This is a genomic window from Caballeronia sp. ATUFL_F1_KS39 (assembly GCF_023630985.1).
Taxonomy (GTDB): domain Bacteria; phylum Pseudomonadota; class Gammaproteobacteria; order Burkholderiales; family Burkholderiaceae; genus Caballeronia; species Caballeronia zhejiangensis.
Map to the genome: position 1 here is coordinate 1 of NZ_JALQDZ010000021.1, position 51,186 is coordinate 51,186.

Genomic DNA, 51,186 nt, shown 5'->3' on the forward strand with positions numbered 1-51,186 from the left:
CTACAACCTACCCCCGAGCACACCGCCGATACCGCCCTCTCCCGCTTCCTTCGCGTTCATCGAATCGCGAAGGAACGAAATTCTAGTGAGCGGAATCGAGGAGCGCAAGCGCTTTCTCACATGAACGTCACCGATGCTTGAAAACCGGCTTACGCTTTTCAACAAACGCCGCCATGCCTTCCTTCTGATCCTCCGTCGCGAACAGAGAATGGAACAGACGCCTCTCGAAATGAACACCTTCTGCGAGCGTTGTCTCGTAAGCGCGATTAACAGCCTCCTTGGCCATCATCACGGCGGGCAGCGAGAAGCCGGCGATGATCGTCGCCGCTTCGACGGCCTCGTCCAGAAGGCGATCCGCCCCGACGATGCGCGACACCAGCCCCGCCCGTTCGGCCTCGCTCGCGTCCATCATGCGCGCAGTCAGGCACATATCCATCGCCTTGGCTTTCGATACAGCGCGCGGCAAGCGCTGCGTGCCGCCCGCTCCCGGAATCACGCCGAGCTTGATCTCGGGCTGACCGAACTTGGCCGTGTCGGCGGCGATGACGATGTCGCACATCATCGCGAGTTCGCAACCTCCGCCGAGCGCAAAACCCGCGACCGCGGCGATGATCGGCTTGCGAATCGTGCGGATCGTTTCCCAGTTACGCGTGATGTAGTCGCCCTTGTAGACATCCATATAGGAGTAGCCGGCCATCATGCCGATGTCCGCACCCGCCGCGAACGCCTTTTCGCTGCCGGTCAGCACGATTGCGCCGATGTCTCCATCGGCGTCGAATGCCTTGAGCGCGACGCCAAGTTCGTCCATCAGCGCGTCGTTCAGCGCGTTCAGCGCTTTCGGACGATTCAGCGTAATCAGTCCGACCCGACCACGCGTCTCGACCAGCAGATTCTCGTAAGCCATTCGCTCCTCCTTGCGATCCTCAGGTAAGCCCTAATGAAAAGTCATTCGTCACTGCATCTTGATAATGCTACCATCACCAACCAACCGGTCGGTTAATTATTCGGCCTGGCACCTTTCCCTCGTTCTTCTCTTCTCGCGACCATGACACATCCGCTATTCACGAAGCACGAAGCGACGCTCGACAAAGCGCTCGCAGCCATCGAAACGCGCGGCTACTGGAGCCCGTTCGCCGAAATGCCGAGCCCCAAAGTGTACGGGGAAACGGCCAGCGCCGATGGAGAGGCAGCATTCAAAGCTCATCTCGGCAAGACTTTCGAACTCGATCAGCCTTCGACGGGCGAAACGGTCGGGAAGGAGCGTTCGCCGTTCGGCATCGCGCTGGACGTCCGCTATCCGAAGGCCGATCCCGACGCGCTGACTCAAGCTGCGGCCAAGGCGCAGTCCGCCTGGCGCGCCGCCGGCCCGCAGGCTTGGGTGGGCGTGAGCCTCGAAATCCTGTCGCGCCTGAACCGCGCCAGCTTCGAGATCGCGTACGGCGTGATGCACACGACCGGCCAGGCATTCATGATGGCATTCCAGGCCGGTGGCCCGCACGCGCAAGACCGGGCGCTGGAAGCCGTCGTCTATGCGTGGGACCAGCTACGTCGCATCCCCGCCGAAGCGCACTGGGAAAAGCCGCAAGGCAAAAATCCGCCGCTCGCGATGCAAAAGCGCTTCTCCATCGTCCCGCGCGGCACGGGGCTTGTGCTCGGCTGCTGCACGTTTCCGACCTGGAACGGCTATCCCGGCATGTTCGCCGATCTCGCAACCGGCAACGCCGTCATCGTCAAGCCGCACCCCGGCGCGATCCTGCCGCTCGCGATCACCGTGCGAATCGCGCGTGAAGTGCTTCGTGAGGCCGGCTTCGATCCGAACGTCGTCACGCTCTTGGCCACCGAACCCAACGACGGCGCGTTGGTCCAGGAACTCGCCTTGCGTCCCGAAATCAAGCTCATCGATTTCACGGGAAGCACGCAAAACGGCACCTGGCTCGAGCGCAACGCGCATCAGGCGCAGGTCTACACCGAGAAGGCGGGCGTGAATCAGATCGTCATCGATTCCGTGGACGACATGAAGTCCGCCGCGCGCAACATCGCCTTCTCACTCGCCCTCTACTCCGGTCAGATGTGCACCGCGCCGCAGAACATCTACGTGCCGCGCAATGGCATCCGCACCGCCGAAGGCCAACTGAGCTTCGATGACGTCGCGAAAGCGCTCGCGGGCGCCGTCGAAAAACTCGCATCCGATCCGGCCCGCGCCGTCGAGCTCACGGGAGCGATTCAGAACGATGGCGTCGTGGAACGCGTCACCGAAGCGCGCAAGCTCGGCGACATGCTGCTCGACAGCCAATCTCTCACGCACCCTGCGTTTCCCGAAGCCCGCGTTCACACACCCCTCATGCTCAAGCTCGACGCGCGCACCGACGAAGCGAAATTCACCAAGGAATGGTTCGGCCCGATTTCGTTCGTCATCGCGACCGACTCGACCGCGCAATCGCTCGAACTCGCCGGGTCGATCGCGCGCACGCACGGCGCCTTGACGTTCTCGGTCTACAGCACCGACGACAAGGTGATCGAAGCCGCGCACGAAGCAGCCATTGAAGGCGGTGTCGCGCTCTCGATCAACCTCACCGGCGGCGTCTTCGTCAATCAGACCGCGGCGTTCTCCGACTTCCACGGCACGGGCGCGAACCCCGCGGCCAACGCAGCGCTTTCGGATGCAGCTTTCGTCGCGAATCGCTTCCGAGTAGTGCAAAGCCGCGTCCATGTTGCACCGAAGGCCGCGTCGGCGGAAGCTGGCCAGACGGCATAAGCCAATCGACACAAACGATCCAAAGGCCGGATCGCCGTGCAAACGGCTTACGCGATTCGGCCTAATGGAAAGCTCGCGGTCGCGCGGCTAGTATCGGATGCAAGGAATGGCGGCGAGCATGCGCCGCCGCAGCCGGATTCGTCGAGAGAGGAAATGTAATGACAGAGAAGTCCGTGTTCTTTCACGTCGATGTCGAGACGCGCGTCGCGACGTTGACGCTCAATCGCCCCGACAAACTGAACAGCTTCACGCGCGAGATGCATCGCGAGTTGAATCAGGCGCTCACTGAAATAGAAGCGGGCAATGCGCGCGCGCTCGTCATCACCGGCGCGGGTCGCGGCTTCTGCGCGGGACAGGATCTCGCGGATCTGGATTTCACGCCTGGCTCGATGTCGGATCTGGGCGATCTCATCGACGAGCACTTCAATCCGCTCGTGCGCAGGCTTCAGGCTTTGCCGATGCCGGTCATCGCGGCAGTGAACGGCACGGCCGCTGGAGCCGGCGCGAATCTCGCGATGGCGTGCGACTTCGTCGTCGCGGCGCGCTCGGCCAGCTTCATTCAGGCATTCGTGAAGATCGGCCTCGTGCCCGATTCGGGCGGCACATGGCTGCTGTCGCGCCGCGTCGGTGAGGCGCGTGCGCTCGGGCTCGCGCTGACGGGCGAAAAACTCAGCGCCGAGAAGGCGGAGGCGTGGGGCATCGTGTGGCGCGTCGTCGACGATGCCGAGCTGCAGCAAGCGGCCGCGCAACTGGCCGCCCAACTCGCGCAGCAGCCGGCGCGCGCGGTCGTCGCGATCAAGAAAGCGATCCGCGCGAGCGCGAACAGGACTTTCGACCAGCAGCTCGATCTCGAACGCGATCTTCAGCGCGAGCTCGGTGCGTCGCCGGATTACATCGAAGGCGTCGCCGCGTTCAAGGAGAAGCGCGCACCGCGCTTCGAAGGTCTGTGAGAACCGAATCGAACTGGAGATATCTGTGACGCCACAACAACTCGCGGAAGCCACGGCGAAAGCCATGTACGAAGCGGACGCATGCTCGCGCGCGCTCGGCATCGAGCTGATCGAAGTCCGGCCCGGCTATGCGCGTCTGCAAATGGACGTGCGCCCCGACTTTCTGAACGGCCATGCGATTTGCCACGGCGGCCTGATGTTCACGCTGGCGGACTCCGCGTTCGCGTTCGCCTGCAACTCGTACAACATCAGCACGGTCGCGGCGGGCTGCTCGATCGAGTTTTTGCGGCCCGTGCAGGGCGGCGATCGCCTGACTGCCGAAGCGATCGAGCAAACGCTGAGCGGGCGCACGGGTATCTACGATATCCGCGTGACGAATCGCGAAGGCGAGCCGGTCGCGATGTTCCGCGGCAAGTCGGCTCAGATAAGAGGCAACGTAATTCCCGTGTGACGGACTCGTTCATATAACGGACGCGGCATCTAAAAGCCGCGCCGCGTAGTCAGCATCAAGGAGACAGCAATGACCACATCGCTGCCGCTCGACCCGATCGAGAAGGCGAGCCGCGACGAACTCGCGGCGCTGCAGCTCGAGCGTCTCAAATGGACGCTCAAGCATGCTTACGAGAACTCGCCGGTTTATCGGCGCAAGTTTGACGAAGCAGGCGTTCATCCGGATGACGTCACGTCGCTCTCGGATCTTGGCCGTTTTCCGTTTACGACCAAGAAGGATCTGCGCGACAACTATCCGTTTGGCATGTTCGCGGTTCCGCAGGAGCGGGTCTCACGCATCCACGCGTCATCGGGGACGACGGGCAAGCCGACTGTCGTCGGCTACACGGCGCAGGATCTGGACAACTGGGCGAACCTCGTCGCACGCTCCATTCGGGCGGCCGGCGCACGTCGTGGCGACAAGGTGCACGTGAGTTACGGCTACGGCCTCTTCACCGGCGGACTCGGCGCGCACTACGGCGCCGAGCGCGCGGGACTCACCGTCATTCCGTTCGGCGGCGGCCAGACGGAGAAGCAGGTGCAGCTGATCCAGGACTTTCGGCCGGACATCATCATGGTCACGCCGAGCTACATGCTGTCGATCGCCGATGAACTGGAGCGCCAGGGCATCGATCCGGCAAGTTGCTCGCTGCGCATCGGCATTTTCGGCGCGGAGCCGTGGACGAACGACATGCGCCGCGCGATCGAAACGCGCATGGGCATCGACGCCGTCGACATCTACGGACTCTCGGAAGTAATGGGGCCGGGCGTGGCATCGGAATGCGCGGAGACCAAGGACGGCCCGACGATCTGGGAAGATCACTTCTATCCCGAGATCATCGATCCGGAAACCGGCGAGGTGCTGCCGGACGGCGAATTCGGGGAACTCGTGTTCACGTCGCTCACGAAGGAAGCGCTGCCGATCATCCGCTATCGCACGCGCGATCTGACGCGCCTTCTGCCCGGCACCGCTCGCACGATGCGACGCATGGAGAAGATCACCGGCCGCTCCGACGACATGATGATCGTGCGCGGCGTCAATGTTTTCCCGACGCAGATCGAGGAGTTGCTGCTCAAGCGCCCGGTACTCGCGCCGCACTATCAGATCGTGCTCACCAAGGAAGGCCCGCTCGACGTACTCACGCTGAATGTCGAGCCTTGCCCCGAATCCGCGCCGGATGTGACCGCGCTCGAAAACGCGAAGTCCGCGCTCGCCTATGACATCAAGGCGCTGATCGGTGTGAGCGCCGTGGTGAACGTGCTCGCGGTGAACGGCATCGAACGATCCGTCGGCAAGGCGCGGCGCGTGATCGACCGGCGCAACGTCGCGTCGTGAAGCAAAAAGCTCGCGAGCCATGATGGCCGCGAGCTTTTTGTGAAGCTGCCGGGAAACCGGCGATATCAGGATTTGGGCAGCAACAGCCACATCCTGCCGCCCTGCTTCATGCGCCCGGCGAGATCGCCGGCATCGTCCCCCAGTCCCCAGAAATAGTCCGCGCGCACACCGCCTTTGATCGCCGAACCGGTGTCCTGCGCGAAAACGAGGCGATTCATCGGCTGATTGCTGAGCGGACGCGTGGTCTGCAGGAAAACGGGCGTGCCGAGCGGAATCGCCGACGGATCGACGGCAATCGAACGCTCCGGCGTCAACGGCACGCCGAGCGCGCCGACGGGACCGTCGCCGAGACTTGCGGACATCGTTTCGTTAGCGGGCATCTCGCGGAAAAAGACGAAGCGCGGGTTCACGTCGAGCAGTGCGTCGACGCGCGCCGGATTCGCCTTCGCCCATGCTTTGATGCCTTGCATCGTCGCCTGTGCGGGCGTGAGTTCTCCGCGATCGAGCAATTCCTTGCCGATCGAGCGATACGGCTGGTTGTTGGTGCCGCCGAAGCCGACGCGCATCACGCTGCCGTCTTCCATGACGACGCGCCCCGAACCCTGCACCTGCAGAAAGAACGCTTCGATCGGATCGTCGACCCACACGAGTTCGTTGCCGTTCAACGCGCCCGAACGTTCGAGCTGCGCGCGCGCGGGAAGCGCCGAACCGGGCTTGTATCGATACGGCCACCGGTACAACGCATACTGATAAATCCCGTGACGCGTGCGCGACCCGCGCAGAAGCGGCTCGTAGTAGCCGGTCACGAGACCGTCGAGCGTGCCGTCGGTGTTGGCGAGCTGAAATGGCGTGAAATAGGCTTCGAAGAAGCTGCGCGCCGCCGACATGTCGAGGTCGTCGAGCCGCTCGGCCGCCGCGCACGCCTTCTGCCAGTTGGCCTGTCGCGAGAGCCGGTTGCAGTTCTGGCGCAGCGCGGCGGTCGCGCCGATCAGCGAATCGTCCTGCCAGCCCGGCACCTGCTGCCAGCTCACCGCAGTCAGGCGCGAAGCGGCGCGCTGTCCGGTGATGATCGGCGTGCCGGTCGCCGTCGCAGGCCCCGGCTTCACGTAATTGCCGCCGCCGCACGAGGCGAGCAGGACAGCGGTTGCAATCGATGCGGCCCAGGCCGCTGCTCGTGCGGCCGGCCGCACGAAGCGCATACAATGCTCGTTCTTGATGGGAACCGCCATGTCTGATCTATTCGACGAATATCCAATGCTTATTTTTGCGCTCGAGTCGCTCGTGGCGCTCGCCTTGCTGATCTTCATCGTCGTATGGACGGCATCGGGCAAGAAGAAGAACCAGAACCGCTCGAACGATCCCGCGAAACGGCGCTGATTCGCGCCGCCTGCCGCTGTTTCGCTCAGTGGAGCGTGCGCGGCATATGCAACGCAAATTCCGCTACGGGCGCTTCGAAGCGCTCGCCGTCTTCCGCCACGCAGAAATACTCGCCGCGCATCGTGCCGACCGGCGTCGCGATCACCGCCCAGCTCGTGTATTCGAACTGCTCGCCCGGCGGCAACAGCGGCTGATGCCCGACGACGCCCAGCCCCTTCACTTCCTGAACGTGATCGTTGCTGTCGGTGATGATCCAGTGCCGCGAGATCAACTGCGCCGCCACCTGGCCGGTATTGCGGATCGTCAGCGTGTAGGCAAATGCGTACTGCCTGCTATCCGGGTCTGATTGGTCCGGCAAATACCGCGTCTCCACGGAAACGCTGAATTCGTACTGGCTCATCGTTGTTCCAATTCCAATTCGATCGGCCGCTTGGCCGCCAGACACGGGCGCGCCGGCGCGCGGCCATTGGTCTGGCATTCTGCTTGATGCGCGCGGCGCCCGCAACACGATTGGCGTCCCGCCGCCACATCCGCGCGCCATCCGTTGGCCATTCGGACGAGGGACTCCGCGGAAAACGCGGGTTAAAATCACGGCTTTAGGTCGCTACCCGCATACGTCCATGGCGCAATTCCACATCGCTCCCAGCATCCTGTCCGCCGACTTTTCCCGCCTCGGCGAGGAAGTCCGCAACGTCGTCGCCGCCGGCGCCGACTGGATCCACTTCGACGTCATGGACAACCACTACGTGCCGAACCTGACGATCGGTCCGATGGTGTGCGAGGCTATCCGCCCGCACGTGGACGTGCCCATCGACGTGCATCTGATGGTGCGCCCGGTCGACCGCATCGTGCCCGATTTCGCGAAGGCCGGCGCCAATGTGATCAGTTTTCATCCGGAAGGTTCGGATCACATCGACCGCACGCTGTCGCTGATCCGCGATCACGGCTGCAAGGCGGGCCTCGTTTTCAATCCCGCCACGCCGCTGATCTACCTCGATCACGTAATGGACAAGGTCGATCTCGTGCTCATCATGTCGGTGAATCCGGGTTTCGGCGGGCAGTCGTTCATTCCCGAGGCGCTCAACAAGGTGCGCGAGGCACGCGCGCGCATCGATGCGTATCGGGATCGCACGGGGCGCGAAATCCATCTGGAAGTCGATGGCGGCGTGAAGGTCGACAACATCGCGGAAATCGCGGCGGCAGGCGCGGATTCGTTCGTCGCGGGATCGGCCATTTTCGGCAAGCCCGACTACAAGGCGGTCATCGACGCAATGCGCGCCGAACTGGCGAAGGTGGAATCTGGAGCGAAAGCATGAGTGAGATCGCAGCGGCGCAATCGCCCTTCGTGAATCGTCCGATCCGCGCGGCGATCATCGACCTCGACGGCACCATGGTCGACACCGCCGACGACTTCGTCGCGGCACTGAATGCAATGCTTGCGCGCATCGCCATCGAACAGCCGGTCACGCGCGATGAAGTCACGGGCTATGTCGGCAAGGGTTCGGAGAATCTGATCCGCAGCGTGCTCGCCGTGCGGCTGTCGCCGTCGCAGGCGGTCGCGCAGTTCGACGACGCGCTCGCGATCTATCAAAGCGAATACGCGAAGGTCAACGGCAAGCACTCGACGCTATTCCCCGAAGTGAGGGAAGGCCTCGAAGCGATGCGTGAAAGCGGCGTCGCGCTGGCATGCGTGACCAACAAGCCGCATCGCTTCGCCGTGGAGTTGCTTGCGCACTTCGGCATTGCGGATTTCTTCAAGGTGATTCTCGGCGGCGACTCGCTGCCCGCGAAGAAACCCGATCCGCTCCCGATGCTCACCGCATGCGAACGACTGGACGTCCTGCCGCGCGAGACCGTGGCGGTCGGCGATTCGGAAAACGACGCGCTTGCGGGCCGCGCGGCTGGCCTCGCGACCTTGACCGTTCCGTACGGTTACAACCATGGGAAGCCTGTACAGTCAGTGAAATCCGATGGTATAGTTTCCTCGCTGCGCACCGCAGCATCGGCGATTGCGGCCACCTTGGCGCCGCCGGACACCACACTGACTGAATAAGTCCATCCATTCATGTTTCTCAACAGAAAACGGAGTCTGAGCAGCATCGACCGGGGAGCCTGGCCCTGGCGTCGCTGGTCGCGCTAACCTCGCCCGAGGTGCGCTGAAGCCGTCATGCGTGATTGCGCTTCAGCATCCGTTTTTTGTTTCGCTGCGCATACCCGCGCCGTTCCCGTTGAATCGTCGTATATCGAACCTCGCTCACCCACGCGTCGTGTAGTGCCGCGAGTCGTCCTGTCCGCTTCCGCAAATCGAAGCGGCGGGGCCGTCGTATGCGATCATCACGAGATTCGACCGACCGCAGCGCCCTGCACTCCCCGATACCGCGCCACCCAGAAAGCGCGCATCGCTCAAGGATCGCAACATGACCGAACTCGAATTCCAATCGCTGGCGAACGAAGGCTTCAATCGCATTCCGCTCATCGCCGAAGCCCTCGCCGACCTCGAAACGCCGCTCTCGCTCTATCTCAAGCTCGCGCAGACCGAGCGCAACGGCGCGAACTCGTTCCTGCTGGAGTCCGTCGTGGGCGGCGAGCGTTTCGGGCGCTACTCGTTCATCGGTCTGCCGGCCCGCACGACCGTGAGCGTGCGAAACGGCAAGACGCAAGTCGTGACCGATGGCAACGTCGTCGAAACGGATGAAGGCGATCCGCTCACGTTCATCGAGCAATATCAAAAGCGCTTCAAGGTCGCGACGCGGCCCGGCTTGCCGCGCTTTTGCGGCGGTCTCGCGGGCTACTTCGGTTACGACGCGGTGCGCTACATCGAGAAGAAGCTCGCGCACAGTGCGCCGCCCGACGATCTCGATCTTCCCGACATCCAGTTGCTGCTGACCGAAGAAGTCGCGGTCATCGACAACCTCGCGGGCAAGCTTTATCTCATCGTCTACGCCGATCCGACCAAGCCGGAAGCGTATGCCAAGGCGAAGCATCGGCTGCGCGAACTGAAGGCGCGTTTGCGCGTGACGGTTCAACCGCCGGTGACATCCGCGAGCGTGCGTACGGAAACGTTCCGCGAATTCAAGAAGGACGATTATCTGAACGCCGTGCGCCGCGCGAAGGAATACATCGCGGCCGGCGAACTGATGCAAGTGCAAGTCGGCCAGCGGCTCATCAAGCCGTTCCGCGACAATCCGCTTTCGCTGTATCGCGCGCTGCGTTCGCTGAATCCGTCGCCGTATATGTACTACTACAACTTCGGCGGCGAAGTGCACGTGGTCGGTGCATCGCCGGAAATTCTCGTGCGTCAGGAAAAGCGCGCCGACGATCGCATTGTGACGATTCGTCCGCTCGCAGGCACGCGCCCGCGCGGCAACACGCCCGAACGCGACGCCGAACTCGCCACCGAACTGCTTAACGATCCGAAGGAAGTCGCCGAGCACGTCATGCTGATCGACCTCGCGCGCAACGACGTCGGCCGCATCGCGCAGACCGGGTCGGTCACCGTGACGGACAAACTGGTCATCGAAAAATACTCGCACGTCCAGCACATCGTGAGCTCGGTCGAAGGCAAGCTCAAGGAAGGCATGAGCAATTTCGACGTGCTGCGCGCCACCTTCCCTGCCGGCACGCTGTCCGGCGCGCCGAAGGTTCGCGCGATGGAACTTATCGACGAACTCGAGCCGATCAAGCGCGGCTTGTACGGCGGCGCTGTCGGGTATCTGTCCTTCAGCGGCGAAATGGATCTGGCCATCGCGATCCGCACCGGCCTCATCCACAAGGGCAATCTCTATGTTCAGGCGGCAGCGGGCGTCGTCGCCGATTCGGTGCCCGAATCCGAATGGCAGGAAACGGAGAACAAGGCGCGCGCCGTGCTGCGCGCCGCCGAGCAAGTGCAAGACGGCCTCGACAGCGACTTCTGAGGAGACAAGACCATGCTGCTGATGATCGACAACTACGATTCCTTCACCTACAACCTGGTCCAGTACTTCGGCGAACTCGGCGAGGACGTGCTCACGTATCGCAACGACGAAATCACGCTCGACGATATCGCGAAGCTCAACCCCGAGCGCATCTGTCTTTCGCCGGGACCGAGCAATCCGCAACACGCGGGCATCACGCTCGACGTGTTGCGTGAGTTTTCCGGCAAGCTGCCGATTCTCGGCGTGTGCCTCGGCCATCAGGCAATCGGCGAGGCGTTCGGCGGACGCGTCGTGCGCGCACAGACGATCATGCACGGCAAGGTGAGCCAGATCGAAACCGACTGTAAAGGCGTGTTCGCCGATCTTCCCAAACACTTCAACGTGACGCGCTATCACTCGCTCGCTATTGAGCGCGAGTCTTTGCCCGACTGTCTGGAAGTGTCCGCGTGGACGCCCGACGGTGAAATCATGGGTGTTCGTCACCGTGAACTGGAAGTGGAAGGCGTGCAGTTCCATCCGGAATCGATTCTTTCCGAGCACGGCCACGCGCTGCTCGAAAACTTCGTGAAAAACTCTTCGACCGGAAAGCGAGCCTGACGACATGACCATCACCGCACAGGAAGCGCTGCAGCGCACGATCGAACATCGGGAAATCTTTCACGACGAAATGCTGCATCTGATGCGCCAGATCATGCGCGGCGAGATGTCGCCCGTCATGGCCGCCGCGATCATCACCGGCTTGCGCGTGAAGAAGGAAACCATCGGCGAAATCGCCGCTGCCGCGACCGTCATGCGCGAATTTGCGAATCACGTCGAGGTGGCGGACAACTCGAATTTCGTCGATATCGTCGGCACGGGCGGCGACGGCTCGCACACGTTCAATATCTCCACGGCATCGATGTTCGTCGCGGCCGCGTCGGGCGCGAAGGTCGCGAAGCACGGCAACCGCGGCGTGTCGAGCAAATCCGGCAGCGCGGACGTGCTCGAAGCCCTCGGCGTGAACATCGATCTGACACCGGAACAAGTGGCCGCTTCCATTGCCGAAACCGGCATGGGCTTCATGTTCGCGCCGAATCATCATCCGGCGATGAAGAACATCGCGCCCGTGCGCCGCGAACTCGGCGTGCGGACCATCTTCAATATTCTTGGGCCGCTGACGAATCCGGCCGGCGCGCCGAATCAGCTTCAGGGCGTGTTTCACGAAGACCTCGTCGGCATTCAGGTGCGCGTGATGCAGCGTCTCGGCGCGAAACACGTTCTTGTCGTGTACGGCAAAGACGGCATGGACGAGGTGTCGCTCGGCGCCGCGACGAAAGTCGGCGAGCTGAAAAACGGCGAAGTCACCGAGTACGAGATTCATCCGGAGGATTTCGGCCTGCAGATGGTGTCGAATCGTTCGCTGAAGGTGCAGGACGCGCAGGAATCGAAGGCAATGCTGCTCGGCGCGCTGAACAACAAGGCGGGCGTCGCGCGCGAGATCGTCACATTGAATGCGGGAACCGCGCTTTATGCCGCGGACGTCGTCGATTCGATCGAAGCCGGCATGGCCGCCGCGCGCGAAGCGATCGAGAGCGGCGCGGCGCGCGAGAAGGTCGAGACGCTCGTGAAGTTCACGCAGCAATTCGCAAAGAAATAACGGAACCCGAACGGAAGCCGACATGAGTGACATTCTGGATCGCATCATCGCGGTCAAGCGCGAGGAAGTCCGCGCTGCCGAACAAAGCGCGCCGCTCGAAGAGCTGAAGCTCGAAGCCAGTTCGCGCGACCTGCGCGATTTCGTCGGCGCATTGCGCGCGAAGCATGCGGCGAATCAGGCGGCGGTGATCGCGGAAGTGAAGAAGGCGAGCCCGTCGAAAGGCGTGCTGCGAGAGGATTTCGTACCCGCCGACATCGCGCGTTCGTACGAAAAAGGCGGCGCCGCATGCCTTTCCGTGCTCACCGACGTGCAGTTCTTCAAGGGTAGCGTCGCGTATCTGGAGGAAGCGCGCGCGGCGTGCAGTCTGCCGGTGCTGCGCAAGGACTTCATCATCGATCCGTATCAGATCATCGAAGCCCGCGCAATGGGCGCGGACTGCATTCTGCTGATCGCCGCCGCGCTCGAACTCTCGCAGATGCAGGATCTCGAAGCCTACGCGCACTCGCTCGGGCTCGCGGTGCTGGTCGAAGTCCACGACGCCGACGAACTGCGCGACGCGCTCACGCTGAAGACGCCGCTCATCGGCATCAACAATCGCAATCTGCGCACGTTCGAAACGACGATCGAAACGACCATCGGCTTGCTGGAGCAGATTCCCGATGACCGCATCGTGGTAACGGAATCCGGCGTTCTGTCGCGCGTCGATGTCGACCGGCTGCGCGCGATGCGCGTGCATACGTTCCTCGTCGGCGAAGCGTTCATGCGCGCCGACGATCCGGGCGCCGAACTCGCGCGCATGTTCTTCTAAATCTCATCGACGGGAACCGCATGGGCATCGAACGGGAATTGAAACTCGCGCTCGCGCCGTCGCAACACGACGACGTGGCGCGCTTCTTCGACGAACGCACCGGCGCGGGCAAGCCGATCGAGCTTGCCAACGTCTACTTCGACACGCCGGACTGCGCGCTCGCGAAGGCGAAATCCGCGCTGCGCCTGCGCCGCACGCCGGAGCAATGGCTGCAGACGTTCAAGACGCTCGGCAAATCGGTGGCTGGCCTGAGCAACCGGCACGAGTGGGAGTTGCCGGTGCAAGGCGAAGCGCTCGAAATCGATGCGCTCATCGCCGCCTGCGACAACGACGCCGCGCGCGAAGCGCTGGAACGCGCCGCGCCGGACCTGATCGCGCTGTTCAAGACCAATTTCAGGCGCATCGTCTGGGACATCGAGCGCGAGGGTTCGCATGTCGAAGTCGCGCTGGATCGCGGCGAAATCACGGCGGACGTCGACGGCACGACGCGTCGCGCGGATATCAGCGAGCTGGAGCTGGAACTGAAATCCGGCGAGGAAAGCGCGCTTTCGATGCTCGCGGCGGAATTGCGCGGCGCGTTTCCCGAGATCGTTCCCGAAGACCTCAGCAAGGCGCAGCGCGGCTATCTGCTACGCGAGCCGCCCGAAGGCAAGAACCGCAACGCATGAATCAGCAGCCTTCCCTTTTCGCGCATAACGAAGCCGCGAACGCGTCGTCGAATTCCACGACGCTCGAAAGTCAGTTCGACGCGCTGCCCGCCGACTGGCGCCGCCATCTGAAGCCGTTCATCGACAGCAAGCATTACGCGGCGTTGTGCGCGTTCGTCGATGCCGAGCGCGCCGCCGGCAAGACCGTCTATCCCGCCGATGTCTTTCGCGCGCTGCGCCTCACGAGTCCTGCCGACGTGAAGGTCGTCATCCTCGGACAAGACCCGTATCACGGCGAGGACAAAGGCGCGCCGCAAGCGCACGGCCTCGCGTTTTCGGTGCCCGCACCCGTGCGCCCGCCGCCGTCCTTGCGCAACATCTTCAAGGAGATTCACGCGAGTCTCGGATTTCCCGCGCCCGCGCACGGTTGCCTCGATTCGTGGGCCAAACAAGGCGTGCTGCTGCTGAACACGTCGCTGACGGTCGAGCGCGATAAAGCCGGAAGCCACGCGAAACGCGGCTGGGAACAATGCACCGACACGCTGATCCACGAAATGGCGCAGCGTCACGATGGCCTCGTGTTCATGCTGTGGGGCGCACACGCGCAGGCGAAGCGCAAGCTGATCGACGACACGCAGAAGGCGCATTGCGTGCTGGAGGCGGCGCATCCGTCGCCGTTGTCGGCGTATCGCGGATTCTTCGGCTGCGGGCACTTCGCGCTCGCGAACGAATATCTGACGAAGCACGGACGCGCGCCGATCGACTGGCGTCTGCCCGCCGAGCCTGAATTGCTCGCCTGAAACGCAAAAAACCCCGCCACGCGGGGTTTTTCTTCGATACGAAAGCGCTTAAACCGCTGCGATCGCCTCACGCGCCGACGCGAGTGCCGCGCCAGCCGCTTCCGGTCCCATGTTCAGGCCTTCGGCGTAGATGAAGTTCACGTCCGTCATGCCGAGGAAGCCGAGGAACGTCTTGAGGAACGGCGTCTGCGAATCGTTCGGCGTGCCTGCGTACTTCCCGCCGCGCGCCGACACCACGTACACCTTCTTGCCCTTCACGAGACCTTCCGGACCATTCGCGGTGTAGCTGAACGTGATGCCCGCACGCGCGATCCAGTCGAAATACGTCTTCAGTTGCGACGAGATGCCGAAGTTGTACAGCGGCGCTGCGATTACGACGATATCCGCGGCTTGCAGCTCGGCGATCAGCGCTTCGCTCTTGGCGTTGATCGCGGCTTGCTCCGCGGTGCGCTGATCGGCGGGCGTGAAGAACGCGCCGAGCGTGGCGTCGTCGAGATGCGGCAGCGCGTCGCCCAGCAGATTGCGCACGACCACCTTCGCGCCCGGATTGCTTTGTTGCAGTTTCGCGGTCAGTTCGTCGGCGAGCAGCGTCGATTGAGCGCCTTGCGAACGGGCGGCGGAGTTGATCTGGAGAATCGTCGTCATGATGGCTTCCTGTCTCTGAGAGGTTCGGGCGCACTCGGCGTCCCGTTAGGAAGCATTCTTCTCATTTCGACCTTCGGGAAAAAGCCGTCAGATCGTGACGGATCGTTGCACCGATAGAACAATCCGCCACATATTCCGGCGATCAGCCTTTCAGCCAGCGCTCGCGCCATTGTTTCGACGGACCCCGACCGTCGATGGCCGTCAGCACGTAACGCGCGACTTCCGGTCCGTCCAGCTTGACCTCGGTGCGGCGCAACTCGTCGCGACGGAACGCGTGCACCTCCACTTTCGCGCCCGGCAGATAACGCGACAGCAGCGCATCGAGATTCGAGCCGTTGACGCGCAGTCCGTCGATCGCGACGAGCACATCGCCCGCCGACAATCCCGCCTTCTGCGCCGCGCTGCCTTCGTGGACGACGGCCAGCGTGCAATCCGCGCCGCCACGCACGCGCGCGCCGAGCGACGGCTTGACCGCCGCGCCGTTGCCCGGCAGATCGGGGGCGAGCGCGATGCCGAACGGCTCGAAAAGCGCATCGAGCGGCAGATCGCGCGTGCCGCGCACGCCGTCGCGGAACAGCGAGCGCAGGTCAGCGCCGGTCGCTTCGGCGAAAAGCGCCTCGACGTCTTCCTCCGCAATGCCGCGCCCCTTGCCGTTGTAAAACTCGCGGCCGTAGCGCTGCCAAAGCAGACGCATCACGTCGTCGAGCGACTTGCGGTTGTCGGTCTGCGCGCGAATCGACAGATCGAACGCCAGCGCGACGAGCGAGCCTTTCTGGTAATAGCTGACGATCGCGTTCGACGCGTTTTCGTCGGCGCGGTAGTACTTCACCCAGGCGTCGAACGAGCTTTGCGCGACCGATTGCTTGAACCGCCCGGAGCCGCGCAGCACGGCGCCGATCGTCTTGCCGAGCAGACTGAAATAATCGCCGGCGGAAATCAGGCCGCTGCGCACGAGCATCAGATCGTCGTAGTACGACGTGAAGCCTTCGAAGAGCCACAAGAGCGTCGTGTAATTTTCCTGCGACAGATCGTACGGCGCGAACGTCGCCGGCTTGATCCGCTTCACGTTCCACGTATGGAAATACTCGTGGCTGCACAGGCCGAGATACGTGCGATAACCCTCGGTCGTTTCCGGGCGGCCCTGCACCGGCAGATCCGTGCGATTGCAGATGAGCGCCGTCGATGCGCGATGCTCCAGCCCGCCGTAACCATCGCTGACGGCGACGGTCATGAACACGTAGCGATCCATCGGCGCTTTCTTCGTGCGCGGCTCGAAGAGCGCGATCTGCGCTTCGCAGACGCGCTTCAGGTCGGCGGCGAGCCGGTTCATATCGAGATTGACGACGCGCCCCGAAATCACGATGTCGTGCTTCACGCCGTGCGCGCTGAAACTGCCGAGCGCAAATTCGCCGAGCGTGACCGGATGGTCGACGAGTTCGTCGTAATTCGCCGCTTCATAGGCGCCGAAACCGTAGCGCTTCGTGCCGCGCGCTTCTGAAAGCGCCGTCGCGACGCGCCAGTTGCGATACGCGCCGCCCTGCGGCGGTTCGATATCGACGACGCACGGCGCGCCCGACTGCCCTTCCACCGCGAGGAACGTGCTCGTGCCGTTGAAGAAGCCGACGGTGTCGTCGAGATGCGCGGCGCGCACCGACATGTCCCACGCGTAGACCTCGTAGCGCAGGGTGATCGGGCCGTCGGTCGGCGCCGCTTGCCACGCGTGCTTGTCGATCTTTTCGATGGCGATCTTGCGGCCCGCCGCGTTGAACGCCTGCAGCGTCACGATGTTGCGTGCGAACTCGCGGATCATGTAGCTGCCCGGAATCCAGACCGGCAGCATGAAGCGCTGGCCGGCCGGATCGGGAACGGCTACGGTCAGCGTCACTTCGAAGAGATGCGCGGCGGGATTTTTCGGAACGATGCGGTAGCGGACGGGCTGCACCGTTTGCAAAAGCGTAGTCATCTCGATGTCCTTTGTTCTTGTTCTGGGCGCGTCGATCTTGAACGAACCGCGCCCGGCGCCTTGCTTGTTTACGCTGCGCTTTCGGAAAAGCAAGGCCGTAAAAACACAGGAGGCGCATGACGCGCCTCCCTTCTTCGTTTCGGACCGCGCTCAGCGCACGGCGGACAGTTCCTTTTCGAGCCGGTCGGCGGGCACGGCGCCTGGCAGACGCCGGCCATCGACGAGGAATACGGTCGGCGTGCCGGTGACGTTCATCGCGCGGCCGAGCTTTAGATTCTTGTCGATGGCGGTCGTATCGCACGATGCCGACGCGGTCGGCGCCTTGTGATCGAGCATCCAGCTTTCCCACGACACACCGCGATCCTGCGCGCACCAGATCGACTTCGACTTGGCCGTCGAATCGGGCGAGAGCACCGGATACAGGAAGGTGTAGACCGTCACGTTGTCGATCGACTTCAGCGTCGATTCGAGTTGCTTGCAGTACGGGCAGTTCGGATCGGAAAACACCGCGATCTTGCGGCTGCCGTTGCCCTTCACGACCTTCACCGCGTTCTCGAACGGCAGCTTCGCGAAGTCGATCTTGTTGGTTTCGGCAAGCCGCGCCTCGGTCAGGTTCTTGCTGTTCCGTGTATCGACGAGATCGCCGATCAGCACGTAATTGCCGCTCGCGTCGCTATACACGATCTGCGAGCCGAGATTCACCTCGTAGAGACCGGGAATCGGCGTCTTTTCGATGCTCTTGATGGTCGCGTCGCCCATGCGCGATTCGAGCGCCGACTTGAGCTTGTCGGTGGTCTGATCGGCCTGCGCCGAACAGCCGACGCCGAGCGTCACGGCGAGCGCCGCGGCCGTCGCCAGGGCCAGTCTGAGGGTGGTTTTCATGCGGTTTCCTGTGAGTCGTGCGGCATCGCGCCCGAGAAAGTGAGATTGTTTCAGCCGAGCGCCGCCGAGACGAGCCAGCGCTTGATGAGCGGCTGCGCGCCGACGAACGCCATGCCGGTGTTGCGGACCGCGCGCGCGAGCGTACCCGGCACGGCGAAAAGCCGCTGCAGGCCGTCGGTCGCGAACATGAGCTTCTGGATGTCTTCACGGCGCGCGCGTTCGTATCGGCGAAGGAGGATCGGATCGCCGAGATCGCGGAACGACTCCTTGTTCGCGATGACGTCCGCGAGCGCGGCGACGTCGCGCAGGCCGAGGTTCATGCCCTGCCCCGCGAGCGGATGAATCAGATGCGCGGCATCGCCGACGAGCGCAACACGCGGCGCGACGAGTTTGTCGACGGTTTGCAGCCCGAGCGGAAACCCTTGCGCCGGCGTCACGCAATCGAGCGTGCCGAGCTGGTTTTGCGTTGCCGTTTCGACTTGCGCGGCGAGTTGCGCCGGATCGAGCGCGAGCAGTTCGTCGGCGTGTTCGGTGCGCGCGGACCACACGAGCGAAACGTGATCGCCCGGCAGCGGCAAGAGCGCGATGATTTCGGTATCGCGGAACCATTGGTACGCCGTTTCGCCGTGCGGCTTTTCGGCCTTGAAATTGGCGACGACGCCCGTCTGCCGATAATCGCGCCGATTCATCTTCGCGCCCATTTGCGCGCGCACCCACGAATGCGCGCCGTCCGCGCCGACGATCAGATCCGTCTCCAGCATTTCGCCGCTCGCGAGTGCAATGTGCGCGGCGTCGGATTGGACCGTCATGCCCTGCGCGCGCGATTCGAACCACGACAAGCTCGGCGAAAAGCGCAACGCGGCATCGAGCGATTGCTCGATCAGCGACGATTCCACGATCCACGCGAGCTGCGGCACCGACGCCTGAAACGCCGAGAAGTGCAATTCCGCGTGGGCATCGCCGAACACGCGCATGTCGAAGACGGGACCGAGCCGCGAACGATCGAGCGCCTGCCAGACGCGCAGACGCTCCAGCAGCGCCTGCGAGCTCGACGACAGCGCGTAGATGCGCGAATCGAACGCCGCGCCCGGCGGCAGGCCAGCCGCGCGCGACGCGACGAGCGCGGTGCGCAGCCCGGATTGCGCGAGCGCGAGCGCCGCCGTCTTGCCGACGAGCCCGCCGCCGACGACGATAGCGTGAAATTTCAGTGGATGCGGAGTCATCCGGGCATTATAGCCGTGGGGTTCGAACGGGTTTGCGAGCCGGCGGCGGCGCTTGCCCGCGACGGTGCGGCGGTACAATAGCGGTTTGCCTGGCCGCCGCACGCGGCCGTAGCGTGGCGGGCGGTTCTCGCCCGCTCATTGCGCACCTTTTTGACGAAACCCGCGCGGTCCGCGCCGTCTTACCAGTTCGAAGGATTCCATGAGCCTCCAATGCGGCATCGTCGGCTTGCCTAATGTCGGCAAGTCCACTCTTTTCAATGCGTTGACCAAGGCGGGCATTGCCGCCGAAAACTATCCGTTCTGCACGATCGAGCCGAACGTCGGCGTGGTCGAAGTGCCGGACGCGCGCCTCAACGCGCTCGCCGAAATCGTGAAGCCCGAGCGCATCCTGCCGGCGGTCGTCGAATTCGTCGATATCGCGGGGCTCGTCGCCGGTGCGTCGAAAGGCGAAGGCCTCGGCAATCAGTTCCTCGCGAACATCCGCGAAACCGACGCGATCACGCACGTCGTGCGCTGCTTCGAGGACGAGAACGTGATCCACGTCGCGGGCCAGATCGATCCGATCGCGGATATCGAAGTCATCAATACTGAACTCGCGCTCGCCGATCTGGCGACGGTCGAAAAAGCGCAGGCGCGCTATTCGAAGGCGGCGAAGTCGGGCAACGACAAGGAAGCGATCAAGCTCGTCGCCGTGCTGGAAAAAGTGCGCGCGCAGCTCGATCAGGCGAAGCCGGTGCGCGGCCTTTCGCTGACGGAAGAAGAACTGCTGCTCATCAAGCCGTTCTGCCTGATCACGTCCAAGCCGACGATGTACGTCGCGAACGTGAAGGACGACGGCTTCGAGAACAACCCGCATCTCGACGCGGTGCGCAAGCATGCGGAAGCGGAAAACGCGCCGGTGGTCGCGGTGTGCGCGGCGATCGAAGCGGAAATCGCCGATCTCGACGATGCCGACAAGCTCGAATTCCTCGCCGACATGGGCATGGACGAGCCGGGCTTGAATCGCGTGATTCGCGCGGGTTTCAAGCTGCTCGGCTTGCAGACGTACTTCACGGCGGGCGTGAAGGAAGTGCGCGCGTGGACGATTCATATCGGCGATACGGCGCCCCAGGCGGCGGGTGCCATTCATACGGATTTCGAGCGCGGGTTCATTCGCGCGCAGACCATCTCTTTCGATGACTACATCGCTTATAAGGGCGAGCAAGGGGCGAAGGAAGCCGGGAAGATGCGCGCCGAAGGGAAGGAGTATGTCGTGCACGACGGGGATGTCATGAATTTCTTGTTTAACGTCTGACGCGCGACGTAAAGAAACGTCAAAGCTGCTTGCCTCGCGAAGCGGAGTGTCTTTTCATGGACACTCCGCTTTTTTCTTGCGCGGACCAGACAGCGCAGCAACGCTGGGATCGACAAAAACAACGAGAGACAACCACAAGATGCAGAGACACGCACTGCGCGCATTCACAGCTTTCACGCTGATCGCGGCGAGCTTGCTCGCAACGTCCGACGCCTTCGCCTATCGCGGCAACCCGTACCAGTATCAACCGCAGCCCGACGAGTCCGATCTCGACAACCACGGTCATTACGTCAACCGCGACGGCAACGTCGTCCACTCGCCCGCGCGCACGCGCTCCGGCGCCGTCCCCGCGGGCGCGACCGCGCAATGCCGCGACGGCTCCTACAGCTTCAGCCAGCATCACAGCGGCACATGCTCGCGGCACGGGGGCGTAGCCGCCTGGCAATGACCGCCTCCACCGCGAAGTACAATGCCACCTAATCCCGCCTGCGCGAAACGCCACGGCGGGAACGCGCGAATCCGCGCCACCGAACATCCTCGCGCGCCGAACCGGGCGCCCCGCATTCATCCATCCAGCTAGGACAACATGGCCCAATACGTCTTCACCATGAACCGCGTCGGCAAGATCGTCCCGCCGAAGCGTCAGATCCTGAAAGACATCTCCCTTTCGTTCTTCCCCGGCGCCAAAATCGGTCTGCTCGGCCTGAACGGTTCCGGCAAATCGACGCTCATCCGCATCATGGCGGGCGTCGACAAGGACATCGAAGGCGAAGCCACGCCGATGCCCAATCTGAACATCGGCTATCTGCCGCAGGAGCCGCAGCTCGATCCGCAGCAGACCGTGCGTGAAGCCGTCGAAGAAGGTCTCGGCGATGTCTTCCTGGCGCAAAAGAAGCTCGACGAAATCTACGCCGCCTACGCCGAACCCGACGCCGATTTCGACGCGCTCGCCGCGGAACAGGCGAAGTACGAAGCCATCCTCTCGACGAGCGATGGCGGCAGCCCCGAGCAGCAACTCGAAGTCGCCGCCGACGCGCTGCGCCTGCCCGCGTGGGACGCGAAAATCGAACATCTGTCGGGCGGCGAAAAGCGTCGCGTCGCGCTGTGCAAGCTGCTGCTGCAAAAGCCCGACATGCTGCTCCTCGACGAACCGACCAACCACCTCGACGCCGAATCCGTCGAATGGCTCGAACAGTTTCTGACGCGCTATCCGGGCACCGTCGTCGCGGTGACGCACGATCGCTACTTCCTCGATAACGCCGCCGAATGGATTCTCGAACTCGACCGCGGACACGGCATTCCGTGGAAGGGCAACTATTCGAGCTGGCTCGATCAGAAGGAAGACCGCCTGAAGCAGGAAGAGGCGAGCGAATCCGCGCGTCAGAAGGCGATCAAGAAAGAACTCGAATGGGTGCGGCAGAATCCGAAGGGACGTCAGGCGAAATCGAAGGCGCGTATCGCGCGATTCGAGGAACTCAACAGCCAGGAATACCAGAAGCGCAACGAAACGCAGGAAATCTTCATTCCGGTCGGCGATCGCCTCGGCAATGAAGTCATCGAGTTCAAGAACGTCAGCAAGGCGTATGGCGACCGCCTGCTCATCGACAACCTGAACATGAAGATTCCGGCGGGCGCGATCGTCGGCATCATCGGGCCGAACGGCGCGGGTAAGTCCACGCTCTTCCGCATGCTGACCGGCAAGGAGCAGCCGGATTCGGGCGAAATCGTCAAGGGACCGACGGTCAAGCTCGCGTACGTCGATCAGAGCCGCGATGCGCTCGCCGCCGACAAGACCGTCTTCGAGGAAATCTCCGGCGGCGCCGACGTCCTCACGGTCGGCAAATACGAAACGCCGTCGCGCGCGTATATCGGCCGTTTCAACTTCAAGGGCAGCGATCAGCAGAAACTCGTCGGCAATCTGTCCGGCGGCGAGCGCGGACGTCTGCATCTGGCGAAGACGCTCATCGCGGGCGGCAACGTGCTGCTGCTCGACGAACCGTCGAACGACCTCGACGTCGAAACGCTGCGCGCGCTCGAAGACGCGCTGCTCGAATTCGCCGGCTCCGTGATGGTGATTTCGCACGACCGCTGGTTCCTCGACCGCATCGCGACGCACATCCTCGCGTTCGAGGGCGATTCGCACGTCGAATTCTTCGACGGCAACTATCAGGAATACGAGGCCGACAAGCGCAAGCGTCTCGGCGAGGAAGCCGCGAAGCCCAAGCGTCTGCGTTACAAGCCGATCACGCGCTAACGTCTGACGAAAGAGCCTATGCGGGGGCGCGCACCGACATCAGGCGTAAAAGTGGCGACTGTGTAGGGCGCAGTCGCCACTTACTTTTTCGAGCGACGCTTTCCAGTAAGCCGACACGGAGACACACGCAGATGGCGGGATCGAGCGCGCGGCGGGGAGCGCTTTGGGCAATCGGAATCGTCGTGGCGCTCGTCGTCGTGGTGATCGGCGGCTGGTTTTTCGTCGTCCATCAGATGAAAGAGCGGATCCTCGAGACGCTCGGCCCGAACGGTTCGGTGGAAGAGATCGACGTCGGCTTCGGGCACGTCACGCTCTCGCGCGTGCGGCTGCGCGGCCCGAAAGACTGGCCAGCCGGCGACGCCATGCGCGCGGAGCGCATCGTGCTCGACGTCGACATGCAATCGCTCATCTCGAGGCCGATTCACCTGCGCAGCGTGAGCGTCGACAACTACTATCTGTCGATCGTCCGCTCCGCCGATGGCCGCGTACGCATCCTGCCCGGCCTCAAGGAAACCGCGCGCGAAGCCGACGCCCGGCCCGACAGCAAGGAACGTCAGGAGCACGCGCAAGAAGAAAAAATCATCGATCGCGTGTCGTTCGAGCGCGGCTCGATGGAGTTCTTCGACGGCTCCGTGCAGAACCCGCCGTATCGCGTGCTGATCGGCGATGCGCGCGCCACTGTCGATCATCTGCATCTGCCCGCGCTCACCGAGCGCACCGAGCTTTCGATGACCGGTTCCATCAAAGGTCCGTCGCACACGGGCAACGTCACGTGGGGCGGCTGGATGATCATCGCCAACAAGGATTCGCAGACGCGCGCGACGCTGCGCAACGTCGATGTCGCGACGCTCGATCCGTATCTGCTGAAGAAGGCCGGCGCAAAGGCGGCGGTGACAGGCGGCACCATCGACATGACGATCGATGCAACCGTGAAGAATTACCGCATTCACGCGCCCGGCACGTTGACGCTGAATCATCTGCAGATCAGCGATACCGGCAACGCGCTCGACACCTTTCTCTCGATTCCGACGAAAGCCGCGATCGCCGCGCTCAAAGACCGCAAGGAACAGATCAAGCTCGACTTCACGCTCGAAGGCGATCTGCGCGATCCGAAATTTTCGCTGAGCGAGAGTCTGTCGAAGAAGCTCGCGGCGGGATTCGCGAAGGCGCTGGGCGTCAGCGCTGAAGGCGTCGCGCGCGGCGCGGGCGATACGGTTCGGGGAATCGGCAACGCGCTGAAGAACCTGCTCGGGCAATAGCGCGTCGCCTTCTCGCTTTACTTTCAGATCGGCAGATTCAGCGCGCGCAGCTTCGTTTCGGTTTCCAGCGCGCCGGTGTAGTGAACGCCGTGCCAGCCGAGCGCCGTCGCGGCTTGCGCGTTCATCGGGTTGTCGTCGATGAACACGAGCTCGTTCGGCTGAACGCCCGGCAGATGCCGTTCGATTTCCGCGCGCATCAAACCGAAAATCTGCGGATCAGGCTTCACGAGGCCCACGCGCCCTGACACGACGATCTCGCGAAACTTCCGCAAGACGTCGAAGCGTTCCCACGCATACGGAAACGTCTCCGCCGACCAGTTCGTGAGGCCGAAGAGCGGCACGCCCGCCGCTTCGAGCCGGTCGACGAGCGCCACGCCCTCTTCCAGCACGCCGGACACCATTTCCGGCCAGCGTGCGTAGAACGCGCGGATCAGCGCTTCGTGCTCGGGATAGACGGCGATCAGTTCGGCGGTGCCGTCCTCGATGGTCTGCCCGCCGTCCTGTTGCACGACCCATTCCATCTTGCAGACGTTGTCGAGGAACCAGCGGCGCTCGGTGTCGTCTGGAATCAGATGCTTGTAGAGATATTCGCGATTCCAGTCGATCAGCACGCCGCCGAAATCGAATACGACTGCCTTGATGGTCATTGCTCGCTGCTCCGTGGGTCAGATCGCCTTGGTCCGCTCTTCGAGCCATGCCAGCGCCTTGCCCGTCACATGCGGCGACACGCGGCGCCGCACGGTTTCGTGATACGCGTTGAGCCACGCGCGTTCGTCTTCGCGCAGCAACGACACATCGATGCAGCGCGCGTCGATCGGACAAAGCGTCAGCGTTTCAAATTCGAGGAAATCGCCGAATTCGGTCTTGCCCGCCGCCTTGTTCATCACGAGATTCTCGATGCGGATGCCCCACTTGCCCGGCCGATAAATGCCCGGCTCGACCGACGTGATCATGCCCTCTTCCATCGCCGTCCACGGTTCGGCGGGCGCGTAGTGCGAAATTACTTGCGGGCCTTCGTGCACGTTCAGGAAATAGCCGACGCCGTGTCCCGTGCCGTGGCCGTAGTCCGCGCCCGCTTCCCAGATCGGCGCGCGCGCGATCGAATCGAGCATCGGCGAACGGATGCCGCGCGGAAAACGCGCGCGCGAAAGCGCCATCGTACCCTTCAGCACGACGGTGAAATCGCGCTTGTGCTCGGCCGTGATTTCGCCGATCGGCACGACACGCGTGATGTCCGTGGTGCCGCTCAGATATTGGCCGCCCGAATCGATCAGCAGCAGACCGTTGCCTTCGATGACCGCATGCGACGCTTCCGTCGCGCGGTAATGCGGCATCGCGCCGTTCGCGTTGAAGCCCGCGATCGTGCCGAAGCTCAGCGTGACGAAACCCGGGCGGCGCGCACGCGCGGCAGTCAGCTTCTCGTCGATGGTCAGTTCCGTGATGCGCTCGCGTCCCAGCGCCGCCTCGAACCACGCGAAGAATTCGGCGAGCGCGGCGCCATCCTGCTCCATCGTCGCGCGGATCTGCTTTGCTTCCGCCGCGGTCTTGCGCGACTTCGCGAACGTCGACGGATTCACCGCCTCGACGATTTTCACCGCCGACGGCACTCTCTCCAGCAAGCCGTGCGTGATTCGGCGCGGGTCGATCAGGAGCGTCGCGCCCGCGGGCAGCGACGCGAGCGATTCCGATGCGGCGGCGTACGGCGCGACGCGCACGTTGTCGCGCGACAGCGATTCGACGAGCGCGCCCGGAATCTTGCCGTCCGCGACGAAAATCGTCGCATCGTCGAGACCGATCAGCGCGTGCGCGACGAAAACCGGGTTGTAGCTCACGTCGCCGCCGCGCAGATTGAAGATCCACGCGAGATCGTCGAGTGTGGAAACGAAGTGCCATTGCGCGCCTTTGGCACGCATCGCGTCGCGCACTTGCGCGAGCTTGTCCGCGCGAGCGACGCTCGCATTCGGCGCCGCGTGCTCGTAGACGGCCGCCTCCGGCAAGCCGGGACGCGCGGGCCACACGGCATCGAGCAGATCGACATCGGTGCGTAATACGATGCCGCGCGCACTCAGCGCATCGGACAGTGCACGCGCCGCCGCGACGCCGAGCACGGTGCCGTCGACGGCGACCGTCGCGCCCGATGCGACGTTTTCAGCGAGCCAGTCGACGTGCGGCGCGGTCTGCTGCCCGCCCATCATCTTCATGAGCACGATGCCGGTGCCGGCGAGTTGCGTCTCGGCTTGCGTCCAGTAGCGGCTGTCGACCCAGACGCCCGCGAAGTCCGCCGTCACCACGAGCGTGCCGACCGAGCCGGTGAAGCCCGAAAGCCACTGACGCCCTTGCCAGCGTTCCGGCAGATATTCGGAAAGATGCGGATCCGCCGATGGAATCAGCACGGCGGCGAGCTTTTCGCGCGCCATCTGGCCGCGCAACGACTCGATGCGGCTCGCGAACATGGCGGGTTCCGGAATGGCTGAATCTGCAATGCGATCGTTCATGAAGTCACCTGCTTGAAAGCCCGCGTAGGGCGCGAAGAGCACGACGCGCGGCAAGGATCACCCGCCCGCGTCACAAAATCGAGATCAGCGGCGCGCCGCCAGTCCGACAGTCGTCGTCACGACGAAGAGCGCGAAGACCGCGCACGCGAGCCATTCGAGCGTGTCGCCGTCGTGATATACATCGACGATATTGCCGAGCATGCGCGCAACAACCGTCGCCAGTATGCCAGCGGCGATGGCCGTCCAGACGTAGCCCGCCGGACCGCGCGCGACGCGTCCCGCATGGCGCAGCGGATGCAGCCACCAGCCCGCCGCGCCGATCACCGCACCGAGAAAAATCAGTCCGATCCAGCCCATCAGCGGCGATGCTCCATCGGTGTCGATTCGTTGCAAAGCGGAGCAGATCGGTGGATGTACATGATTTAGGGCAATCCTCGGCGCGACGTAGCGCTTGAGTTTAGGGGCCGGATATGGGGAGCGCAAGGCTCGGAATGCGCGTACCGAAATCGCATCGAAGGGAACCAAAAGCGCGCTTCTTCTTTTTGAGAAGATTATGCGAGTTTTCCGAAACTCCGCCGCTCGGCCGAATGATAAAATCCTTTTTTCTTTGCGCTTTATATATATTCTGGCCATTTATAAAGCGAACTTCACATTTATCGCCACTTCGTTAATCACGTTACTGATTTTCACGCGACGAATTGACGGTTTCAAAGGCGGCATTTTCCTATGACTGAAGCCAATCCAATTTCCCTGCGTGGTCTCGAAATGATCGTCACGTATCGCGGCTCCGGTCAGGAAAGGCGCGATAACCTGCGTGGCGTTCTGCGCCACCTTGTCCGCACCTATTCGGACTTTCACATCTGGCTGATCGAAGCGGACGCCGCGCCCACGTTCAGTTGGACCGAGATCGGCGATTCGCGCATCCGGCACGTATTCGTGCACGATACCGGCCCGTTTCCGAAAGCGAGGCTCGTCAATCTCGGTGCGTTAATGGCAAAAAGCCCGATTATCTGCATGCACGATGCTGATATGATCGCCAATCCACGCATGATGAAATCGGCCGTCGACGCATTAATGGACGGCGATGCCAGCGACGTGCTTTGCCCCTTCTCGCGCGTGCTGAATGTTTCAGGCGATCGACGCCAAACGTTTATCGAATCGGGAAACTTCGACGAATTCGCTCCGTTCATGGAAGGCGATTTACCGGACCATATCAATGTGCTCTACGCCAACACGCCGGGCGCAATCAACCTTTTTAAACGCCCGGAATTCATCCGTATCGGCGGCGTGGATCCGCAGTTCACGGGCTGGGGCGGCGAGGACGACGACCTGTTCATCCGCGGCGCGCGGCTCGGTCTGCGTTGGCATGCACTTGCCGGACCGGATTCCTCGCTGTTTCATCTGAATCATGACTCCGCGTCACGCGCCGCGATCTGCAAGGAAGAACATAGCGCGCGAAACCGGCAAATGGCGCGCCGAACCGATGAAATGCCGATCGAGGAACTGGAGGCGCGAGCGCTCGAGCTTGCGAAGTATTTCCGCTGACCGGCGCGGCTTTCTGTCACACGCTCGTTCCGGCAAACCGCTCGACGCCCGGCTGCGCGGGCGTTTTCGGCACTTCGGGCTCGGTCGCGCCCCAAATGCCACCTATAAATGAAGAAATACGCAAAAGGCTATAATATTGGGCTATCTGAAAGGCCATCGGCTTAGGCCCAAAGCATCAGCCCAAGAAAATGCAGCTCCTCACGATCGGAATCAACCACCACACTGCGCCTGTCGCTCTGCGCGAACGCGTGGCGTTTCCGCTCGAACAGCTGAAGCCCGCGCTGGGCGCGCTGAAGGACATTTGGCTTGGCCCGCTCGCGAAGGCGTCGCCCGAAGCGGCGATTCTCTCGACCTGCAATCGCACAGAACTCTACTGCGCCACCGACGACTCCGCCGCCCGCGAAGCTGCGATCCAGTGGCTCTCGAAGTACCACAACATTCCCGTTCCCGAGCTCGCGCCGCATGTCTATGCGCTGCCGCAGTCGGAAGCGGTGCGTCACGCGTTCCGCGTCGCATCGGGGCTGGACTCGATGGTGCTCGGAGAGACGCAAATCGTCGGACAAATGAAGGACGCGGTGCGCACCGCGTCCGAAGCCGGCGCGCTCGGCACGTATCTCAATCAGTTGTTCCAGCGCACGTTCGCAGTCGCGAAGGAAGTTCGCACGACGACCGAAATCGGCGCGCAATCCGTCTCGATGGCCGCCGCCGCCGTGCGCCTCGCGCAGCGCATCTTCGAGAATATCTCCAGCCAGCGCGTGCTGTTCATCGGCGCGGGCGAAATGATCGAGCTCTGCGCCACCCATTTCGCGGCGCAGAATCCGCGTGAGCTGGTCGTCGCCAACCGCACGGCGGAGCGCGGCGAGAAGCTCGCCGGCCGCTTCAACGGCCGCGCGATTCCGCTTTCCGAATTGCCGTCGCGCATGCACGAGTTCGACATCATCGTGTCGTGCACGGCGTCGACGCTGCCGATCATCGGTCTCGGCGCGGTCGAGCGTGCAGTGCGCGCGCGCCGGCATCGCCCGATCTTCATGGTCGATCTCGCCGTGCCGCGCGATATCGAGCCGGAAGTCGGCAATTTGCACGACGTGTTCCTCTACACCGTCGACGATCTCGGTGCGATCGTGCGCGAGGGCAACGCGTCGCGTCAGGCGGCGGTCGCGCAGGCCGAATCGATCATCGAGACGCGCGTCGCGAATTTCATGCAATGGCTCGATGCGCGCAGCATCGTGCCGGTCATCCGCCACATGCACACGCAGGCGGACGCGCTGCGCCGCGCCGAACTCGAACGCGCGCGCAAGATGCTCGCGCGCGGCGACGACCCCGCCGCCGTGCTCGAAGCGCTCTCGCAATCGCTCACGAACAAGCTGATTCACGGTCCGACGCACGCGCTCAACCGAGCAAGCAGCGAGGAGCGCAACCAGCTCATCGACCTGATGAGCGGCTTCTACCGTCACGGCTCGTCGTCCGATTCGTCGGAACGTTAGCGGCCTTCTCTTTGCTATTCTCAAAGGCTGTCCGCGATTTACGCGGCGGCTTTCCGATCGCAGTTCTTCCTGACGCTCACCGCGTCATCTCCGTCCGATGAAAACGAGCATGCAAGGCAAGCTCGACCAGCTTGCAAAGCGGCTGGTCGATCTCAACGAACTGTTGAGCCGCGAAGACGTGACTTCCGACATGGATCAGTACCGGAAACTCACGCGCGAGCACGCGGAAATCAGTCCGATCGTCGAGCAATACGCTCTGTGGCGACAGGCTTTGACCGACGAAGCGACCGCGCAGGAACTGCTTTCCGATCCGTCGATGCGCGATTTCGCCGAAGAGGAAATCGGCGAGGCGCGCGAGCGCATGACGAAGATCGAAGGCGAACTGCAGACGATGCTTCTGCCGAAAGATCCGAACGACGATCGCAACATCTTCATCGAAATTCGCGCGGGCACGGGCGGCGACGAATCCGCGCTGTTCGCGGGCGATCTGCTGCGCATGTATCTGCGTTATGCGGAACGCAATCGCTGGACGGCCGAGACGATGTCGGAAAGCGTCTCGGATCTCGGCGGCTATAAGGAAGTGATCGTGCGGCTCGCCGGACAGGGCGCGTATTCGCGGCTCAAGTTCGAATCGGGCGGGCATCGCGTGCAGCGGGTTCCGGCGACGGAAACGCAAGGCCGCATTCATACGTCCGCGTGCACGGTCGCGGTGATGCCGGAAGCCGATGAAATCAGCGAAGTCGTCATCAATCCGGCCGATTTGCGCATCGATACGTTCCGCGCGTCAGGCGCGGGCGGGCAGCACATCAACAAGACGGATTCGGCGGTGCGCGTCACGCACTTGCCGACGGGCATCGTCGTCGAATGTCAGGATGACCGCTCGCAGCACAAGAACAAGGATCGCGCGCTGAAGGTGCTGGCCGCGCGCATCAAGGACAAGCAGTATCACGAGCAGCACGCGAAGGAAGCGGCGACGCGCAAGAGTCTGATCGGCTCGGGCGACCGTTCGGAACGCATTCGCACGTACAACTTCCCGCAAGGGCGCATGACGGATCACCGCATCAACCTCACGCTCTACAAGCTCGAGTACATCATGGACGGCGATCTCGACGAACTGATCGGCGCGCTCGTGTCCGAGCATCAGGCGGAGCAGCTCGCGGCGCTCGGGGAAACGGAGTGAGCGACGCCGCCGCGTTATTGCGCGCGTGCGCGCTGCCGCCGCTCGAAGCGCGCATTCTCTTGATGCACGTACTCGGCTGGCGGCGCACGGAACTCATCACGCGCGATCGCGAGACGCTGCCGCAAGACGCGGTCGCGCGTTTCGAGGCGCTCGCGGCGCGGCGCTCGAACGGCGAGCCGATCGCGCAGTTGATCGGCAAGCGCGAATTCTTCGGCCTCGAATTCGACGTGACGCCCGACGTGCTGATCCCGCGGCCGGAAACCGAGTTGCTCGTGGAACTCACGCTCGAAGCCATCGCCGATGCGTCGAACCCGCGCGTGCTCGATCTCGGCACGGGAACCGGCGCGATCGCGATTTCGATCGCCCACGCGCGGCCCGATGCGCGCGTGTGGGCCGTCGACCGGTCGCGCGCCGCGCTCGATGTCGCGCGCGGCAACGCTTCGCGCCTGCTGAAGAGCGGTAACGTGACCTTCGTCGAAAGCGATTGGACCGCGAACATCGATCCGTCGTTGCGGTTCGAGGCGATCGTCAGCAATCCGCCGTATATCGCGAGCGGCGATCCGCATCTCGAACAAGGCGATCTGCGCTTCGAGCCGCGCGGCGCGCTCACCGACGACGCCGACGGTTTGTCCGCGATCCGCACGATCGTCGATAACGCGCCGCGTCTTCTCGCGCACGACGGCGCGCTGTGGATCGAGCACGGCTACGACCAGGCGGAATCGGTGCGCGCGCTGCTCACCGCACGCGGTTTCAGCGACGTGCACTCGATGCGCGACCTCGCGGGCATCGAACGTTGCTCGGGCGGCCGGTTCGCGGCCTGACGGCCCGGCTCGTGTAATCGAAATCCGCTATCATTTCGAGAACTCTCACCGAAATCTCAAGCGCAGGAACGCCATGGATACGCAAGAACGCATCAAGCAAATCGTCGATCAGAACGCGGTCGTCCTTTTCATGAAGGGCACGGCGCAATTCCCGATGTGCGGCTTCTCCGGCCGCGCAATCCAAGTGCTCAAGGCATGCGGCGTCGATCAGATCAAGACCGTGAACGTCCTCGAAGACGACGACATCCGCCAGGGCATCAAGGAATTCTCCAACTGGCCGACCATTCCGCAGCTCTACGTGAAGGGCGAGTTCATCGGCGGCTCGGACATCATGATGGAGATGTATCAATCGGGCGAACTGCAACAGCTTTTCGCCGCCGCTTAAGTCTTTAGCAAGTGAGCGCGCCCGCTGCCGCGAAACGACGGCTCATCGTCGCGATCACCGGCGCAACGGGCGCCATCTACGGCGTGCGTCTGCTCGAGACGCTGCGCCGCCTGTCCGGCGTCGAGACGCATCTGCTCGTTTCCAGCGCCGGCTGGCTCAATATCCAGCACGAACTCGAACTCGATAAAGCCGCGGTCCACGCGCTCGCCGATGTCGTCCACAGCGTGCGCGATGTCGGCGCGACCATTGCGTCGGGTTCGTTCGCAACCGACGGCATGGTCGTCGCGCCCTGTTCGATGCGAACGCTCGCGAGCATCGCGCACGGTCTTTCGGACAATCTCATCACTCGCGCCGCCGATGTCATGCTCAAAGAACGTCGCCGTCTGGTGCTGCTTGTGCGCGAAACGCCGTTCAACCTCGCGCATCTGCGGAATATGACGGCCGTCACCGAAATGGGCGGTGTGATCTTTCCGCCGTTGCCGGCGTTCTATCAGAAGCCCGCGAGCATCGACGAAATGGTCGATCACACCGTCGCGCGCGTCATCGATCTGTTCGGCTTTGCCCAACCGGTTGCACCCGCGTGGCGCGGGCTGCGCGGCGAAGCGTCGGATTGACAACGCCGGCGACACAATTCGTTGCCCGCCGGACCGTTTATAAACGAAGCTAGCGGTACTACATTCACGGCATACCGCTTAGGAATTTGCCGCCATGAGCCGACTCCCCACCGTTTTCATTTCCCACGGCGCGCCGACGCTGCCGATCGACCCGTCGATGCCGTCCGCCGAATTCGCATCGCTCGGTCAGACGCTGCCGCGCCCCGGCGCCATTTTGATGCTGTCCGCGCATTGGGGCACGGCGCAGCCGGTCGCTAGCACGGCCGAGCGCCCGGAAACCATCCACGACTTCTACGGCTTCCCGCGCGCGCTCTACGAACTGCGCTATCCGGCGCCCGGCGCGCCCGATCTGGCAAAGCGCGCCGCCGCGCTGCTCGGCGCGCAAGGCATTCCCGCCGCGACGACGAATCACGGGCTCGATCACGGCGCATGGGTGCCGATGCTGCTGATGTTCCCCGACGCCGAGGTGCCGGTCACGCAGCTATCGATTCAGCCGCATCTCGATGCCGCGCACCATTTCCGCATCGGCCGGGCGCTGCTCGAGTTGCGCGATGACGGCGTGATGATCGTCGGTTCCGGGCAGATCACGCACAATCTGCGCATGGCCGATTTCAGCGCTCGCCCTGAAGACGCCGATCCGCGCGTGGCCGAATTCACCGACTGGTTCGAGAGCCGCATGGCCGAACGCGACATCGACGCCCTGCTCGACTATCGCGCACGCGCGCCGCACGCCGCGCTGATGCATCCGACCGACGAGCATCTGCTGCCGGTGTTCAGCGCGCTCGGCGCGGCGGCGGACGATTATCGGCTCGGCATCCAGTCGCTCGGCACATTCCAGCGTGCGCTCGCGATGACCAACTACGTCTTCACCGACGACTGATCGAAAAAAAGCCCGCCTGATCGCTCAGGCGGGCTTTTTCGGCGAAGGCGAAACGCTTACGCGCCGACTTCGTGAAGAATGTCGTCGGTGCTTTCGCGCTCTTCGAGATAGGTCGTGCGATAACCCGTGTGCACGCCCCAGTAATAGAAGATCAGCGCGAGCACGGCGACCGCCGCCATGTCCCAGCCGTACGGCAGCAATCCGTTTCCGCCGAAGTCCTTGCTGCCGATCAGCGACATGACCGCCATCGACGGCAGATATGCCACGAGCCACCAAGCAGCCTCCAGATCGCGGCCCCAGCCTGCGAAACCGACCTTGCTCTGAAAATAGAAGTACACCGGCAACGCGACGACCATCAGCAGAATGATCTCGCCGGTCAGCGGCCACTTCGCCCAGAACAGCACGAGCGACGCGCACACGAATGCGAACGGCGCGACCAGGCCCATCAGCGGAATATTGACCGGGCGATCCAGATCCGGCGCCGCGCGGCGCAACGCCATCAGGCTGACCGGGCCGGTGAGATACGAGATGACCGTCGCCACCGAGATCACCGCCGCGAGCGTGCCCCAGCCGCGGAAGAAGAACAGGAACACGAACGACACGAACAGGTTGAACCACATCGCCTGACGCGGCACGCCGTAAAACGGATGCACGTTGCCGAACATCTTCGGCATCGTGTTGTTGCGCTCCATCGCGTAGATCATGCGCGTGGTCGTGGCCATATAGGTCGTGCCGGTGCCGCTCGGACTGACGAACGCATCGACATACAAGAGGATGGCGAGCCAATTCAGGTTGAGCGCGATCGCCAGTTCCGCGAACGGCGATGCAAAGTTGAAGTGCTGCCAGCCCTTCGCCACATCCGCCGGATTCACCGCGCCGATATATGCGATCTGAAGCAGCACGTAGATCACGAGCGCGATCAGGATCGAACCGACCACGGCGAACGGGATGCTTTTCGCCGGATGGCGCGCCTCGCCCGCAAGGTTCACCGGGCTCTGAAAGCCGTTGAAGCTGAACACGATCCCGCTCGTCGCCACGGCGGTGAGAACCGCGGACCATCCGAACGGCGCGAAATTCGACGCCGTGCCGAAGTTCTCCGAATGGAAGCCCGAGAAGACGAGGCCGCCGATCGTCAAACCCGGCACCAGGAACTTGAAGATCGTGATGATCGAGTTCGCGCGCGCGAACAGCTTGACGCCCCAGTAATTCAGCAGGAAGTAAATGACGACCAGCACGGCCGACAACAGCAGGCCAGTAGTCGTGAGCGTATGTCCGACGAACAGCTCGTGCGCCCATTCGTACGGCCAGGTGCTCATGTACTGGATGGACGCTTCCGCTTCGATCGGAATGACGGACACGATCGCGATCCAGTTCGCCCAAGCGCTGATGAATCCGACCAGCGCGCCGTGCGAATAGCGCGCGTAGCGCACCATGCCGCCGGATTCGGGAAAGGTTGCGCCCAGTTCGGCGTAGGTCAGCGCAATCGCCAGAATGACCACCGCACCGATGATCCACGCGCAAATCGCGGCGGGTCCGGCGATCTGCGACGCCTTCCACGCACCGAACAGCCACCCCGACCCGATGATGGATCCGAGGCCCGTCAGCATCAGCGCCAACGGACCGATGTTTCGCTTAATCGACTTCTCTGTCACTTTTCCTCCAAATATCTCGCACTGCCGGAATAGAAACGGCTCGCGGAGCCGCCGTTGCCCGATCCAGCAACGACCATGTCTGGCAGCCGGCGATATCGGTGCAACCGTCAAGAAGGCGCGTAGTTTAACGGTTGCACCTTTCGAATGCAGTGCATATTGGAGAGAAGTTCGCCCTAAAGCGGGGATTCCTTGAGCCAGTCGAGACCGGATGCGCAAGCGCTGTAAAATTTGCTTACGCATCTCAAAAAAATCCCTTCAGAGTTGTCGGATATTAATTGACCGCGAAATCGTTTCGCCGTATAAAGCTTCTTGCAGGATTTCAAGTGGCGAGTGAATTGGTTCTTTCGAGTTCGCCATCACGGTACTCCGGTTGGTCCCATTGCCCCTTCCTTGATTTTCCGCACCCCTGGGCTTCGGCCTTATTCATCATTTTTTTGGAACAAGTAACATGGAAACCGGTACCGTCAAGTGGTTCAATGACGCAAAGGGCTTTGGCTTCATCACTCCGGATGGCGGCGGCGAAGATCTGTTCGCGCACTTCTCGGAAATCCGCATCGAAGGCTTCAAGACGCTTCAGGAAAACCAAAAGGTTTCCTACGAAGTGAAGACCGGCCCGAAGGGCAAGCAAGCCGCGAACATCAAGCCGGTCTAAGACCCGCTAGAATTCGTATGAAAAACCCCGCTTCGGCGGGGTTTTTTGTTTTCTGCGCGGCTGCGTGATCCGCATCAGGCGAAGATGCGTTGCGCGTAGATTCCGAGTCCTTTCGCCACGCTGGCGAGACGATCGCCGAATACCGGTTTCGCGCCGGGAAACGCCGCCGAAAGCGCGTCCGACAGGAATCGCAGGCCCGTCGTGCCACCTGTGAAATAGACCGCGCCCACGTCCGCCGGCGCGACGCCCGCCCGCTTGAGCGTCTCTTGCGCCGCCTCGACGATCCGCCGCGTTTCGTCCGCGCCGGCCGCGATGAGCTGCGTCTCGTCGAACCCGACGCGCAGCGCTTCTTCCACCTCTTCCATGTCGATTTCGGTCGTGCCGCCCGCGGCGACGTCGATCTTCGCTTCCTCGGCGTGCGCGGTCAGCGCGTGCCCGAGCCGGCGATACACGACGCGCATCAGCCGATCGTGATGCCGCACGTCGGTGTAGAGATGGCGCATCAGTTGCAATTCGCTCACGCGCTTCGGCGTATAGACCGTGTTGATCAGATGCCAGGTCGCGAGATCGAAATACACGGGGCTCGGCACTTCGCGCCCTTTCGGATCGAGCGATTGATAGCCGAGTTCGCGCAGCACCGTCGCGAGTTCCACGCGCCGGTCGAAATCCGTGCCGGCGACGTGCACGCCGTGGTGCGCGAGCACATCGCCCTTGCGCTCGAGATGCCGCGCGCGCTCCGGACCGACGCGCACGAGCGAAAAGTCCGACGTGCCGCCGCCGATATCGGCGACCAGGACGAGGCCTTCCTGCGTCAGCCCGGCCTCATAGTCGAAGGCCGCCGCGATCGGCTCGTACTGGAAATGGATCTCGCGCAAGCCGACCGCGTGCGCGCACGCTTCGAGCTGCTTTTGCGCGAGATGGTCGGCGCGCGGATCGTCGTCGACGAAAAATACGGGGCGGCCGAGCACCGCGCGCGTGAGCGGTTCGGCGGCGAGCGCCTGCGCCTTCTGCTTCAAATGCTGCAGAAAGAGCGTGATGACATCGGTGTATTTGATCGCCGAGCCGTCGCCCAGGTCGGTGCTGTTGTCCGCGAGCGGCGAACCGAGAATGCTCTTCATCGAGCGCATCAGGCGGCCGTCGAAGCCGTCGATGTACGCTTCGAGCGCCGCGCGGCCGTAGGACTGGTTATTCTCGTCGGTGTTGAAGAAAACCGCGGTGGGCAGCGTCGTCGCTTCGCCTTCGACGGGCGCCAGCCGGATCGACAATCCGTCGGGCAAAGCCACCGCTGAATTCGATGTGCCGAAATCGATCGCGCAATAAGTCATGGGCATCGGCGGCGTCCTGAAGACGCCGCATTCAAACATGGACGGCGTTTTTAACACGTTCGCGCGGGCGCATCAACCGCATTTCAGATATTTTTAAACCATTGAGTTTATTCGACAAAAGCGGAATATAACTTGCTCGCCTCGCGGCAATTTGTTTGATTTCGAGAGCATGCTCCGGACGCATGAACGAAACCGCCACGCCACGGGAGACCCGTTTGAGCGATACAGCCAGCGATCGCCCGGCCATCATCGAAACGGATCTGCCCGGGCGGCTCGATCGCCTGCCGTGGGGACGCTTTCACACGCTGATCGTCCTTGCGCTCGGCATCACCTGGCTGCTCGACGGCCTCGAAGTGACGCTCGCCGGCGCGGTCGCGAGCGCGCTGAAATCGAGCCCGGCGCTGCAGTTTTCGAATGCCGATGTCGGTATCGCGGGCAGCGCGTATATCGCAGGCGCGGTGCTCGGCGCGCTCGGGTTCGGCTGGCTCACGGACCGGCTCGGCCGGCGCAAGCTGTTCTTCATCACGCTCTTTCTGTACGTGGCCGCGACCGCCGCGACCGCGTTCTCGTGGAATCTCGCCACGTTCGTACTGTTCCGTTTTCTGACGGGCGCGGGCATCGGCGGCGAATACACGGCGATCAATTCGACGATTCAGGAATTCACGCCCGCCCGCCTGCGCGGCTGGACCGATCTCGCGATCAACGGCACGTTCTGGGTCGGCGCGGGCATCGGCGCGGCGGGCTCGATCGTGCTGCTCGATCCCGCCCTTCTTCCGCCCGATTGGGGCTGGCGGGCGTGCTTTCTGATCGGCGCGGCGCTCGGGCTCACGATTCTCTTCATGCGCATGTGGGTGCCGGAAAGCCCGCGCTGGCTCATCACGCACAATCGCGCGGACGAGGCGAGGCACGTCGTCGAGGAAATCGAGGCGCATTTCCGGCAGCACGGCGTCGAGATTCCCGACACGCCCGTCAAGCCGCTGCGTCTGCACGCGCGTGATGGCACGCCGATCCGCGAAGTCGTCCACACGCTGTTCAAGGCGCATCGCAGCCGCTCGCTCGTCGGATTGGTGCTGATGACCGCGCAGGCGTTCTTCTACAACGCGATTTTCTTCACCTACGCGCTCGTGCTGACCGATTTCTATCATGTGCCGGGCGATCACATCGGCTGGTACGTGCTGCCGTTCGCCGCCGGGAATTTTCTCGGTCCGGTGCTGCTCGGCAGGCTTTTCGACGTGCTCGGACGGCGTCGCATGATCGCGTCGACGTATGCGATCTCGGGCGTGCTGCTGACGGTGAGCGGCTGGATGTTCATGCACGGCATGCTCACCGTGACGACGCAAACCATCGCGTGGATGGTGATTTTCTTCTTCGCGTCGGCGGCGGCAAGTTCCGCGTATCTGACCGTGAGCGAGACGTTCCCGCTGGAAATTCGCGCGCTCGCCATCGCCGTGTTCTACGCGTTCGGCACGGCGCTCGGCGGCATTATCGGGCCGACGCTTTTCGGCCAGTTGATCGACACGCACGAGCGCGGCCCTGTGTTCGTCGGCTATCTGATCGGCTCGCTGCTGATGATCGCGGCGGCGGTCGTCGCCGGAATCTGGGGCGTCGCGGCGGAGCGCAAATCGCTCGAAGATGTCGCTCGTCCGCTGTCGGCGGCGGACGAGCACTGACCGCGCTTACTTGAACGCCTTGTCCCACGCGCCTTCGAAGGCCGTTTCAGCCAGCGTCTTGCGTGCGCGCGGCGCCGCTTCGCGCTCGCGCAGCGCGTCGTCGAGCTCGCTTGCGTCGCCGTGATGCCCGATCGCGATCATCGCGATGATCTCGACATTGGCGGGAACCGAGAACGCCTGACGGAAGGCGTCGCGGTCGAAGCCGCCCATCTGATGCGTCGCGAGTCCGAGCGCGTGCGCCTGGAGCACCAGCGCCATCGCGGCCGCGCCGGTGTCATAAGTCGCGGTGCGGTTCGCGTCGCCTTTCGGCGTGAGCGTGGACGCCGTCACGCAGACGAGCAGCGGCACGTTCACGTTCCATTTCTGATTCGACGGCGCGAGCGTATCGAACGCGCGTTTGAACGCGGCTTCGTCGCGATGACGATCGAACGCGATGAAACGCCACGGCTGCAAATTGTTCGACGACGGCGCCCAACGCGCCGCTTCGAGCAGGCGATGCAACGTCGTGCGCTCGATCGGCGCATTGGAAAAGGCGCGCGGGCTCCAGCGGCCGGCGATCAGTTCGTGGATGTCGACATCGGTCGGAGCGGGTTTCGTGCTCATGTTGGTCCTCGTTGGCGTGATGAAAGACAAACGGCGCGCATCGGCAAAGATGCGCGCCGTTCAACGCGACAAGGATAAACAAGCTCGCGCGCGCGTGCAGATCGTCAGGTCGCGGCGACGCCCATCGTCCGGCCCGCGCGATTGATGCGCAGCACCGTCACGGCGGCGACGAGGCACAGGCCGCCGGAGATCATCGTGGCGACGGTATAGCTGCCGAGGCTCGAACGCAGCATGCCGCCGCCGAGCGCCGCGAACGCCGCGCCGAGCTGATGGCCCGCGACGACCCAGCCGAACACGATCGGCGCCGATTCCTTGCCGTAGACATCGGTGGCGAGGCGCACGGTCGGCGGCACGGTGGCGATCCAGTCGAGCCCGTAGAACACGGCGAAGAGCGGCAGGCCGAAGAAATCGATGCCGAACGCATACGGCAGATAGATCAGCGACAGTCCGCGAAGGCCGTAGTACCAGAACAGCAGCACGCGCGAGTTGAAACGGTCGGAAAGCCAGCCGGAGAGCGTCGTGCCGAAGAGATCGAAAATGCCCATCGCGGCGAGCAGCGTCGCGCCCTGCACTTGCGTCATGCCGTAGTCGGAGCACATCGCGATCAGATGCGTGCCGACGTAACCGTTCGTGCTCGCGCCGCAGACGAAGAAGCTGAAGAACAGCAGCCAGAAATCGCGCGTCTTGCTGGCCATCGCGAGCGTGCCGAACGCGACCTTGATCGGATTTTTCGGCGGCGGGAGCGCGCCGGGCGGCAAGTCGGCGGTCTCGCCGACCGGACGCAGCGAGAGATCGGCCGGGCGCTCGGGCAGCAGCCACGCGACGAGCGGCAACACGATCGCCGCCGCCGCCGCGACGACGAACACTACCGGACGCCAGCCGTAATGCTCGGAGATCGAAGCGAGGAACGGCAGGAACACGAGCTGGCCGGTCGCGGAACTCGCGGTGAGAATGCCCATCGCGAGGCCGCGATGCGTCGTGAACCAGCGATTCACGATCGTCGCGGACAGCGTGAGCGCGGCCACGCCCGTCGCGCTGCCGACCATCACGCCCCAGACGAGCACCATTTGCCACGGCTCGGTCATCATCGACGAAATGCCGACGCCGGCGGCAAGCGTCGCAATTGCGGCCAGCACGGTCGGGCGCACGCCGAAACGCTGCATCGCGGCCGCGGCGAACGGGCCCGCGAGACCGTAGAGCGCGAGATTGATCGAAATCGCCAGCGAAATCGTGCCGCGCGACCAGCCGAACTGCTTTTCGAGCGGCAACATCATGACGCTCGGCGTTGCGCGCGTGCCAGCCGCCGCGAGCAACACCAGGAACACGACGCCCACCGCGACCCAGCCGTAATGCATACGGCCGTTCAGCCGTCTCGCTACCCAATTCATCGCTGCTCCGTCAGGTTGATTTTTATCTCAAGCAAGAACCTTCGTTACCGTTCTGTCACATCAGAGTTGCGAGCTTAGTTACCGATCGGTAACATGTCAAGCATGGAGCAGAAATCATCGAGGATCCGATCTTGACCCGAGTAACGTCCGATCAGCCGAAAACCGCCGCCCGTCGTAACGCGCGCACGGACGCGGCGACCGCGCAGGAGCAATTGCTCGACGCGGCGCAGGAGCTTTTCTATCGCGACGGCATCCGCGCGATCGGCGTCGATGCCGTCGTCGAGCGGGCGGGCGTCAATAAAATGAGCCTGTATCGGCAATTCGCGTCGAAAGACGAACTCGTCGTCGCGTATCTGGAGCGCATGGATGAAAGATTCCGGCGGCGCTTCGAGGCGAGCGTCGCGAAACATCCCGGCGAGCCGGCGAAACAGCTCGTCCAGGCGCTCGAAGATCTGGTGAAGCGCGCGTCGTCGCCCGATTACCGCGGCTGCCCGTTCGTGAACATCGCGTGCGAATTCGGCGATCCGGCGCATCCCGCGCGCCAATCGGTCGAGCGCAACAAAAGTTACCTGATGACCCGTCTCGTCGAAATTTCGACGGCCGCCGGAGCGGATAATCCCGTCGAGCTGGCGGAATCGCTCGCGTTGCTCGTCGACGGCATCTACGCGACGAGCCAGACCTACGGCCCCGGTTCGGGCCCGCTGCTCGCCGCGCCGCGCATCGCGCGCACGCTGATCGCGGCGGCCTGCGCCGGGCATCGCAAACAGGAAGATTCATGAATGACAGCAGCAACCGCGACGACGTGATCGCGGCGACCCGACACTGGCTCACCCGCGCGGTGATCGGACTCAACCTGTGCCCGTTCGCGAAGAGCGTGCATGTCAAAGAGCAGATTCGCTATGTGGTGAGCGAGGCGCGCGGCGTGGACGACCTCGTCGTGGAACTGACCGATGAACTTCGCCTCTTGCGCGACACCGACGCGGAAGTAATCGACACGACGCTTTTCATCACGCCGCACGCGTTCGCCGATTTCGCCGACTATAACGACGCGCTCTTCTTCGCCGAGCGCCTCGTCGATCAATTGGGACTCGCGGGCGAATTGCAGATCGCGAGTTTTCATCCGGACTATCGGTTCGAAGGCACCGGGCCCGACGATATCGACAACTACACGAATCGCGCGCCGTACCCGACGTTCCATCTGATCCGCGAAGCGAGCATCGATCGCGCGGTGGCTGCATTTCCCGATGCGGCCGACATCTACGAACGCAATATCGAAACGCTGCGCCGTCTCGGGCACGACGGCTTCGCAGCGTGGATGAAAGAGAAGTCCTGATCAGTGCGCGGGCGCGAAAAAGCGCTCGCGCAACTCGTCCAGCCCGAGCGTTTCCAGCACGTCAGACAGCCTTTGCGCAGGCCGGCCGCGCGGCAGGTCCTTGAATTGCGCAACGATGAGCTCGTTCTTCATCGAATGTTCCCAGCCGACGAGTTCCGTTACGCTCACCTGATAACCGTGCGATTCGAGCTGCAGGCAGCGCAGCACGTTCGTGATCTGGCTCCCGAATTCGCGCGTGTGCAGCGGATGCCGCCACATTTCCGTCAGCACGTTCTTCGAAAGCGAGTGGCCCTTGTTCTTGCGCAGCACCGAAGCCACTTCCGCCTGACAGCACGGCACCACGACGATGTATTTCGCTTTCTTTTGCAGAGCGAACTGGATGGCGTCGTCGGTGGCGGTGTTGCACGCGTGAAGCGCGGTGACGATATCGATCGAATCAGGTAGACGATCTGAATCAATTGATTCGGCCACCGACAGATTCAAAAATGACATCCCCGTAAACCCGAGTCGGCCAGCCAATTCTTCCGATTTTTTTACGAGCTCTTCGCGCGTCTCGATTCCAAAGATGTGTGACCGATCGCGCAGAGTCTTGAAGAAGAGATCGTAGAGAATAAACCCAAGATAGGATTTTCCTGCACCGTGATCGACAAGTGATACGGCCCCTTGGCGCTCATGAACTTCGGCGAGAAGCGGTTCGATGAACTGATAGAGGTGATAGACCTGCTTCAGTTTGCGGCGGCTGTCCTGATTCATCTTGCCGTCGCGCGTGAGGATATGGAGTTCCTTCAGCAGTTCGATCGACTGGCCTGGACGAATCTCGTGTTTGGTGGATGGGTCGGGTGTGCCCGGAGCCGACGCGGAGGACTTCCTGGTCATCTTGAAGGTGTGTTGAATAAAAAAAGCGGAGCAGTTCGCGCCGAATGTGCGCTAACCGCTGGTTCTGCCGTCTCAAAAGGGGAAGTTTACCCAAAAGCGCGAAGACGCTCTTGTTCCAGCCACGGCTGATCGGCCAATGCGTGGCAGCAAACGCATGGAACGGATTGTGCATCGTCGGACAATGAGGCCATTGGAAAAGACGACACAGCGTGGCCTCGCGGCTGCGTACCGATGCAGCAAGCAGGAGCAACAAGCCAGTAACAAGCCGTGCCTCGACACGTCGAACGTCGTCACCCGCGCCCACCTTGTTACGTAACACCTAACGCACAGCGCGGCGAATGCGACTCGCCGGCGCCATGAACATGAGAGGACGGCGATGGATGCGATCCCGGACAAGAAAGCAGAGAAACAATTTCAGGAGATGCTCGCGGCACTGACCGCGATGCCCGCGTGGAGCGAAAAGCAGCAACTCGAACTCGAAATGGCACGAGAGATTTCCGTGGAGATGTTGCGCCTCGCCGAATCGATGCGCGACGGCTCCACCGATATCGAAACGTGCCTGACCATGCTGAAGTACGCCAAGGTGATGGATTTCGTCCTGACGACGCTCGCGTCACGCCGCGAGATTGCGCCGCAAACGTTGCGCGTGATCTTCAAGCTGGCGGGTCTGAAGGTCGATGAAGCCTATCCGGGCTGACGCGATCGCGCGTCTGAAACCGGTGCGCGTTCCGAGCGCGCGCCGGCGTCAGCTTTTGCGTTTGGTCATGAGGCGCGCCGCGGACTGACGCATGTGCCGCTGCATCGCGGCTTGCGCCTGTATGGCGTCGCGCGCTTCCAGTGCTTCCAGAATCTCGCGATGCTCGCCAAGCGCGGCCGCCCACGTTTCCTCTCCTTCGAAGTGCCCACGCAGTGTCGATGACAGCGGACTATGCCGCTCGTCATACAGACTGCCGACCGTTCGCACGAGCACGTCGTTGCCGGTCATCTGCGCGATCGCGATGTGAAACGCGCGATCGGCCGCCATCGGCACCTGGCCGTTCGCGACTTCGCGCGCCATCGTCTCGTACACGGCGCGCAACGCCTTGATCTCTTTCGGTTTCGAGAACGGCGCGACGCTCGCCGCGATCGCGCCCTCGATTACGCCGCGCGCGTTCATGATCTCGATCGGGCTTTCGCCCAGTTCCGCTTCGCTCGTCGCCGGCTTCGCCGACGGCGCCGCGACGATGTACACGCCCGAGCCCATGCGAATTTCGACGCGCCCTTCCAGTTCCAGCGCGACAAGCGCCTCGCGCACCGATGGCCGCGACACGCCGAGCGTCTGCGCCAGTTCGCGCTCGGACGGCAAGCGGCCGTTCGGCGCGAAATCCTGCTGTTCGATCAGCCCGCGCAGCTTGTCGGCGATCTGTAGATAGAGGCGACGCGTTTCGGCTGGTTTGACGCTCACGAGCTGGCTCCTGCTTTTCGTCTCGGGGAAAACGTGGATTGTAATCAGTGGAAGGGTTGACGCGCCGTGGGGCGGGCGTTTGCCGTCCGCAGACTGCTTACAAGTGGCTTGACCAATTCTATTTCAAGACACTAGTATGCAATCCGGTAAGGCCAGGTGGGCCAATTTTTTTACGGCGATCTGGAACCGTTCCCAGACGAAATTCCTCCCTAGCGCGCGCGACGATGAGCAATCCGATTCTCCAATTCGGCACCAGCCGCTTTTTGCAGGCACACGTCGATTTTTTCGTGACCGTTGCAGCGCGCCGCGATCCGGCGAAAGCGCTCGGCAAGATTACCGTCGTCCAGACGACTTCGAGCGCCGACAGCCGCGCGCGTGTCGAGGCCTTGCGCTCGGCCGGGCGTTATCCGGTGCGCATCCGTGGCCGTCAGCGCGATGAAACCATCGATATGACGGTCGAATGCGATGCCATCACCGAAGCGCTGCACGCGAACGAAGACTGGCCCTTGCTGATCGAGCGCGTGAAGCGCGACGTGAAAGTGATCGTCTCGAACACCGCCGACGCAGGGTACGCGCTTTTCGATGAAGACACCGCCGATCTGCTCGACGGCCAGCGCACGCCGCGCGGCTTCGCGGCAAAGCTCGCGGTGCTGCTGCACGCGCGGCATCGCGCCGGCGGCGCGCCGATCACGCTTCTGCCCTGCGAACTCGTTTCGCGCAACGGCGATACGCTGCGCGATCTGGTCATCGGCGTGGCGCGCGGCTGGAACGTCGACGACGCGTTCATCGCTTATCTGACGAACGACTGCGTGTGGGTGAATTCGCTCGTGGACCGCATCGTGTCGGAGCCGATACAACCTGTCGGCGCGATCGCGGAGCCGTACGCGCTGTGGGCGATCGAGCGTCAGGACGGCATGGTATTGCCGTGCGAGCACGAGGACATCGTCGTCACCGACGATCTCGCGCACTACGAACGCCTCAAGCTTCTGATGCTGAATCTCGGCCACACGATGCTCGCGCAGATCTGGCGCACGCGCGACGGCTCGCCGGACATGACCGTACTCGACGCGATGCGCGATCCGGCCTATCGCGAGCCGCTCGAAGCGACGTGGCGCGACGAAGTGCTTCCCGTATTCGCGGCGCTCGGCAAGGGCGACGTTGCGGCCGACTACCTCGCGAGCGTGCGCGACCGCTTCGAGAACCCGTTTCTCGTCCATCGGCTCGCTGACATCGCGCGCAATCACGACGAGAAGAAAGTTCGACGCTTTCAGCCCGTCATCGATCTGGCGCGCGAACTGAAGCTCGACATCGAACAAACGCGTCTTCGCGACGCACTCGAAACCGCCTGACGACCGGCCCGACCGATTTTCAATCACGGCTCACCGCGCCGGCATCGCGGATCGAGCTGGAACACATTGAAGTGCCGCCCCATTGAGGAGACAAACGATGCGCAAAATGCGTTGGGTAGTGATATTTCTGGCCTTTCTGGCAATCGCGATCAATTACATCGATCGTGCAAACCTTGCGGTCGCCGCGCCGCAAATCGAAAAAGCGCTCAATATCGGCCCGGCCGAAATGGGCTTCATCCTGAGCGGCTTCTTCTGGAGCTACGCGCTCATGCAGATGCCGTTCGGCTGGTTCGTCGATCGCGTCGGCGCACGCATCGCATTGCCGCTCGCGGTGGGCTGGTGGTCGGTGTTCACGGCGTTGACCGCGGTTGCGACGAGCGTCGTCGGCATGTTCGGCTGCCGCCTGATGCTGGGCGTCGGCGAAGCGGGCGCGTATCCGTCGTGCGCGAAGCTCGTGTCGCAATGGTTCACAAAATCGCAGCGCGCATTCGCGACCAGCATCTTCGATTCGGGCTCGCGCGTGGGTTCGGCACTGTCCATTCCGGTCGTCGCGTTCATCATCAGCTCGTTCGGCTGGGAAGCGTCGTTCGTCATTACCGGCGTGATCGGCTTCGTGTGGATTCTCGGCTGGTTCCTGATCTACCGTAACAAGTCGAAGGGCGATCTCACCGGCGAAACCGATGTCGCGCCGGTGCCGGTTGCGCCGAAGAACAAGGTGTCGTGGGCGTCGCTGTTCAAGTACCGCACGCTGTGGGGCATGATGCTCGGCTTCTTCTGCCTGAACTTCGTGATCTACTTCTTCATCACCTGGTTCCCGAGCTATCTCGTGCAGGCGCACGGCTTCTCGCTGAAATCGCTCGGCACGCTCGGCACGATTCCCGCGCTGATGTCGATTCCCGGCGGCTGGCTCGGCGGCTTCATCTCCGATTCGCTCTTCAAGCGCGGCTGGAGCCTGACCGCCGCACGCAAGACCTGCATGGTCGGCGGCATGCTGATGTCGTCCGTCATCACGCTGTGCGCGTTCGTCGAAAACATTTATCTGATGCTCGCGTTCTTCGGCATCGCTTACGCGAGTCTCGCGTTCGCCGCTGCATCGATCTGGTCGCTCCCGAGCGACGTCGCGCCGACGCCGGATCACGTCGCGTCGATCGGCGGCATCCAGAATTTCGCGTCGAATCTGGCAGGCATCGTCATCACCACGTTCACCGGCGTGATGCTCGCGATCACCAAGGGCTCGTTCGTGATTCCGCTGTGCGTCGCGGGCGGCTTCTGCTTCCTCGGCGCGTTCAGCTATCTTTTCATTGTCGGCAAGATCGAACCGCTCAATCGCGCCGAAGAAGAGCAAGCCCGGCGCGACGACGGTCGCGCACCTTCCACGGTCTGAGTCTGAGAACAAAACCATGTCCACCACATCCACCGACCATGCGGTCATCCGGCTGCATCCGAACGACGACGTCGTGATCGCGACGCGTCAGTTGCTCTCCGGCGCGCGGATCGCGTCGGAGGATCTCGTCGTCGCCGGGCTGATTCCGCCGGGCCACAAGATCGCGACGCGCGATATCGCGGCGGGCGCGCCCGTGAAGCGCTACAACCAGATCATCGGCGTGGCGAAGGAAGCGATCGCGCGCGGGCAGCACGTCCACACGCACAATCTGTCGATGGCCGATTTCGCGCGCGAGCACGAGTTCGGCGTCGATCTGCATCCGACGCCGTTCGTCGACAAGCCCGCGACTTTCATGGGCATCCGCCGCGAGGACGGCCGCGTCGCCACGCGCAATTTCGTCGGCGTGCTGACGAGCGTGAACTGCTCGGCGACGGTCGCCCGCGCGATCGCCGATCATTTCCGGCGCGACGTGCATCCGGAAGCGCTCGCGGATTACCCGAACGTCGACGGCGTGATCGCGCTGACGCACGGTCTCGGATGCGGCATCGACATGCAGGGCGAAGGGCTCGGCATCTTGCGGCGCACGCTTGCGGGTTACGCGGTGCATCCGAATTTTCATTCGGTGCTGTTCGTGGGTCTGGGATGCGAGACCAATCAGATTTCCGGTGTGCTCGAATCGAGCGGGCTGAAGGACGGTTCGCATCTGAAGAGCTTCACGATTCAGGATAGCGGCGGCACGCGCAAGACGATCGAACGCGGCATCGCGCTGGTGAAGGAAATGCTCGCCGATGCCAATCGCGTGCAGCGCGAGCCGCTGCCGGCGTCGCACCTGATCGTCGGTTTGCAGTGCGGCGGGTCGGATGGCTATTCGGGCATTTCGGCGAATCCCGCATTGGGCGCGGCGGTCGACAAGCTCGTCGCGCATGGCGGCACGGCGATTCTTTCCGAAACGCCGGAAGTGTATGGCGCGGAGCATCTGCTGACGCGCCGCGCGGTGAGCCGCGAGGTCGGAGAGAAACTGCTCACGCGTATCAAGTGGTGGGAAGAATACTGCGCGCGCAATGGCGCGGCGATGGACAACAATCCGTCGGCAGGCAACAAGGTCGGCGGATTGACGACGATCCTCGAAAAATCGCTCGGCGCGGTCGCGAAAGGCGGGACAACGAATCTCGTCGAAGTGTACGAGTACGCTCAGCGCATCGACGCGAAAGGCTTCGTGTTCATGGATTCGCCCGGCTACGATCCGATGTCGGCGACGGGCCAGGTTGCATCGGGCGCAAATCTGATCTGCTTCACGACGGGACGCGGTTCGGCTTATGGATGCGCGCCGTCGCCGTCGCTCAAACTGGCGACGAACACCGCGCTGTGGGAACGCCAGGAAGAGGACATGGATATCAATTGCGGCGGCGTGATCGACGGCTCCGCGACCATCGAACAACTCGGCGACGAAATCTTCCAGATGATGCTCGACTGTGCGTCAGGCGTGGCGTCGAAGAGCGAACTCCACGGGTATGGGCAGAGTGAGTTCGTGCCTTGGCAGGTGGGTGTGGTGACTTGAGGCTTCTATTTTGGTGAAAAAAACGCGCCGTGTTCCGGCGCGTTTTTCTTCGATCAGGCCGGTCCGAGGTCGATTTGGATTGGCTCGTGCGAGCAGTCGAACACCGTGCCGTGAAGCCGCACTTCGCACCATTCGCGAAAGAGTTTGAGCGATCGCTTCTGCGGCCACAATGCGTCGTCCGTGTACCAGTCGTCGAGCATCTGTTCGAAAATCGTCTGCCAGTTTCGGTTGATCCATTTCTCGGCGGACTCGATAACATCGTCGCCTCCGCATGGAATCAGGAACGTGTTTGGGTCGTCGCGCGCCTCGTCGAAAAGAACGGGACGCTGCGGGTCTGGTGCCGGATCGGCGCGGTTGATCCAATCGACGAACGGCTGCTTCGGCAAGACGACAGCAACCGCTCGATTGGTGATGAGAAGCGCATCGGATGGCATGTTCGCGACCTCGTTGGGAGCGCGGACGATCAGACCGTCTCGGCGTGTTGCGCCATCATCTGCAACGCGACGGCTTCCGCCACTTCGATGCCGTCGATCGCAGCCGAATAGATGCCCCCAGCGTAGCCCGCGCCCTCTCCCGCCGGATAAAGCCCCTCCACATTGACGCTCTGATAGTCGTCCTTGCGACGCACGCGGATCGGCGACGACGTGCGCGTCTCGACACCGGTCAACACTGCGTCGTGCATCGCGAATCCCTTGATCTTCTTGTCGAGCTCGGGCAACGCTTCGCGAATCGCTTCGATCACGTAATCGGGCAGCGCGGTGCTCAGATCGGTCGGCTTTACGCCCGGCTTGTAGGACGGCGCCACGGAACCGAGCGAAGTGGATGCGCGCCCCGCGATGAAATCGCCGACGAGTTGCCCCGGCGCGGAGTAGTCGCCGCCGCCGAGTTCGAACGCGCGCTCTTCCCACTTGCGCTGAAACGCGATGCCGGCCAGCGGGCCGCCCGGGTAGTCATCCGGCGTAATGCCGACGACGATGCCCGCGTTCGCGTTACGCTCGGCGCGCGAATACTGGCTCATGCCGTTCGTCACGACGCGGCCCGGCTCGGACGTCGCCGCGACGACCGTGCCGCCCGGGCACATGCAAAAGCTATAGACCACGCGTCCATTGCTGCAGTGATGGACCACTTTGTAGTCGGCGGCGCCGAGCTTTTCGTGGCCGGCGAATTTGCCGAAGCGGCTTCTGTCGATCACGCCTTGCGGATGCTCGATCCGGAAGCCGAGCGAGAACGGCTTGGCCTCCATGTAGACGCCGCGTTCGTGCAGCATCTCGAACGTATCGCGTGCGCTGTGACCGACGGCGAGCACGACGTGATCGCAGCGCAGCGTTTCGCCCGTCGAAAGTTTGAGCCCGCGCACCTTGCCGTTATCGATGTCGATGTCTTCAACCCGGTGCTGAAATCGCACTTCCCCGCCAAGCTGATGGATTTGCGCGCGCATCTTCTCGACCATGCTCACCAGCCGGAAGGTACCGATGTGCGGCCGGCTCAAATACAGAATGTCTTCCGGCGCGCCAGCTTTGACGAACTCCTCGAGCACCTTGCGGCCGTAATGTTTGGGATCCTTGATCTGGCTGTAGAGCTTGCCGTCCGAGAAAGTGCCTGCGCCGCCTTCGCCGAACTGCACGTTCGATTCCGGATTGAGCTCGTTGCGACGCCAGAGGCCCCACGTGTCTTTCGTCCGCTCGCGCACCGCTTTGCCGCGTTCGAGAATGATCGGCCGAAAACCCATCTGCGCGAGGATCAAGCCGGCGAAAAGCCCGCACGGTCCCATGCCGATGACGACGGGACGCAGCATCGTCGATTGCGCCGGCGCTTTTGCGACGAAACGATACGCCATGTCGGGCGTCACGCCGCAGTGCGGATGCGGATGCGCTTCCAGTCGCTTCAACACCGACGTTTCGTCTCGCACCTCGACATCGATGATGTAGGTGAGCTTGATATCGGCGCGCTTGCGGGCATCGTGTGCGCGGCGAAATACTTGAAAGCTCACGAGTTCGTTCGCGCCAACGCCGATTTCCGCGAGACGCGCGAGAACCGCAGTTTCGATAGCCGATTCGGGATGATCGAGCGAGAGCTTGAGTTCGCTTAGACGTAGCATGGGGAAATCGACGGCGCTGCCGTACTTTTTGAAAAGCTGTAGAGAGATTCTAGCGCTTGCGCAACGCGCACTTCGCGGATTCGCAGATACCGCGCTTCAAACGCAAAAACCCCACCTTTTTGGGGTGGGGTTTTTGTTTGAAGCATGAGGAGCCTGACGATTACCTACTTTCACACGGGTATCCGCACTATCATCGGCGTGGAGTCGTTTCACGGTCC

Annotated in this window: 50 protein-coding genes; 32 read left to right on the top strand and 18 right to left on the bottom strand. The window is 62.9% G+C overall.

Annotation, left to right across the window (positions count from 1 at the left end):
- Nucleotides 1-127: 127 nt before the first annotated feature.
- Nucleotides 128-904 (bottom strand): enoyl-CoA hydratase, encoded by a 777-nt coding sequence (locus NCR93_RS11975; RefSeq protein WP_008344444.1) that lies wholly within the window; start codon nucleotides 902-904, stop codon nucleotides 128-130.
- Nucleotides 905-1,045: 141 nt separating this feature from the next.
- Between NCR93_RS11975 and paaN the strand changes: the two genes are divergently transcribed.
- The 4 genes from paaN to paaK all read left to right on the top strand — a co-directional run bounded on the left by paaN (nucleotide 1,046) and on the right by paaK (nucleotide 5,530).
- Nucleotides 1,046-2,755 carry a phenylacetic acid degradation protein PaaN gene (gene paaN / locus NCR93_RS11980; RefSeq protein WP_008344442.1) on the top strand — a complete coding sequence of 570 codons (1,710 nt, stop codon included), beginning with the start codon at nucleotides 1,046-1,048 and terminating at the stop codon, nucleotides 2,753-2,755.
- Nucleotides 2,756-2,913: 158 nt separating this feature from the next.
- Complete coding sequence (gene paaG, locus NCR93_RS11985) at nucleotides 2,914-3,705, top strand: 2-(1,2-epoxy-1,2-dihydrophenyl)acetyl-CoA isomerase PaaG (protein WP_008344440.1); 792 nt, start codon at nucleotides 2,914-2,916, stop codon at nucleotides 3,703-3,705.
- 64 nt (nucleotides 3,706-3,769) lie between these two features.
- Nucleotides 3,770-4,156: a hydroxyphenylacetyl-CoA thioesterase PaaI gene (gene paaI / locus NCR93_RS11990; protein WP_235366211.1), complete on the top strand. Its 387-nt coding sequence runs from the start codon at nucleotides 3,770-3,772 to the stop codon at nucleotides 4,154-4,156.
- A gap of 69 nt (nucleotides 4,157-4,225) precedes the next feature.
- Nucleotides 4,226-5,530, top strand: coding sequence for a phenylacetate--CoA ligase PaaK (gene paaK / locus NCR93_RS11995; RefSeq protein ID WP_008344438.1), 1,305 nt, complete (start codon nucleotides 4,226-4,228; stop codon nucleotides 5,528-5,530).
- Nucleotides 5,531-5,595: 65 nt separating this feature from the next.
- Here the strand turns inward: paaK and mltA are convergent, their stop codons facing one another.
- On the bottom strand, nucleotides 5,596-6,759 hold the full coding sequence (gene mltA, locus NCR93_RS12000) for a murein transglycosylase A (protein WP_502799851.1): 1,164 nt from the start codon (nucleotides 6,757-6,759) through the stop codon (nucleotides 5,596-5,598).
- Here mltA and NCR93_RS32115 point away from each other — a divergent pair.
- Nucleotides 6,758-6,907, top strand: coding sequence for a hypothetical protein (locus tag NCR93_RS32115; RefSeq protein ID WP_033536109.1), 150 nt, complete (start codon nucleotides 6,758-6,760; stop codon nucleotides 6,905-6,907). The two genes, mltA and NCR93_RS32115, sit on opposite strands and share 2 nt — an antisense overlap.
- Before the next feature lie 25 nt (nucleotides 6,908-6,932).
- On the opposite strand, the gene apaG is transcribed toward NCR93_RS32115, so the two are convergent.
- Nucleotides 6,933-7,307, bottom strand: coding sequence for a Co2+/Mg2+ efflux facilitator ApaG/CorD (gene apaG, locus NCR93_RS12005; RefSeq protein WP_008344432.1), 375 nt, complete (start codon nucleotides 7,305-7,307; stop codon nucleotides 6,933-6,935).
- Between the two features lie 220 nt (nucleotides 7,308-7,527).
- Here apaG and rpe point away from each other — a divergent pair, with 220 nt between their 5' ends.
- The 8 genes from rpe (at nucleotide 7,528) to NCR93_RS12045 (ending at nucleotide 14,712) form a co-directional block, all read left to right on the top strand.
- The gene (rpe, locus tag NCR93_RS12010; protein ID WP_008344430.1) at nucleotides 7,528-8,223 is read left to right on the top strand and encodes a ribulose-phosphate 3-epimerase; all 696 of its coding nucleotides are present in this window, start codon (nucleotides 7,528-7,530) and stop codon (nucleotides 8,221-8,223) included.
- Nucleotides 8,220-8,960, top strand: a complete 741-nt coding sequence (locus NCR93_RS12015) for a phosphoglycolate phosphatase (protein ID WP_008344428.1) — start codon at nucleotides 8,220-8,222, stop codon at nucleotides 8,958-8,960. Before rpe ends, NCR93_RS12015 begins: the two co-directional genes overlap by 4 nt.
- A 364-nt stretch (nucleotides 8,961-9,324) precedes the next feature.
- Nucleotides 9,325-10,821, top strand: a complete 1,497-nt coding sequence (gene trpE, locus NCR93_RS12020) for an anthranilate synthase component I (RefSeq protein ID WP_008344426.1) — start codon at nucleotides 9,325-9,327, stop codon at nucleotides 10,819-10,821.
- A 12-nt stretch (nucleotides 10,822-10,833) separates the two neighbouring features.
- Nucleotides 10,834-11,418 (top strand): aminodeoxychorismate/anthranilate synthase component II, encoded by a 585-nt coding sequence (locus tag NCR93_RS12025; protein WP_008344424.1) that lies wholly within the window; start codon nucleotides 10,834-10,836, stop codon nucleotides 11,416-11,418.
- A gap of 4 nt (nucleotides 11,419-11,422) precedes the next feature.
- Entirely contained in the window at nucleotides 11,423-12,457 is a 1,035-nt protein-coding gene (trpD, locus tag NCR93_RS12030) for an anthranilate phosphoribosyltransferase (protein WP_008344422.1), read from the top strand.
- Nucleotides 12,458-12,479: 22 nt separating this feature from the next.
- Nucleotides 12,480-13,265 carry an indole-3-glycerol phosphate synthase TrpC gene (gene trpC / locus NCR93_RS12035; protein ID WP_008344421.1) on the top strand — a complete coding sequence of 262 codons (786 nt, stop codon included), beginning with the start codon at nucleotides 12,480-12,482 and terminating at the stop codon, nucleotides 13,263-13,265.
- Between the two features lie 20 nt (nucleotides 13,266-13,285).
- Nucleotides 13,286-13,933, top strand: a complete 648-nt coding sequence (locus NCR93_RS12040; RefSeq protein ID WP_250478878.1) for a CYTH domain-containing protein — start codon at nucleotides 13,286-13,288, stop codon at nucleotides 13,931-13,933.
- The gene (locus NCR93_RS12045; protein ID WP_250478879.1) at nucleotides 13,930-14,712 is read left to right on the top strand and encodes a uracil-DNA glycosylase; all 783 of its coding nucleotides are present in this window, start codon (nucleotides 13,930-13,932) and stop codon (nucleotides 14,710-14,712) included. The genes NCR93_RS12040 and NCR93_RS12045 overlap by 4 nt, the downstream gene beginning before the upstream one ends.
- 48 nt (nucleotides 14,713-14,760) lie before the next feature.
- Here the strand turns inward: NCR93_RS12045 and NCR93_RS12050 are convergent, their stop codons facing one another.
- The 4 genes from NCR93_RS12050 to NCR93_RS12065 form a co-directional block, all read right to left on the bottom strand.
- Nucleotides 14,761-15,357: an FMN-dependent NADH-azoreductase gene (locus tag NCR93_RS12050; RefSeq protein WP_008344416.1), complete on the bottom strand. Its 597-nt coding sequence runs from the start codon at nucleotides 15,355-15,357 to the stop codon at nucleotides 14,761-14,763.
- A 142-nt stretch (nucleotides 15,358-15,499) separates the two neighbouring features.
- Nucleotides 15,500-17,299, bottom strand: a complete 1,800-nt coding sequence (locus NCR93_RS12055; protein WP_008344414.1) for a M61 family metallopeptidase — start codon at nucleotides 17,297-17,299, stop codon at nucleotides 15,500-15,502.
- A 171-nt stretch (nucleotides 17,300-17,470) separates the two neighbouring features.
- The gene (locus NCR93_RS12060) at nucleotides 17,471-18,202 is read right to left on the bottom strand and encodes a DsbC family protein (protein WP_008344412.1); all 732 of its coding nucleotides are present in this window, start codon (nucleotides 18,200-18,202) and stop codon (nucleotides 17,471-17,473) included.
- Between the two features lie 50 nt (nucleotides 18,203-18,252).
- On the bottom strand, nucleotides 18,253-19,425 hold the full coding sequence (locus tag NCR93_RS12065; protein ID WP_008344411.1) for a UbiH/UbiF family hydroxylase: 1,173 nt from the start codon (nucleotides 19,423-19,425) through the stop codon (nucleotides 18,253-18,255).
- 199 nt (nucleotides 19,426-19,624) lie between these two features.
- On the opposite strand from NCR93_RS12065, the gene ychF reads away from it, so the two are divergent.
- The 4 genes from ychF to NCR93_RS12085 all read left to right on the top strand — a co-directional run bounded on the left by ychF (nucleotide 19,625) and on the right by NCR93_RS12085 (nucleotide 24,232).
- Entirely contained in the window at nucleotides 19,625-20,719 is a 1,095-nt protein-coding gene (gene ychF / locus NCR93_RS12070) for a redox-regulated ATPase YchF (RefSeq protein WP_008344409.1), read from the top strand.
- 139 nt (nucleotides 20,720-20,858) lie between these two features.
- Nucleotides 20,859-21,167: a DUF3761 domain-containing protein gene (locus tag NCR93_RS12075; protein ID WP_008344406.1), complete on the top strand. Its 309-nt coding sequence runs from the start codon at nucleotides 20,859-20,861 to the stop codon at nucleotides 21,165-21,167.
- Nucleotides 21,168-21,305: 138 nt separating this feature from the next.
- Entirely contained in the window at nucleotides 21,306-22,973 is a 1,668-nt protein-coding gene (ettA, locus tag NCR93_RS12080; RefSeq protein ID WP_008344405.1) for an energy-dependent translational throttle protein EttA, read from the top strand.
- A gap of 131 nt (nucleotides 22,974-23,104) precedes the next feature.
- On the top strand, nucleotides 23,105-24,232 hold the full coding sequence (locus tag NCR93_RS12085) for a DUF748 domain-containing protein (RefSeq protein WP_008344403.1): 1,128 nt from the start codon (nucleotides 23,105-23,107) through the stop codon (nucleotides 24,230-24,232).
- 23 nt (nucleotides 24,233-24,255) lie between these two features.
- Here NCR93_RS12085 and NCR93_RS12090 read toward each other — a convergent pair whose 3' ends face one another.
- From NCR93_RS12090 to NCR93_RS12100, 3 genes are all read right to left on the bottom strand, one after another.
- A complete protein-coding gene (locus tag NCR93_RS12090; RefSeq protein WP_250435229.1) occupies nucleotides 24,256-24,879 on the bottom strand; it encodes an HAD family hydrolase in 624 nt (207 codons plus the stop codon).
- 18 nt (nucleotides 24,880-24,897) lie between these two features.
- The gene (locus NCR93_RS12095; RefSeq protein WP_502799595.1) at nucleotides 24,898-26,685 is read right to left on the bottom strand and encodes an aminopeptidase P family protein; all 1,788 of its coding nucleotides are present in this window, start codon (nucleotides 26,683-26,685) and stop codon (nucleotides 24,898-24,900) included.
- Between the two features lie 126 nt (nucleotides 26,686-26,811).
- Nucleotides 26,812-27,084, bottom strand: coding sequence for a hypothetical protein (locus NCR93_RS12100; RefSeq protein ID WP_008344396.1), 273 nt, complete (start codon nucleotides 27,082-27,084; stop codon nucleotides 26,812-26,814).
- A 369-nt stretch (nucleotides 27,085-27,453) separates the two neighbouring features.
- On the opposite strand from NCR93_RS12100, the gene NCR93_RS12105 reads away from it, so the two are divergent.
- From NCR93_RS12105 to NCR93_RS12135, 7 genes are all read left to right on the top strand, one after another.
- A complete protein-coding gene (locus NCR93_RS12105; protein ID WP_250478881.1) occupies nucleotides 27,454-28,272 on the top strand; it encodes a glycosyltransferase family 2 protein in 819 nt (272 codons plus the stop codon).
- Between the two features lie 188 nt (nucleotides 28,273-28,460).
- On the top strand, nucleotides 28,461-29,756 hold the full coding sequence (gene hemA / locus NCR93_RS12110; protein WP_008344394.1) for a glutamyl-tRNA reductase: 1,296 nt from the start codon (nucleotides 28,461-28,463) through the stop codon (nucleotides 29,754-29,756).
- Between the two features lie 97 nt (nucleotides 29,757-29,853).
- Nucleotides 29,854-30,936, top strand: coding sequence for a peptide chain release factor 1 (gene prfA / locus NCR93_RS12115; protein ID WP_034473922.1), 1,083 nt, complete (start codon nucleotides 29,854-29,856; stop codon nucleotides 30,934-30,936).
- Nucleotides 30,933-31,757 carry a peptide chain release factor N(5)-glutamine methyltransferase gene (gene prmC, locus NCR93_RS12120; RefSeq protein ID WP_239295460.1) on the top strand — a complete coding sequence of 275 codons (825 nt, stop codon included), beginning with the start codon at nucleotides 30,933-30,935 and terminating at the stop codon, nucleotides 31,755-31,757. Before prfA ends, prmC begins: the two co-directional genes overlap by 4 nt.
- 73 nt (nucleotides 31,758-31,830) lie before the next feature.
- Nucleotides 31,831-32,142, top strand: coding sequence for a Grx4 family monothiol glutaredoxin (grxD, locus tag NCR93_RS12125; RefSeq protein ID WP_008344391.1), 312 nt, complete (start codon nucleotides 31,831-31,833; stop codon nucleotides 32,140-32,142).
- Nucleotides 32,143-32,153: 11 nt separating this feature from the next.
- Nucleotides 32,154-32,756, top strand: coding sequence for a UbiX family flavin prenyltransferase (locus tag NCR93_RS12130; RefSeq protein ID WP_008344390.1), 603 nt, complete (start codon nucleotides 32,154-32,156; stop codon nucleotides 32,754-32,756).
- Nucleotides 32,757-32,850: 94 nt separating this feature from the next.
- Complete coding sequence (locus NCR93_RS12135; protein ID WP_008344389.1) at nucleotides 32,851-33,636, top strand: DODA-type extradiol aromatic ring-opening family dioxygenase; 786 nt, start codon at nucleotides 32,851-32,853, stop codon at nucleotides 33,634-33,636.
- 56 nt (nucleotides 33,637-33,692) lie between these two features.
- Here the strand turns inward: NCR93_RS12135 and NCR93_RS12140 are convergent, their stop codons facing one another.
- Nucleotides 33,693-35,243 (bottom strand): APC family permease, encoded by a 1,551-nt coding sequence (locus NCR93_RS12140; protein WP_250478882.1) that lies wholly within the window; start codon nucleotides 35,241-35,243, stop codon nucleotides 33,693-33,695.
- A 493-nt stretch (nucleotides 35,244-35,736) separates the two neighbouring features.
- Here NCR93_RS12140 and NCR93_RS12145 point away from each other — a divergent pair, with 493 nt between their 5' ends.
- Nucleotides 35,737-35,940 carry a cold-shock protein gene (locus NCR93_RS12145; RefSeq protein ID WP_007000074.1) on the top strand — a complete coding sequence of 68 codons (204 nt, stop codon included), beginning with the start codon at nucleotides 35,737-35,739 and terminating at the stop codon, nucleotides 35,938-35,940.
- A 74-nt stretch (nucleotides 35,941-36,014) separates the two neighbouring features.
- On the opposite strand, the gene NCR93_RS12150 is transcribed toward NCR93_RS12145, so the two are convergent.
- Nucleotides 36,015-37,265, bottom strand: coding sequence for an Hsp70 family protein (locus NCR93_RS12150; RefSeq protein ID WP_250502660.1), 1,251 nt, complete (start codon nucleotides 37,263-37,265; stop codon nucleotides 36,015-36,017).
- 182 nt (nucleotides 37,266-37,447) lie between these two features.
- Here NCR93_RS12150 and NCR93_RS12155 point away from each other — a divergent pair, with 182 nt between their 5' ends.
- On the top strand, nucleotides 37,448-38,935 hold the full coding sequence (locus NCR93_RS12155; protein WP_051078918.1) for an MFS transporter: 1,488 nt from the start codon (nucleotides 37,448-37,450) through the stop codon (nucleotides 38,933-38,935).
- A gap of 6 nt (nucleotides 38,936-38,941) precedes the next feature.
- Here the strand turns inward: NCR93_RS12155 and NCR93_RS12160 are convergent, their stop codons facing one another.
- Entirely contained in the window at nucleotides 38,942-39,538 is a 597-nt protein-coding gene (locus tag NCR93_RS12160; RefSeq protein WP_008344385.1) for a nitroreductase family protein, read from the bottom strand.
- A 104-nt stretch (nucleotides 39,539-39,642) separates the two neighbouring features.
- Nucleotides 39,643-40,926 carry an MFS transporter gene (locus NCR93_RS12165; protein WP_033536108.1) on the bottom strand — a complete coding sequence of 428 codons (1,284 nt, stop codon included), beginning with the start codon at nucleotides 40,924-40,926 and terminating at the stop codon, nucleotides 39,643-39,645.
- 131 nt (nucleotides 40,927-41,057) lie between these two features.
- Between NCR93_RS12165 and NCR93_RS12170 the strand changes: the two genes are divergently transcribed.
- Together NCR93_RS12170 and NCR93_RS12175 are read left to right on the top strand one after the other, a co-directional pair.
- Nucleotides 41,058-41,705, top strand: coding sequence for a TetR/AcrR family transcriptional regulator (locus NCR93_RS12170; protein WP_008344380.1), 648 nt, complete (start codon nucleotides 41,058-41,060; stop codon nucleotides 41,703-41,705).
- Complete coding sequence (locus NCR93_RS12175) at nucleotides 41,702-42,259, top strand: DUF1415 domain-containing protein (RefSeq protein WP_008344378.1); 558 nt, start codon at nucleotides 41,702-41,704, stop codon at nucleotides 42,257-42,259. The genes NCR93_RS12170 and NCR93_RS12175 overlap by 4 nt, the downstream gene beginning before the upstream one ends.
- Here the strand turns inward: NCR93_RS12175 and NCR93_RS12180 are convergent, their stop codons facing one another.
- Nucleotides 42,260-43,135 (bottom strand): class I SAM-dependent methyltransferase, encoded by an 876-nt coding sequence (locus NCR93_RS12180; protein ID WP_008344377.1) that lies wholly within the window; start codon nucleotides 43,133-43,135, stop codon nucleotides 42,260-42,262. It lies immediately after the preceding gene.
- Nucleotides 43,136-43,511: 376 nt separating this feature from the next.
- Here NCR93_RS12180 and NCR93_RS12185 point away from each other — a divergent pair, with 376 nt between their 5' ends.
- Nucleotides 43,512-43,832 (top strand): hypothetical protein, encoded by a 321-nt coding sequence (locus tag NCR93_RS12185; RefSeq protein ID WP_008344375.1) that lies wholly within the window; start codon nucleotides 43,512-43,514, stop codon nucleotides 43,830-43,832.
- A gap of 48 nt (nucleotides 43,833-43,880) precedes the next feature.
- Here the strand turns inward: NCR93_RS12185 and NCR93_RS12190 are convergent, their stop codons facing one another.
- The gene (locus NCR93_RS12190; protein WP_008344373.1) at nucleotides 43,881-44,579 is read right to left on the bottom strand and encodes a FadR/GntR family transcriptional regulator; all 699 of its coding nucleotides are present in this window, start codon (nucleotides 44,577-44,579) and stop codon (nucleotides 43,881-43,883) included.
- Between the two features lie 224 nt (nucleotides 44,580-44,803).
- Here NCR93_RS12190 and NCR93_RS12195 point away from each other — a divergent pair, with 224 nt between their 5' ends.
- The 3 genes from NCR93_RS12195 to NCR93_RS12205 all read left to right on the top strand — a co-directional run bounded on the left by NCR93_RS12195 (nucleotide 44,804) and on the right by NCR93_RS12205 (nucleotide 48,870).
- Complete coding sequence (locus NCR93_RS12195) at nucleotides 44,804-45,928, top strand: mannitol dehydrogenase family protein (protein WP_034473910.1); 1,125 nt, start codon at nucleotides 44,804-44,806, stop codon at nucleotides 45,926-45,928.
- A gap of 97 nt (nucleotides 45,929-46,025) precedes the next feature.
- Nucleotides 46,026-47,312, top strand: coding sequence for an MFS transporter (locus NCR93_RS12200; RefSeq protein WP_008344369.1), 1,287 nt, complete (start codon nucleotides 46,026-46,028; stop codon nucleotides 47,310-47,312).
- A 16-nt stretch (nucleotides 47,313-47,328) separates the two neighbouring features.
- The gene (locus NCR93_RS12205) at nucleotides 47,329-48,870 is read left to right on the top strand and encodes a UxaA family hydrolase (protein WP_008344367.1); all 1,542 of its coding nucleotides are present in this window, start codon (nucleotides 47,329-47,331) and stop codon (nucleotides 48,868-48,870) included.
- Between the two features lie 53 nt (nucleotides 48,871-48,923).
- Here NCR93_RS12205 and NCR93_RS12210 read toward each other — a convergent pair whose 3' ends face one another.
- Nucleotides 48,924-49,304: a hypothetical protein gene (locus tag NCR93_RS12210; protein ID WP_008344366.1), complete on the bottom strand. Its 381-nt coding sequence runs from the start codon at nucleotides 49,302-49,304 to the stop codon at nucleotides 48,924-48,926.
- Nucleotides 49,305-49,333: 29 nt separating this feature from the next.
- Nucleotides 49,334-50,968: an NAD(P)/FAD-dependent oxidoreductase gene (locus NCR93_RS12215; protein WP_008344364.1), complete on the bottom strand. Its 1,635-nt coding sequence runs from the start codon at nucleotides 50,966-50,968 to the stop codon at nucleotides 49,334-49,336.
- Nucleotides 50,969-51,186 lie beyond the last annotated feature (218 nt).

Coding starts and splice junctions, on each gene's coding strand:
- NCR93_RS11975 (WP_008344444.1), bottom strand. CDS start 904: ATGGCTTACGAGAATCTGCTGGTCGAGACGCGTGGTCGGGTCGGACTG.
- paaN (WP_008344442.1), top strand. CDS start 1,046: ATGACACATCCGCTATTCACGAAGCACGAAGCGACGCTCGACAAAGCG.
- paaG (WP_008344440.1), top strand. CDS start 2,914: ATGACAGAGAAGTCCGTGTTCTTTCACGTCGATGTCGAGACGCGCGTC.
- paaI (WP_235366211.1), top strand. CDS start 3,770: ATGTACGAAGCGGACGCATGCTCGCGCGCGCTCGGCATCGAGCTGATC.
- paaK (WP_008344438.1), top strand. CDS start 4,226: ATGACCACATCGCTGCCGCTCGACCCGATCGAGAAGGCGAGCCGCGAC.
- NCR93_RS32115 (WP_033536109.1), top strand. CDS start 6,758: ATGTCTGATCTATTCGACGAATATCCAATGCTTATTTTTGCGCTCGAG.
- mltA (WP_502799851.1), bottom strand. CDS start 6,759: ATGGCGGTTCCCATCAAGAACGAGCATTGTATGCGCTTCGTGCGGCCG.
- apaG (WP_008344432.1), bottom strand. CDS start 7,307: ATGAGCCAGTACGAATTCAGCGTTTCCGTGGAGACGCGGTATTTGCCG.
- rpe (WP_008344430.1), top strand. CDS start 7,528: ATGGCGCAATTCCACATCGCTCCCAGCATCCTGTCCGCCGACTTTTCC.
- NCR93_RS12015 (WP_008344428.1), top strand. CDS start 8,220: ATGAGTGAGATCGCAGCGGCGCAATCGCCCTTCGTGAATCGTCCGATC.
- trpE (WP_008344426.1), top strand. CDS start 9,325: ATGACCGAACTCGAATTCCAATCGCTGGCGAACGAAGGCTTCAATCGC.
- NCR93_RS12025 (WP_008344424.1), top strand. CDS start 10,834: ATGCTGCTGATGATCGACAACTACGATTCCTTCACCTACAACCTGGTC.
- trpD (WP_008344422.1), top strand. CDS start 11,423: ATGACCATCACCGCACAGGAAGCGCTGCAGCGCACGATCGAACATCGG.
- trpC (WP_008344421.1), top strand. CDS start 12,480: ATGAGTGACATTCTGGATCGCATCATCGCGGTCAAGCGCGAGGAAGTC.
- NCR93_RS12040 (WP_250478878.1), top strand. CDS start 13,286: ATGGGCATCGAACGGGAATTGAAACTCGCGCTCGCGCCGTCGCAACAC.
- NCR93_RS12045 (WP_250478879.1), top strand. CDS start 13,930: ATGAATCAGCAGCCTTCCCTTTTCGCGCATAACGAAGCCGCGAACGCG.
- NCR93_RS12050 (WP_008344416.1), bottom strand. CDS start 15,357: ATGACGACGATTCTCCAGATCAACTCCGCCGCCCGTTCGCAAGGCGCT.
- NCR93_RS12060 (WP_008344412.1), bottom strand. CDS start 18,202: ATGAAAACCACCCTCAGACTGGCCCTGGCGACGGCCGCGGCGCTCGCC.
- NCR93_RS12065 (WP_008344411.1), bottom strand. CDS start 19,425: ATGACTCCGCATCCACTGAAATTTCACGCTATCGTCGTCGGCGGCGGG.
- ychF (WP_008344409.1), top strand. CDS start 19,625: ATGAGCCTCCAATGCGGCATCGTCGGCTTGCCTAATGTCGGCAAGTCC.
- NCR93_RS12075 (WP_008344406.1), top strand. CDS start 20,859: ATGCAGAGACACGCACTGCGCGCATTCACAGCTTTCACGCTGATCGCG.
- ettA (WP_008344405.1), top strand. CDS start 21,306: ATGGCCCAATACGTCTTCACCATGAACCGCGTCGGCAAGATCGTCCCG.
- NCR93_RS12085 (WP_008344403.1), top strand. CDS start 23,105: ATGGCGGGATCGAGCGCGCGGCGGGGAGCGCTTTGGGCAATCGGAATC.
- NCR93_RS12090 (WP_250435229.1), bottom strand. CDS start 24,879: ATGACCATCAAGGCAGTCGTATTCGATTTCGGCGGCGTGCTGATCGAC.
- NCR93_RS12095 (WP_502799595.1), bottom strand. CDS start 26,685: ATGTTCGCGAGCCGCATCGAGTCGTTGCGCGGCCAGATGGCGCGCGAA.
- NCR93_RS12100 (WP_008344396.1), bottom strand. CDS start 27,084: ATGGGCTGGATCGGACTGATTTTTCTCGGTGCGGTGATCGGCGCGGCG.
- NCR93_RS12105 (WP_250478881.1), top strand. CDS start 27,454: ATGACTGAAGCCAATCCAATTTCCCTGCGTGGTCTCGAAATGATCGTC.
- hemA (WP_008344394.1), top strand. CDS start 28,461: ATGCAGCTCCTCACGATCGGAATCAACCACCACACTGCGCCTGTCGCT.
- prfA (WP_034473922.1), top strand. CDS start 29,854: ATGAAAACGAGCATGCAAGGCAAGCTCGACCAGCTTGCAAAGCGGCTG.
- grxD (WP_008344391.1), top strand. CDS start 31,831: ATGGATACGCAAGAACGCATCAAGCAAATCGTCGATCAGAACGCGGTC.
- NCR93_RS12135 (WP_008344389.1), top strand. CDS start 32,851: ATGAGCCGACTCCCCACCGTTTTCATTTCCCACGGCGCGCCGACGCTG.
- NCR93_RS12140 (WP_250478882.1), bottom strand. CDS start 35,243: ATGCTGACGGGCCTCGGATCCATCATCGGGTCGGGGTGGCTGTTCGGT.
- NCR93_RS12145 (WP_007000074.1), top strand. CDS start 35,737: ATGGAAACCGGTACCGTCAAGTGGTTCAATGACGCAAAGGGCTTTGGC.
- NCR93_RS12150 (WP_250502660.1), bottom strand. CDS start 37,265: ATGACTTATTGCGCGATCGATTTCGGCACATCGAATTCAGCGGTGGCT.
- NCR93_RS12155 (WP_051078918.1), top strand. CDS start 37,448: ATGAACGAAACCGCCACGCCACGGGAGACCCGTTTGAGCGATACAGCC.
- NCR93_RS12160 (WP_008344385.1), bottom strand. CDS start 39,538: ATGAGCACGAAACCCGCTCCGACCGATGTCGACATCCACGAACTGATC.
- NCR93_RS12165 (WP_033536108.1), bottom strand. CDS start 40,926: ATGAATTGGGTAGCGAGACGGCTGAACGGCCGTATGCATTACGGCTGG.
- NCR93_RS12175 (WP_008344378.1), top strand. CDS start 41,702: ATGAATGACAGCAGCAACCGCGACGACGTGATCGCGGCGACCCGACAC.
- NCR93_RS12180 (WP_008344377.1), bottom strand. CDS start 43,135: ATGACCAGGAAGTCCTCCGCGTCGGCTCCGGGCACACCCGACCCATCC.
- NCR93_RS12185 (WP_008344375.1), top strand. CDS start 43,512: ATGGATGCGATCCCGGACAAGAAAGCAGAGAAACAATTTCAGGAGATG.
- NCR93_RS12195 (WP_034473910.1), top strand. CDS start 44,804: ATGAGCAATCCGATTCTCCAATTCGGCACCAGCCGCTTTTTGCAGGCA.
- NCR93_RS12200 (WP_008344369.1), top strand. CDS start 46,026: ATGCGCAAAATGCGTTGGGTAGTGATATTTCTGGCCTTTCTGGCAATC.
- NCR93_RS12205 (WP_008344367.1), top strand. CDS start 47,329: ATGTCCACCACATCCACCGACCATGCGGTCATCCGGCTGCATCCGAAC.
- NCR93_RS12210 (WP_008344366.1), bottom strand. CDS start 49,304: ATGCCATCCGATGCGCTTCTCATCACCAATCGAGCGGTTGCTGTCGTC.
- NCR93_RS12215 (WP_008344364.1), bottom strand. CDS start 50,968: ATGCTACGTCTAAGCGAACTCAAGCTCTCGCTCGATCATCCCGAATCG.